The organism is Aggregatibacter segnis ATCC 33393 (genome assembly GCF_000185305.1).
GTDB lineage: Bacteria > Pseudomonadota > Gammaproteobacteria > Enterobacterales > Pasteurellaceae > Aggregatibacter > Aggregatibacter segnis.
Window position 1 is genome coordinate 1,593,930 of record NZ_GL622200.1, and the last position, 57,671, is coordinate 1,651,600.

The window sequence follows — 57,671 nt, forward strand, 5'->3', positions numbered from 1 at the left end:
TTGAAGGAAAATCGGGCTAATGTTGTAGATTCTGGCAATATCGGAAATTGTGAACGTACGGCTTGCTAACCATTCCGCATCTTGGTTTGTCATGCCTAACTGTTTATATTCCATTGAGCCTTCGAGGATTGGTGTTTTCCCAGCGTTCTTTGCCCCCTTATAACGTTCAAGGGCTTTTACCGCTTTTTGTGCTTTGGCATCATCCAACCATTCGGCGGTAGTAATTAATCCACTCGCCATTAAGCCATTTTTCATCACTGCCGATCCGTGTTTCTGTTGAGCAATGCCTAAGCCCACGGTTTCACGGCAAATCGTAATTGGTGAACGTCCCATAAAGCCATCAAGGGAAGAATGGCGTAAATGTAGGATTTCATCTTGAAGATAGTTTTTGGTATTGCCGTCTAAGTCGGTAATTTGATAGATATACTCACCGCCAACTTTGCGATAGATATTGACCGCACTTGGTTCATACGGGGTAAGGCTGATTGGTTCGCCTTTGTTGTTCCATTCAATCACCGCATAAGCGTTACCGTTTAATAGGCAGTGACGCATCATGGTGTATTTAAATTGATACGGTGTTTGGCTACGGTTTGGCATCTCGTTTAAGAGATAGTCCACCGGGTGACGATAAACGCGCTCGCGGCCATCGTCTTTAAGTTGATACAAATAACAAGGCATACTGGCCACCGCTTCTGAAATAACGGTAACAGCACTCATCACCGCCGGTAAACTTTCCGCCGTGTTCGGGCTGACAAATTCCCCTGCGCCGGTATTTGATACACCAAGATAAGAAAGCAGTTCATTAATTGCCATCGGTGAGCTGCGTTGTTCTTTTCGTCTGAATGGGTTCCACATATTACGCCTCCACCACATCGAGCCATTGTTTCAAAAGTGCGGTGGATTTTCCTTGCGTTTTTCCCTTCGCGGTTGCCATTGAGCGTTTGGCAATCTCAACGCTACTTTCAGGATAGGCAGGAATGCTGGTAACGGTGATTTCAAATAATTCCGCTTTGGCCACTGTGCGTTGACAAGGCTCTACATCAAAATTCCATGTTTCTTCTTTAGCCCAAAAGCCGAAAGACATCCCGCTAATATCGCCGCGTTCAACACTTACCAACAAATCACGCCCTAAGGTGGTATCAGGTGGCATTAATTCAAAACGTAAACCTATTGCGTCTTCTTCCAGTTTTAAGGTTCCCGCGCGGGTACGCCCTAATAGTTTGGAATGATCGTGTTCAAATAATGCCCGTACATCGGCACCGCTGCTTAAACTTTCACTAAACGCATTCGCACTGAATTGTTCTACAAAATCGCAATAAAGCACTTCAGAAGGGCTGTCCCACTTCACCACATAGCCAACCAGTTTTTTATTCTCGCTGTCTGCGGCGATTTCGGATGAGCGGATTTCAAATTCTTTATTCATACTTTCCCTTTTAACAAAAAGGGGGCTTAATTGCCCCCGTTGGAATTTGACGATTAAGCCGTAACTTCAATGAACTTGATTGCGTTACTATCTACCACGCCATCACCAAGATATTTATCGGTATGGACTTTATAGAAGCCCGGTTCGGTAATGTTATCAGGGCGGGTTCTTACGCCGGTTTCATGATCTACAATGAAGTAACCGCGTTTGAAGTCACCAAAGGCAACTACCGGTTTATTGGCACCACTTGCCGGCATAGTTTCAAGGAAGTAAACCGGACGACCTAAAAGGGTAGAAGGCGCATCTACGGTTAAACCATCACGCCAAATAAAATCGCCGTTTTTGTTTTTGAGTTTTTGTAATGCCGCCGCAATTGTGGAAGACATCACCCAAACGGCATTTTTACGGTATTTGCTGTGTAAGGTGTAGAACAAATCAATTAGCGTATCAGCGGTGATTTTGTCGGCACCGGCAACTTCTAATTTTTGTAACTTACCAAAGGCGCGTACTTTGTCCGCTTCGGTAGAACGTTCATAGGACAAGAAGCCTTTTGATTTCTTCGTGCCGTCACCGCCGGTTAAGTCGGTTTCTTCGGTTTCGGTGAAGCTTTCGGTAATTTCATCAGTCAACCAACCTAAAACATCAATGCTGGAGAAGTCCAAAATTTCTTGAGTAGTTTTCGGATAGGCATAGATAGGGTTTAACGCAATAGTGACTTCATGGAGTTTCGGTGTGGCGGTACCATTGCGGGCTTGACCTTCCTCACCATGGGCCACTACTGCACCACCAGCGGAAACAAGTTTTTTGTATTCTTTCGCACCAACCGGCAAGCGGACCACGTTACAAATTTGACGCATCACGCTATCATCGGTTAAGCGTTTCATTACGTCTTTATCCAATTGTGGGATCACGGTATAACCGCCATCTTCTTGACCGGTGGTGGAAAGATTCCGTAATTCACCCGTTTTAATGTAGTGGCGTAGTTCGTCATTGCTGAAGGTTTTACCGCGTGTTTCTACCGGTTTGCCTTTGTCGGCAATGTTACGTTCTTCATCGGCCACCGTTTCATAACGGGCGATTTCATCGCTCAATTGTTTAACCAAATCTTTCAACTTTTCAAAGTCAACGTTTTCAGCATCATTTAATGAGCGATTTTCTTGTTCCGCCTTGTCTAACATAGCGCGCATTGCTGCGACTTTTTCCGCTTTTTGTTGGCGTAGTTCTAACAGTTTTTTAAACATAGTTAATCCTTTTAAAATCATCTTAATTAAGACGGCTTATAAAAAGCCCATAGAACAATATATACACAAAAAACAGGAAGTAAATTGCTTAAAAATTAATAGTTTAGCTACGTTAGGATACGTTGAGCAGGTGAAATTTGACTGCTTATTTTTTATACAGGCATAGGTGGAAAAATATAATTTAGATGGGATTTTTTAAGAGTGAACACTAGTGAATACCTAGTGAACACCCTATTCACTATATAAATATATGATAAATAAAGAAATATAATATACAGTGAACAGGTGAACACCTTTTTATATAATTTTGAGCGTTGATAGAAATTAAATCTTTTTTCTCATTGGTTGTTCTTTAATGTAACCACGATTGTAACCACGGTATTTCAATAAAGATTCAACACATTGATAATTAAAGAATTATTCAATAATTTCAAGTCCTGTTGGGGCACCATTCTAAACTTCCTCTAAAATTGATAACTCAAGCTGAACACGATGGTTCGTCCTCTAGCATAGTTATTTAAAACAGATTGCGTTTTTCCGCCATGGCCATCCGTATGGCATAATTCTCCCGGTAAGCAAGGCTGTGATGGAGCGCTACTTACGCTACTGTAATAACGTTGTGTTGCCGCATCGTTACCGGCATCCAGCGGATCAATATACTTCTTATCAAACAAATTCTGAATTTCTGTTTTTAAAACCAGATTTTCAATCGGCTCATAACTGACATATAAATCAAAAATCAACGGCTGTTTTTCAATGGTTTCCGTTTCTTTAATTGCATGATGGCCACGTCTTAAGGCATTCTTCTCAAATGTGGTACCATCAATATACCGTTCCTCAATGGAAGCACGTTTACTTTCACCGTAATAGCGAACTGCACCGCCGACCGTTAATTTCCGATCAAACCAACGGCTACCAAGCTCAAGGCGACCATAATCTCTTGGTAACGCAGAAATTCGACTCAAGCCATAGCCCTGTTTCAAAATATCTTCTTTTGATGCGTTATTCGGACGAGGGCTGGCATCACTATAATTGGTCGGCTGATTGGTTCTTTGATAAGCGTACGAGAGATTCGTAAAGAATCTGCCCATATCATAATTTAACTCTAATTCCACACCGCTCTTTTTCACCGTTTTAGCATAATTACGATGAGCAATGGTAAATTGAAAACCGTTGCTTTCTGCCCAAGTAGGCGCTCCGCCTTGCCACCATTCGCCCCAAACATTATGAATATAATTTTTAATGTAACTACGATACCCGACGACTTTTATTCCTAGCACATCATCATTTTTCCAAACACCTTCCTTAAAGGTATTAAAACCCAATTGATAAGTCGAAGCACGCTCCGGTTTTAAATTCGTATTAACACCAGCATCAGAGACTTGAGAAAAATACATTTCCTGAATATTTGGCATACGGTTCGTTCTGGCATAGCCCACGAAAGGCATAAAGTAGTCATGAAGACGCGCACTGAAAATCGCAGAATGGTTTATTGCTATTTTGTGGCCGGCCCTTCTTTCTAAAGGTTCATAAATTTGACAACCGCCGTTAGGATCACAATATTTTTTATAAATTTGAGAATCCTTGCCAAAAGCTTTTTCAAAATCTTCCGGAGAATTATAGTAACTCGCATATTCCCCGTTAAATTTATACTTAATCAAATTCACACTGTAATCCAACTGATAGATATCGCGAGTCAGTGACGTATCTAAATAAAAGGTCTGAAATTTTTGCTCACCGGAAGGCTGCAAGATACTCGATTTTTGTGGCAATAAGCCTTTTGAACCTTTATAACGTCCTAGGAAATCGTATAAACCGCCCTGCTGTGAAGAACCGTCGTAAAATAAACTAAGCTCTTCAGGGAATCGATTTTTGCTATATTCATTTTTGAAGAAGTTAAAACCTAAGGTAGTTTTTAAATCAACGTCTTTTGGCAAGGTAAATGTGTAACTGTTACTGATGTCAAAAATATCAGCTGTATTTTTCGTTTCTAAATATTTCAACACTTCCCAGCCGGTAAATCGTGAACCTTGCGGATATTTGGATTTACCCACGTTATGCGCTAACAACAGCTTCATATCAACATAGCCATTATCATTGAAGTTATAATTAAGTTGATAATTACGGTTTTCAATTTTGCGCGTACCAATAGCATTATCCAAAGCACGTAATTGTAGATTTAACGTATGGCGATCGTCAGCATATTCAAACTTGACTAAATGACTATGAGCACTTTGACGAATACTGCTTGGATCCAATGGCGCCAAACGATATTGGTCGTTATTGCGCTCAAAAGCCGCGTTAGTTTCATCAATTTGTTTTTGTAATTCAGGAGAGTGTTCCGGATCTTGTAAAATTCGTCTTCGCTCCGCATTACGATAATAACTGCAAGGATAGGCCTCCGGTTGAGATGGTGTGGGGGCGTTACAAGCCCACATATTTTTATTCATATCCGGCATCCAACGGCCTTTAGCTTGATCAAATACAAACCCGGCTTCGGTAAATTCTTTCTTTTTTTGTTGTTGTAAAAAATCATCACCAACATCCGCAATTTTCTGACCACCTCCGCCGATTTTATAATCTTGCGACACTTCTCGGCGACTATAACCATACAACATGCCCATATAGCCACCATTATCCAGCCATTTTCGGGTAGCTGCCATCGCCATATAGTTGGATTTTGTTGCATTGGTGCCGGTCATCCCTTTGATAATAAAACCAATATTCTTATCCCCTACAATCACATCATTGACGCCCAATGTTCTGAAATTTGCCGAGCCATAAAGAGAATTCACACCGTTTGTGCCACTAAAATTCCCCTTCGTTAAATCAATGCCGGCAATAAAATTCGGATCTAATGATGCCCCGAATTGCGAATTCCCTCCGGCTTGCCCGGAGTCCATCGATGTGGAATAAAATGTTTGTGTAATGCCATCCACCATGGTGTTTGCCCTGCCGAATCCCGTTTCTCCACGAATATTTAACGACAACACACCGGAGCCTTTATCCTGTTGGGTAAATGCGCCCGGCATACTACGAACAACGTTATCAATGTTTTGTGTTTCTTTAAAAACATGTTCTCGCGTGCTTTTCGCTTTCGCTTCAGTAAACGGTTTTTTCTCATTAGCAATGATTCTTTCAACCACATCAATTTGGTCTAATTGCTCTTCAGCATAGGCAATGTTGATCACATTAAACACACAAAGTGTTATTACATTAAATTTTATGGCGTTACGCATTTTGCTCCTCAAGATCCTAATAAAAGTTTTTATCCAATAAAAAACAACATCACAAATAAACAAGCGATGACGTACATAAAAATTTATGAAAACGTATATTTATCCATTTTTGATGATGATCTTATTTTAAGTTGAAAAATAAGATTTAAGCAAATAAAAAATAAAGAAGAGAAAAAGAAACAAAAAAAGTGCGGTGAAAATCCACCGCACTTTTTGCTGGGAATGAAAGGAAAGCGGGTTAAACGCTAGCAAATAACAAGGTTGACGTTCTTATTTTTTAATAACTCATCAATGCTTGGCGGGACATCCGAATCGGTGAACACATACTCTACATCTGTAATGGCTCCCAGTTTGACCATTGCACGTCGACTAAACTTAGAATGGTCTGTTACCAACAAGGTATTACGAGAATTTTCAATGATCGCACGTTTTACTTGTACTTCATGATAATCGTAATCCAACAACGTACCGTCCAAATCAATGGCGCTGATACCTAATATCCCGAAATCCAAACGGAACTGTGATAAAAACTCCACCGTTGACTCACCGATAATGCCGCCATCTTGACGCAAAGACCCACTGGCAATGGTGATATCAAAAGAGTCATTTTGCATGAGAATATGTGCCGCGTTGAGGTTATTGGTCACAATACGTAGTTTTTGATGGGCTAATAAGGCAAAGGCAACCGCTTCAGAGGTTGTGCCGATATCAATAAAGAGTGAAGCTCCGTTGGGAATGAGTTGCACCACTTGATGCGCAATGCGATTTTTTTCTTGAGAGAAAAAGTGTTTGCGATCGTGATAATCGCTATTTTCTGCAGTAGAAGGTGAGGCCGCGCCACCATGATGACGGCGAATCACGTTCGCTTCTGCCAGTTCATTTAAATCACGTCGAATTGTTTGGGGGCTCACATCAAATAACGCCACCAACTCATCTGTACTTAAATATCCTTTTTGTTTAACCAATTCGACAATTTTTTGATGACGAAGAGATTGTCTCATGTGTATTCCTTAGTTGTTAAAATAACACTTCGGGCTGTTAATTTATCTTATTTTTACTCGAAGATCACGACTTTACGCGAATATTTCGATCCAAAAACGCCAATAACATTCCCACCAATAAACCGGAAATATGCGCCGTGTTGCCAATATTGATATCCACCAATGGACCGGCAAAGCCGAGCAAAATCCCCACCACTAACATATAAAAAAAGCCATCCGGCACTTCAAAATCGGTTTGTTTATTCAATTTATCCAATACAAACACATAGCCCAACACGGCATATACCACACCTGATAAACCGAAAAATGCCGGTCCGCTTGCGACGTTTTGCGCCACGCCGGTAATTACACCGGCAAGTAAATAAATCTGAAGTAATTTAATGCTCCCTAACTGCCGCTCAATCGCCCCACCAAAAATCCACCACCAGGTGAGATTAAACAAAATGTGCATATTGGATAAATGTACCAATGTATGGCTGAGATAACGCCAAATCTCGTCTTCTTGTTCCGGTTCAGCCGGGAAATGGGTGAGTAATAAAAGCGGTTCGGCAAAGCCTAAAAACATCAAAAGGTAAATCAAGGCACAAAGTGCGGTCAGAAAGACGGTTATTTTTTGCTGTTGGAAATAAGATAAAAAAGAAAAGCGGCTATTTGCCTGAGAGTTAGCGGAAGACACTTCATGAGAAACATTGAGTGGACTGACACCGTTTTGCCACGCTTGTGCATTTTTTCGTTCCAGCCATTCTGTTAGAAAAACCTCTGTTTCCTGTTCAATCGCCAAAAAGTGCGGTGTGTTTTCCGATAGAAAAACATGATATACCAGCTTGCCCTGCGCATTTTGGTTTTCTTCAACAAGCACTTCCGCGTGATATTTCGTACGAATATGCGCCTGAAAATCACGCACTAAGTCAGGGATTTCACTACCAAACAAATGCTGCATTTGCTATATTCCTTTTCCAAAATTTAATCGACGGAGAAAAAATGAGAAATTCAAATTTGCCTCAGGGATTTAGCCCGTTCACTTGGGCAATTGCTCTCTTTTGTTTACCTATTTTACTTTGGCCTTTGGCACAATTGGTTTCACCGCATTTATTGAACAATCCGCACCTCAGCGACATTCAAGTCCGCGTCATGTCAATTTTTCTCTGGTGTTATCCATTAGCATTAGTCATCCTAGCGCGGATTTTTTATCGACTACATCAACGCAAACCGGCTTTCGCACGTCGAGGTTTAGCCTTAAGTGCGGTCATATTTTACGGCGTTTTAGGTTATATCATCGCCGTTGGATTTAATTAATATGCCGTTTCCAGCGGTAAGTTAGCGTCCACCCAAGCGGCGAATCCACCTTGCACACTGTAAACCCTTTCATAGCCACGTTGCAGTAAAAACGTGGCAACACTGCGACTGCTCACGCCATGATAGCAACTCACCAAAATCGGCTGATCGTAGTCATATTCCGCTTCAAAATCCGGCCAAGTGTGTTCTGTTAAATTCACTGCACCTTGAGCATGAGAATAACTGAAGCGCGCCGAATCCCGCACATCTGCCAACACAGCGTTTTCATCCTTTTGTAACATTTCCCACGCTTGTTGAGGCGTAATTTCAATAAAATCTGTCATAACATCTTATTCATTAATACGTATTAAAGCTTATGTCATAAGGTATTTAGCCGTATATATCAACAACGATGTTTAAGCACTACCTTTCAACATAAAGTAAAAATAGTAACGATTGACTTACGGATAAACGATTTTCTTCCAAATACCAGTATAAAAGGTGGGCAAAATTAACCTTTTTCAGCCAAAAACTCAACGTTTTTTTAACAAATAAAATAGCGTTCAAAATCATCTCCCCTGACAAAACCGCCCTTATTTCTACCGCACTTTTTTTGTTTTGCGATCAAGCTCCCAAAAGTGCGGTCGTTTTCTCGTGCATTTTTTCGATTTTCGGCAAAGTACGCCCGTTGATTAATTCAACGTGTATTTAACTTTAGTCTGAAAAGGAATCACTATGAAAGTAATGAAACATCTTTTGGCTTCTCTGTTCGTGTTAGGAACGGTGTTTACCGGCACTGCCATGGCAGCAGAAAAGGCGGCAGAACCTGCAGCGCAAACAGAGCAACCTGCCGCAACGGCCGCTGTTAGCCAGAAAGTCAACATCAACACGGCCTCTGCCGCCGAAATTCAAAAAGCGCTTGTGGGTATTGGCGCGAAAAAAGCGGAAGCCGTCGTGCAATACCGTGAAAAACACGGGGCGTTTAGTGCTGTCGAGCAATTATTAGAAGTGCAAGGTATCGGCAAAGCTACGCTCGAAAAAAATCGCGATCGCATCGCACTTTAATCTCTCTCCTCTAACATTGTTTTTATGTAAGACGAGGCAATGCGCCTCGTCTTTTTTATTGGGTGCGTTATAATACGAGGCATTTTTCAACCGCACTTAACAAAATAAGTAAGAGAACAACATGAAACAAAAAATTGTTTTAGCCACCGGTAATCAGGGTAAAGTCAGAGAAATGGCAGATGTGTTAGCCGATTTCGGTTTTGAGGTTATCGCCCAAACCGACTTAGGCATCGACAGCCCGGAAGAAACCGGCTTGACCTTCGTAGAAAACGCCATTTTAAAAGCACGTTATGCGGCGGAAAAATCCGGATTACCGGCGATTGCTGACGATTCAGGCTTAGTGGTTGACGCATTAAACGGCGCGCCAGGCTTATATTCTGCACGTTATGCCGGGGTAGATGGTGAACAGGCTGATGCAAAAAATCGTGAAAAATTGTTAGCGGAATTGGCGAATGTGCCCACCGAACACCGCAGTGCGCAATTTGTTAGCACCATCGTCTTATTACAACATCCAACGGATCCCTCACCGATCATTGCGCAAGGCGCATGTCACGGTGTCATTACTTTTGAAGAAAAAGGCGACAATGGCTTTGGTTATGACTCACTCTTTTTCAGCCCGGAAACAGGTTGCACCTTTGCCGAACTGGAAACTGCCGAGAAAAAGAAAATCTCCCACCGTGCCCGTGCATTAAGCGCGCTTAAAGCGCAATTGGACGCATAAAGTGCGGTCAGTTTTCATAACGAATTTGAAGGACAAAAAATGATTATTACTACCACGCCTCACATCGAAGGCAAGCAAATTGTCGAATATAAACAACTGGTATTCGGCGAAGTCGTTGCCGGTTCGAATTTTATCCGCGACTTTTTTGCCGGCATTACCGACATTATCGGTGGACGCTCAGGCATGTATGAATCGCGCATTACCAAATCGCGCAAAGAAGCGTTAGATGAAATGCAGAAAAACGCTCAAGCATTAGGCGCTAACGCCGTTGTGGGCGTAGAAGTTAATTACACCACCATCACCTCCGATGCCAAAAGCATGTTTATGATTGTGGCAAGTGGTACCGCGGTGGTCGTTCGCTAATGATAACACCGCCGTTAAATCCGTTGCTGTTACCACCGCTGAGTTTATACATCCATATTCCGTGGTGTGTGCAAAAATGCCCGTACTGCGATTTTAACTCACATGCGCAAAAAGGCTCTATTCCTGAACAGGAGTATGTGCGCCATTTACTTGCCGATTTAACGGCGGATTTATCACGTTATCAGGAAAGCGTGCAACAACGCTCATTGCATTCGATTTTTATCGGTGGCGGCACACCGAGCCTGTTTAGCGCAGAAAATATTGCGTTTTTATTACATCAAATCGAGCAACGCATTCCTTTTGCACCTCATATTGAAATTACCCTCGAAGCCAATCCTGGCACGGCTGAAGCCGAACGTTTTTTAGGTTATGTACAAGCCGGCGTCAATCGTATTTCCATGGGCATTCAAAGTTTTTCCGATGAAAAATTACAAAAATTGGGGCGTATTCATAATGCTGCCGAGGCAAAAAGTGCGGTAGGTTTCGCCCGTGTTTCTTCTCTGCGTATTTTTAATTTGGATTTAATGCATGGTTTACCCAACCAAACCTTAAACGAAGCCTTAGATGATTTACGCCAAGCCATTGAACTGGCACCGCCGCATTTGTCTTGGTATCAGCTCACCATCGAGCCGAATACGATGTTTGCTTATCGTCCGCCGAAACTGCCTGATGACGACGAATTGTGGGATATTTTTGAACAAGGGCATCAATTATTAACGGCTGCCGGCTATCAACAATATGAAACTTCAGCCTACGCCAAACCGGGGTTTCAGTGCCAACACAACTTAAATTATTGGCGCTTTGGTGATTATCTTGCCATTGGTTGCGGTGCGCACGGCAAACTCAGTTTTCCAAGCGGAAAAATTTTGCGTTACAGCAAAACTAAACACCCAAAAGGCTACATGCGTGGCGAATATTTATATGAAGAACGGGACGTCAGCGCCGAAGATCGCCCTTTTGAATTCTTTATGAATCGGTTTCGCTTATTGGAAGCCGTGCCGAAAAGTGAATTTGAACAATTCACCGGCTTGTCATTAAGTGCGGTAGATAAAACGATGACTTGGGCGCTGGATCAAAAATTCATCACGGAAACCGACCGCACTTGGCAAGTCACCGAGCACGGAAAACTGTTTTTAAACGAGTTATTAGAAGCCTTTTTGCCGGAATAACGGATCTCTACTTGTTTATGCCAAGGAAACTGATTAAAGTAAATGCAATCGTTTACGCGATTTAACCGCGTAATTTTGTGATGTGATGTAAGGAGAAAAAATGAATCAACTTGAAATGAAAAAAATCGCCGCGCAAGCGGCTTTGCAATTTGTAAAGCCGGATATGATCGTGGGCGTGGGGAGCGGTTCGACCGTGAATTGCTTTATCGAAGCCTTGGGAACGCTAAAAGATCAAATTAAAGGCGCTGTAGCAGCATCGAAAAATTCAGAAGAACTCCTCCGCCAGCAAGGTATTGAAGTTTTCAGTACGAATGACGTTTCCAGTTTAGATATTTATGTGGATGGCGCCGATGAAATCAATCCACAAAAAATGATGATCAAAGGCGGCGGTGCGGCATTAACCCGTGAAAAAATTGTGGCTGCACTTGCAAAAAATTTCATCTGCATCGTGGATAGCAGCAAACAAGTGGATGTGTTAGGCTCAACTTTCCCATTACCCATTGAAGTTATCCCCATGGCACGTTCGCAAGTGGCACGTAAATTAGTCACACTTGGCGGTGCACCGGAATACCGCGAAGGCGTCGTGACCGATAACGGCAACATCATTTTAGACGTACATAATTTTGCCATTATGAATCCGGTGGAAATGGAAAAAGAATTAAATAACATTGCAGGCGTCGTCACTAACGGCGTATTCGCTTTACGCCCGGCAAACACCGTAATTGTCGGCACACCGGACGGTGCAAAAATCATTTAAAAATAATCGGAGACAAATATGACATCAAAAGTTTCATTAGATAAAAATAAAATCAAATTTGTGTTGTTGGAAGGAGTTCACCAAAGCACTCTAGACACCTTGCACGCCGCAGGTTACACCAACATTGATTACTACAAAAAAGCGTTGGACGGCGATGAATTAAAAGAAGCCATCAAAGATGCCCACTTTATCGGCTTACGCTCCCGCACCCATTTAACTGAAGAAATGATCGCAGCCGCACCGAAATTGATCGCCATCGGCTGTTTCTGTATCGGCACCAACCAAGTGGATTTAAATGCGGCGAAAGTACGCGGTATTCCGGTCTTTAATGCGCCGTTCTCTAATACGCGTTCTGTAGCAGAATTAGTGTTAGGTGAAATCCTATTATTAATGCGTAATATTCCCCAAGCCAATGCAGACGTACACCGCGGTTTATGGAATAAATCGGCGGTGGGTTCACACGAAGTACGTGGCAAAAAATTAGGGATCGTGGGTTACGGCCATATCGGTTCACAACTCAGTATTATTGCTGAATCCATGGGTATGGATGTTCACTTCTATGACATTGAAAACAAACTGCCTCTTGGCAACGCCAAACAAGTTCGTAGCTTGGAAGAATTGCTCGGTTCTTGCGATGTCATTTCCCTGCACGTACCTGAATTGCCATCTACCCGCAATTTAATCAGCGCAGAACGTATTGCCCAATTAAAACAAGATGCCATTCTGATTAACGCGGCACGCGGGACTGTCGTGGACATTGACGCGTTAGCCAAAGCATTAGAAGAAGGCAAAATACGCGGTGCAGCAATCGACGTATTCCCGGAAGAACCGGCATCTATTAACGAAGAATTTATTTCCCCATTACGCAAATTCGATAATGTGATCTTAACGCCGCACATCGGTGGTTCTACCGCGGAAGCACAAGAAAATATTGGATTTGAAGTCGCCGGTAAATTTGTGAAATATTCCGACAACGGCTCAACTTTGTCTTCCGTTAACTTCCCGGAAGTGTCTCTACCGGAACACGAAGGCTCCAAACGCTTGTTGCACATTCACGAAAACCGCCCGGGTATCTTGACCAAAATCAACCAAATTTTCGTTGAAGCTAATGTCAATATCGCTGCGCAATACTTACAAACCGATCCCAAAATCGGCTATGTGGTGATCGATGTGGAAACCGACGATTCCGCACCATTGCTTGATAAATTGCGTCATATTGAGGGCACAATTCGCACTCGCGTATTGTTCTAAAAATAAAAAAGTGCGGTGGATTTTGAACCTGTTTTTAAATCCACCGCACTTTTTTGTTGCCGTTAACTACGAATTAACCCATTCCACAACATCTTTTGTTAATCGCCCAATTTCCTGCCAATTTTTCGCATTAATCAGATTCTTCTCAACAAACCAAGAACCACCACATGCCAATACATTTGGAATCGCCAAATACTCCTTAATATTCTGCATCCCAATGCCACCTGTAGGCATGATGCCTAACTGAGAATAAGGCCCTAACAAGGCTTTGATCATTTTCACCCCACCCGAAGCCTCCGCCGGAAAGAATTTCACGGTTTCGATCCCTATGTCTAATGCCGCTTCAATAGCCATCGGATTATTCACTCCCGGTGTGATCGGGAAGTCTAAATCTTGGCATAATTGCACAATTTTCGGATTCAACCCTGGTGTAACCACAAAATCAGCCCCACTGTTTTTTGCGGCGACAACCTGCTCAGCATTTAACACTGTTCCAGCAGCAATCAAAAAGTCCGGTCGCTGTTGACGTAATAAACGAATCGCTTCTGCAGCAGCAGATGAACGAAATGTAATTTCCGCTACCGGTAAACCATTGTTTGCTAAGGTATCCGCCAAAGGCAAAATATCTACCGCTCGCTCTAAGGCAATCACCGGCACAACTTTAAGTTCGCGAAGTTGCTCGGTAATTTGGGCTAACGTCAAAGACATACTCTCTCCTTTTTTATCTTTTATTATCCGGCTATTGTTTAATTTCAATGCCTTCGAACTCCCGAATTTTATTCAGCGCCTCCGCCAAATCCGCCGTGAAATTAATTTTTTTAATCTCCGGCAAGCTACCGGATTTCACGATAGTACGTAACGGTTGGAATTGCATATTGCACATATAAAGCTGTTGATGTGGGAGCATATGTTGCACAAAACGTGTAAGTGCGTGAATTCCCCCGGTGTCCAATACCGTTACCGCATCGCATTGTAAAACAATATGTTTAATTTCGTGGTCGGTGTGTACGGTCTTATCATGTAAATCAGCAAACAAATTATCTGCTGCAGCGAAAAAGAGCGGTCCGCTAATACGATAAATTAAGACATCATCTAAATCCTCCGGTACAGCAATACTGATAGATTTAGTCATTTCAGCGATGGTGCGAATAAACAGCAAGCTTGCCAACAACACGCCCACAGAAATGGCGATCACCATATCGAATAACACGGTCAACACCAAGCAAACCAATAACACGGTGATTTCATTACGTCCTGAGCGACGAATTAACTGAATAATTTGTGTCAAGTCCGCCATGTGCCAAGCCACCACCAGCAATAATGCTGCCATAGACGACAACGGCAAATAGGAAAGTGCCGGCGCAAAAAATAACAAGGCCAACAAGACTAATAGCGCATGCACCACGCCGGAAAGTGGTGACACCGCCCCCGATTTAACATTAACGGCTGAACGGGCAATTGCCGCAGTGGCGGTTATACCACCGAAGAACGGAGAGGCAATGTTGCCTAAACCTTGCGCCAATAATTCGTTATTAGAATGGTGCTTGGTGTCCGTCATGTTATCTAACACAACAGCACATAATAGCGACTCAATGGCGCCCAATACCGCCATTGAGAATGCAGCAGGAAGTAGTCGTTGAATGGTATCGAAATTCCAATCAATTACGTTGCCATGAAGATCGGGAATATTCCACGGCAGTACAAATTCAGGCAAAACATTTGGAATACCAAAACCGGTGCTACCATCAGAAAGCGTGTATTGGAATTGTGTCCCGATAGTCGCCACAGAAAATCCAAAATGGGTTAAACCTAAAGATAATAATGTCGCAATAATCACCGCCGGCAAATGGCCTGGGATCGGTAAACGAAGTTTATGCCATTGGGTTAATACGATCAGTGTGATAATGCCTACTGCGGTATCCGCCCAGCTGATACTTGGAAGTGCGGTCAAAATAACTTGTACTTTTTCAAGGTAATGAGAAGGCATTTTTTCAATGCTTAAGCCGAGAAAATCCTTAATTTGCAACGTGGCAATCACAATACCAATCCCCGATGTAAAACCGAGCGTCACCGGCAACGGAATATATTCAATTAATCGCCCTAAACGGAACAGCGCCATTAACACTAAAATGATGCCCGACAATAACGTAGCCATCAACAAACCGCTTAGCCCGAATTGTTGCGTCACAGGATATAAAATCACCACAAACGCCGCGGTAGGCCCAGAAATATTAAAACGGGATCCGCCGGTTAATGCGATAATCATCCCCGCAATAATCGCTGTGTATAGACCATGTTGCGGCGGTACGCCACTGGCAATCGCCAATGCCATAGAAAGTGGAATAGCAATAATACCAACCGTCAAACCGGCAATAATGTCTTTAACCAAATAACGGGAGCTATAACCCGCGCGAAAGCTGTCTTTCAACGCACTGAAAGGTTTCACCGCAAGAAACACATTTTTAGAAAGAAACCATTTTTTTAACATAATTCATAATCGTAGATGAGAAATTGAATGGAATAACCATGAGTGGACGCTTATTTTACCTGATTATTGGCGAAATTTTTATCGTCTGATGGGACAAATCATAAAAATACTTGACGAGGCTCAATGAAATCCTTATAGTTCGCACGTCCTAATCACGGTGAGATGTCCGAGTGGTTGAAGGAGCACGCCTGGAAAGCGTGTATGTGGGAAACTGCATCGAGGGTTCGAATCCCTCTCTCACCGCCATTCTTAATGAATTTTCTTTTTTAATCTTTATTTGTTCCAATCTATTTCAGTTATACTGAGCAACATTTTCAACAATAAAACACGTTAAAAAATCACCGCATTTTTATGTGTTGGCATCTCCTTTTGATGCTTGAATTTACGGAATCCACCCCAATATTAGGCGAAATCAGCGGAATTTAGATAAGAGAGTACATGATGAGAGCAAAAAAATCAGAATTACAAACCATACCGGTATTGCCATTGCGCGATGTCGTCGTGTTTCCTTTTATGGTCATGCCGTTATTTGTAGGCAGACCAAGATCCATTAGCAGCCTTGATGATGCCATGAATAATGGCAAACAGCTGTTATTGGTTTCGCAAAAACAGGCAGAATTAGAAGAACCGTCCATTGACGATTTATATGATGTCGGCACCATTGCCAATATTATCCAGTTGCTCAAACTTCCTGATGGCACCGTGAAAGTGTTAGTAGAAGGACAACAGCGCGCCAAAATTCATCAAATTGAAGATTCCGGTGAACATTTTCAAGCACAGGTAGAACCGCTTAATAGCACGCTTGGTAATAAAAAAGAATTACAAGTTGTTCACAAAGCAGCCTTAGATGAATTCCAAAACTATGTGAATTTGAACAAGAAAGTACAGCCGGATATTCTTTCCGCACTTCAACAAATTGAAAATTTGGAACAAGTTAGTGACACCTTAGCCTCCCATTTACCGGTTTCCGTTGCCCAAAAACAAACCGTATTAGAAATGACCAATGTAGTGGAACGTTTTGAGTATTTGCTGGGTTTAATGCAGTCCGAAGCGGATCTATTACAGGTGGAAAAACGCATTCGTAGTCGCGTAAAAAAACAAATGGAAAAAAGTCAGCGCGATTATTACTTAAATGAACAAATTAAAGCCATTCAAAAAGAACTTGGCGAAGAAGAAAATGCGATAAGTGAAATTGAACAGCTTCGTCAAAAAATTGAAGAGGCAAGAATGCCTTTGGAAGCACGTGAAAAAGCCGAAGCTGAATTGCAAAAACTGAAAATGATGTCGCCAATGTCGGCTGAAGCCACTGTTGTGCGCAGTTATATTGACTGGATGATTCAAGTGCCTTGGCATAAACGCACCAAAGTGAAAAAAGATCTCGCGAAAGCGCAAGAAATTTTAGATGCCGATCACTATGGTTTGGAGCGCGTGAAAGAGCGTATTTTGGAATACCTTGCCGTGCAAACCCGTTTAAATCAATTAAAAGGGCCAATTCTTTGCTTGGTAGGTCCTCCTGGTGTCGGTAAAACTTCGTTAGGACAATCTATTGCCAATGCAACAGGGCGCAAATATGTGCGCATGGCATTAGGCGGCGTGCGTGATGAAGCCGAAATTCGTGGTCACCGGAAAACCTATATTGGTTCTTTGCCAGGCAAATTGATTCAAAAAATGGCAAAAGTCGGTGTAAAAAACCCGCTCTTTTTGTTAGATGAAATCGATAAAATGTCTTCTGATATGCGTGGTGATCCAGCTTCTGCTTTATTAGAGGTATTGGATCCGGAACAAAATGCCCATTTCAACGATCATTATTTGGAAGTGGACTACGATTTATCCGATGTCATGTTTGTGGCGACCTCAAACTCCATGCACATTCCAACGCCATTATTAGATCGTATGGAAGTGATTCGTTTATCCGGTTATACGGAAGATGAAAAACTGAATATCGCCACTCGCCATTTGATCAACAAACAAATGGAACGCAACGGGCTAAAAACCAGAGAATTAATCATTGATGACAGCGCGATCGTGGATATTATCCGCTATTACACTCGTGAAGCCGGTGTGCGTAATTTAGAACGTGAAATTTCAAAAATCTGCCGTAAAGCCGTAAAAACCTTACTGTTAGATAAGAAATTAAAATCCATCAAAGTGACGGCGAAAAATCTACACGATTACCTTGGTGTGAAACGCTTTGAATTTGGTCGTGCAGATACGCAAAATCGTGTTGGCGAAGTCACTGGTTTGGCATGGACGGAAGTCGGCGGCGATTTACTGACGATTGAAACCGCCTCCGTGCCGGGCAAAGGCAAACTCAGTTACACTGGCTCCTTGGGGGATGTCATGAAAGAATCCATTCAAGCGGCAATGACTGTCGTACGCGCACGTGCAGATAAATTAGGTATTAATCCGGAATTCCACGAAAAACGTGACATTCACATTCACGTTCCGGACGGTGCGACACCAAAAGACGGTCCGAGCGCAGGGATTGCTATGTGTACCGCATTAGTGTCCTGTTTAACCGGTAATCCAGTGAAATCGGAAGTGGCGATGACCGGTGAAATCAGCCTACGTGGCAAAGTATTACCAATTGGCGGTTTAAAAGAAAAATTACTGGCAGCTCACCGTGGCGGTATTAAAACCGTCATTATTCCAAAAGATAATGTGAAAGATTTGGAAGATATTCCGGAAAACGCCAAACGTGATTTGAACATTCACGCGGTAGAAACCATCGATGAAGTGTTAACTATTGCGTTGGAAAATCCACCTAGCGGTGTTGAGTTCGTAAAGCTTGAACCGATTTCTGCGGTGAAAAGCAGTCGTCGTAAGAAAAGTATTTCTCCAAGTGCGGTCAATTAATTAAACGTTTTTAAAAAGCCAAATTATCATCGAATAATTTGGCTTTTTTTATTTTGCTAGTGCGTGTAAAGGCGCTTTAGATTATAATCGTGCAAATTTTTGCTTTATTTTTATAGGATACGTTTCATGGTAATGGAAAAACTACACGGAGCCTCAACTAACTGGGCTTCCAAGTTTCTTTTTGGTTTTATTACTGTCACATTTGTTATCAGCTCGATGGCGGGTTATCTTTATACCCGAGTAGATAACTCAGCAGCAAAAGTGAACGGAGAAGAAATTTCACAACAAGCGTTTCAAAATCAATACAATATTGCATCACGTAATTTAACGCCTCAAGAAATCGATTCACCGGCACAAGTGGCCAATCTTAAACGTCAAGTACTTGCCTCTTTAATTGATCAAGAACTACTACGCCAATACGCTAACGAACTTAAATTAGGTGTTAGCGATGCACGTATTAAACAAGAAATCGTCACCACGCCGACATTCCAAAATAATGGCAAATTTGACAATACGCTCTATCAACAAACACTACAAAATAATGGGATTTCTGCTGAAACCTATGCCGGTTATGTTCGCGAAGCATTACGCCTGGAACAATTACAAAGCGGTTTAGGCACTACTACCTTTAGCGTCCCTGCTCAACAAGAAAAATTAACAAAACTTTTCTTCCAAAGCCGTCAAATTCGTTTAGCAAATTTATCTTTAGCCAATGAAATTGCCAAACAAGAAGTTAGCGATGAAGAAATTCAAGCTTACTATGATGCACACAAAGCTGAGTTTACGATTCCGGAAACCGTAAAAGTACAATACCTCGACTTATCCGGCGCGGCGATGGAGAACAATATCAACATTACTGATGTAGAAATTGCACAATATTATCAAGATAATAAACCTCAATTCACAACCCAAGGACAACAACGCTTAGCCCATATTCAAGTAAAAACAGAACAGCAAGCACAAGAGTTATACCAACAGCTACAAAATGGGGCTAATTTTGCAGATTTAGCCAAAAATCACTCGATTGATCCAACCAGTGCTGAGCGAGGCGGTGATTTAAGTTGGGTAAGTGCGGGTGAATTTCCAAAAGTTTTTGAAGATGCTGCAAATGCCTTAGCCGTTGGACAATATAGCCAACCGGTAAATCTTGACAATCACTACCATATTATTTTGGTAGAAGAACGCAAAGAACCACAGTTACAACCACTAGAAAGCGTAAAAGCACAGATCGCGGCACAAATCCGTCAAAACTTAGTCAATACACAATTTTATTCCATTGAAAAACGTGTTGCAGAAAAAGCATTTGAAGATCCTTCTTCATTGAATGCAGCTGCAGAAGTAGGCGGTGTCAAAGTACAAGAAACGGCATATTTTTCTCGTGATGATATTCCTGCTGAGCTCAATTATCCTAATGTCGTTTCTGCGGTTTTCGATTCTGATCTGTCCCAGGGCGGTAGCAACTCTGAACCGATGAACGTGGGTGAACAACATTCTGTCGTCGTTCGTGTGCTTGATCATAAACCTCAAAGCATCAAAACATTAGATGAAGCCAAAGCTGACATTACCGCACATTTAAAACATCAAAAAGCAGAAGCAGTCGTATTAGCTCAAGCAGAACAAATTGTCCAAAATTTATCTGAAGGCAAGTCTGTTGAAGGCGTAAAATTTAGTGCAGAACAAACTTGGGTCTTTGCCGAAAATAAAGATCCTGTGTTAAACAATACGGTATTTTCCATGGCGAAGCCGGAAGAAGGTAAAACTACCTATAAAGCCGCTAGCAATGCAAATGGTGATGTCGTTATCATTGCATTAGATAAAGTGGTTGATGGTAAATTAACCGAACAAGAGCAAAAACAATTTGCCGTGCAAATTGAGCAGCTCTCTCAAGTGAGCTTACAAAACAGTTTATTAAATGCTCTACGCGCTAAAGCGAAAATTAAGATAAACGACTCATTTATTAACCAAGAGCAATAATCAAGCGTAATGCCTATGATTTCATAGGCATTATTTTTGAGCTAAATTTGAGAAGCAACAGGCTTTGATGTATTATTCCGCGATTTATTTTTTCGCGGCGAACCGTCTAATATTAAGGAGATAAAAATGAAATTAGTTGAAGTCAAACACCCTTTAGTGAAACACAAATTGGGTTTAATGCGCGCAGCGGAAATTAACACGAAAAAATTCCGTGAATTGGCAACAGAAGTCGGAAGTCTATTAACTTATGAAGCGACATCCGATTTAGAAACGGAAAAAGTTATTATTGACGGTTGGTGCGGCCCGGTTGAGATTGACCAAATCAAAGGTAAAAAAGTCACTGTGGTACCGATTCTACGTGCAGGCCTTGGCATGATGGACGGTGTGTTAGAGCATGTTCCAAGTGCGCGTATCAGCGTTGTCGGTATGTACCGTAATGAAGAAACCCTTGAGCCGGTACCTTATTTCCAAAAATTAGCCAGCGATTTAGATGAACGTTTAGCTATCGTTGTTGACCCGATGCTAGCAACCGGTGGCTCCATGATTGCAACCATCGATTTGCTCAAACAAAAAGGGTGTAAACACATTAAAGTTTTAGTATTAGTTGCCGCACCGGAAGGTCTTGCCGCATTAGAAAAAGCGCATCCGGACATTGAATTATACACCGCGGCAATTGATGATCACTTAAACGAAAACGGTTATATCATTCCGGGTTTAGGTGATGCAGGCGATAAAATTTTCGGTACGAAATAATGCTAAACCGGAAATTTTATTAACAGGTTAGGCGGATTTTTATCCGCCTCTTTTGCGGCAAAAAGAAATGAAAATGTTTCTAAAAATGACCGCACTTTTTAAGTTAATTCAGGCAGAGAGTTGAAACTTACATGACACATACAACACAAGCTCCAATTACGGAGCAACAGAGTTCCGTTAAACAAGCGTTTGTGGGTTTACAAATGCTATTCGTTGCCTTTGGTGCATTGGTTTTAGTACCGTTAATTACCGGATTAGATGCCAATACCGCCTTGCTCACCGCTGGTATCGGTACCTTATTATTCCAACTTTGCACCGGCAAACAAGTGCCGATTTTCTTGGCGTCTTCTTTTGCCTTTATTGCCCCGATTCAATACGGCGTCGCCACTTGGGGTATTCCGGCTACCATGGGCGGTTTAGCCTGTGCCGGTTTGGTTTATTTAGCGCTGAGTACATTAGTCAAATTGCGTGGTGCTGCGGCATTAGAACGCATTTTTCCTCCTGTGGTTGTAGGCCCCGTTATTATTATCATCGGTATGGGCTTAGCACCGGTCGCCGTCGATATGGCTCTCGGTAAAAATAACGCTTACCAATACAATGATGCTGTTTTAGTGTCTATGGTAACCCTCATCACAACCTTGTGCGTGGCGGTCTTCTCCAAAGGGCTAATGAAACTTATCCCAATTATGTTCGGTATCACCGTCGGTTATGTTCTATGCCTTTTCATGGGGCTCATTAATTTCCAACCGGTTTTAGAGGCGCCTTGGTTTAGTTTGCCAAACATCACCACACCTGAATTTAAATTGGAAGCCATTTTATATTTACTGCCAATTGCCATTGCACCCGCCGTGGAGCACGTAGGCGGCATTATGGCGATTAGTTCCGTCACCGGCAAAGACTTCATCAAAAAACCTGGCTTACATCGCACTTTATTGGGTGATGGTATCGCAACGAGCGCAGCATCATTATTAGGTGGTCCACCAAATACGACCTATGCAGAAGTCACAGGTGCGGTCATGCTAACCCGTAATTTCAATCCAAATATCATGACTTGGGCGGCAGTCTGGGCAATTGCTATTTCCTTCTGTGGAAAAGTCGGTGCCTTTTTATCTACCATCCCAACCATTGTAATGGGCGGTATCATGATGTTGGTATTCGGATCCATTGCTGTTGTGGGTATGAGCACCCTAATCCGCGCCAAAGTCGATGTCACCGAGGCACGTAACCTTTGCATCATTGCGGTGGTCATGACATTTGGTATCGGTAACATGTTCGTTGATGTCGGTGGCGTATCCTTAAAAGGAATCAGCCTTTGTGCCGTGGTTGCTATCATTTTGAACTTGGTATTACCTAAAGCGAAAAACGAAGCCGCATAAAACGCATATGTAACAGTCATTAGCGGAAAGGAAAAATATCCGCTAATGACTTTCTAATTTTAAAAATTTCGTTTATTCTTACCGCACTTTATTTCAGCATTTTCGGTATTTGATTTGAGCGAGCCATATTTCCAACTTCCTCTCCCCATCCATCAATTTGATAATGACACCCTGGAAAATTTCTACGCGGAAAACAATCAGCTTCTGCTCAGCTCGCTACAAAAAAACTTTTCCCATCTCAACCAACCTTTTTTCTATCTTTGGGGTCAGCGTAGTTGCGGGAAAAGCCATCTATTAAAAGCCATTTGTCATCATTACCTAACGCATCAACGCCCTGCCTTATACGTGCCTTTGAATAAAGCACAATATTTCTCTCCGGCAGTACTGGAAAATCTAGAGCAACAAGAATTAGTGTGTTTGGATGATTTACAAGAGGTGATAGGAAATCCGGATTGGGAGCTGGCCATTTTCGATTTAATTAATCGAATCCGAGAAACCGGAAAAACGCTTTTAGTGATCAGCGCGGATCAATCTCCGACCAATTTATCGGCTCATTTACCGGATTTGGCGTCTCGTCTAACATGGGGCGAAGTGTATCAATTAATGCCGTTAAATGATCAACAAAAAATAACTGTCTTACAACTGGCGGCACATCAACGCGGCATTGAATTACCTGACGAAACCGCCAATTTTCTCTTCAAACGTTTAGAACGCGATATGAAAACCTTATTTAATGCGTTAGAAAAACTCGATCAGGCCTCATTACAGGCGCAACGTAAACTAACGATTCCCTTCGTTAAAGAGATTTTATCTTTATAGTGGCAGTTACAGCCATCTCCGCGTACGCCGACAATAGTCTGTAAACGCAGCCCCAAATAAACGCTTGAGCCCTTTTTCTTCCGGTTTAATTTGAAACTTAGTGACGTACCAAATAAATAACCCCACGCCAAACAACGCCGACAGTGAACCGAGATAAACCATCCAAGCCAATAAAATAAAAACAAAGCTGAGATACATTGGATTTCTACTCAATCGATAAACACCACCGGTGACTAATTGAGAAGCCGTTTTAAGTTGAAAGGGATTCAAGGTTGTTTTCGCCAATAAAAATTGCAAAACACTGGCTGCCCCAATGGCGCAACCCATTCCGCCGAATACCATCACCAACCCCAAAGAAGAGGGAAATTGCAGAACAGGCGGAAGGCATTTCATCAACAATGCACAAAAAACAAAAATTAACGGTGGTGGAACCAGAATGTGGCGTTTATTCAATGACATAGACATACCTTATTCAGGACAAAAGAAAGGCTTGGGAAAACCAAGCCTTAAAAACTATAAATTATTTAACCGTACTTGAATGAGTTGTTGCTCTAACGGCGTAGCATTCTGTTGAGCTTGTTGATAAGCGCTTTTCGCTGCATCCTTATCGCCTTTCGCCAACTGAATATCGCCGACCAACATATTCTTAGCGCCATTCCAAGCTTGCTCTTTCACTAATTTCAAACTTTCCAACGCAGGATCAAATTGCCCAAGTTGGAATTGCACCGCAGCCAAACGTAATGCACTGACAGAAGATAAAACATCATCCGTTGATTGTGCTACTGCCTGTTTTAACGCGTCTTCAGCCTGTGCAAAATCTTGATTCTCTACCGCAATCTTTGCTTTATCTAACAACGCTAACACCGCATAGCCGGTTTTCTCATTATTTTTGATAAATTGAGAAAACTGCTCTTCTTGTGCTTTCGGATCTTTTGCATAGTTAAACAACACTTGCTCATACTCGGCAGAGGCATTGTGGATTTTCTGTAACTGATGAGATTGCCAGTAGTTCCAACCGAATACGCCACCAAATGCAATGACAAAACAAACAATAATAAACTTATAGTTTTCTTGCCACCACGCTTTAATAGCACTGAGTTCTTGTTCTTCTTCAATGGTATACGCCATGTTTTTTCCTTATTTGAATGTGTTTTGAATGTGATTAATGATGTCGCCTAATGCCACAACCGCTTGTTCACTATGTTGCAACAAGTTTTTTACCACCACTTGTTGGTTTTTCACTTCATCTTCGCCGATGACCAAGGCTAACTTCGCTCCACTTTTATCGGCTCGTTTAAATTGTTTTTTGAAATTCCCGCCACTGCAGTGTAAAAGCGTACGTAAGTGCGGTAATTCTGAACGAAGTTTTTCCGCCAAATTAAAGGCTGCTACGGTAGTGCCTTCGCCTTGATAAACGATGTAAATATCCACCGCACTTGGCAAGGTAATCTGTGTATTCACTTCCTGTACCAACAGGACTAAACGCTCCAAGCCCATAGCAAAGCCAACACCACTTGTGGCATGACCGCCTAGCTGTTCAACCAACCCATCGTAACGACCACCACCGCAGACGGTACCTTGCGCGCCTAAAGCGGATGTCACCCATTCAAATACGGTTTTGTTGTAATAATCCAAGCCGCGCACTAATTTTTGATTGATTTCGTATTGAATCCCTAAATTATCAAGCAAGGCGCATAATTGCGCAAAATGTTCGCGGGAATCATCGTCAAGATAATCGTGTAATTTCGGTGCATCATTTAGCACTTCTTGAACACGTTGATCTTTACTGTCCAAAATCCGTAACGGATTGGTGGTTAAACGACGTTTGCTGTCTTCATCTAAAATATCGATGTGATTTTGTAAAAAATCGACTAAGGCTTGACGATAATTTTTACGCGCCTCTAATGAACCGATGGAGTTAAGTTGAAGCGTAACATGGTCAAAAATGCCTAAATCCTTCCATAAACGGGCGGTTAAGGCGATAAGCTCCGCATCAATTTCCGGATTAGGAATCCCGAAAATCTCCACGCCCACTTGATGGAACTGACGATAACGACCTTTTTGCGGACGTTCATAACGGAACATCGGCCCCATATACCATAAACGTTGTTCTTGGTTGTACAACAAACCGTGCTCGATACCGGCGCGAACACAACCTGCCGTGCCTTCCGGACGCAAAGTCAAACTTTCTTCATCACGGTCATCAAACGTAAACATTTCTTTTTCCACCACATCGGTGACTTCACCGATAGCGCGGGCGAATAACGGTGTGCTTTCCACAATTGGCATACGGATTTCCGCGTAACCATACGCACTTAAAACAGACCGCACTTTATTTTCAACCCATTGCCATAGCGGGGTTTCTGTTGGTAAGCAATCGTTCATTCCACGAATTGCCTGAATAGTTTTTGCCACAATAACTTCCTGTGTTTATAAAAAATTAAAGAATACGATTTTTAGGATCTTGCTGCGCAACACGGGCGCGAATTTTTGCTTCTAATTGATTAATTAAATCATCGTTATCAAAACGTTCTTTCTGGCGCTCACCATCAAGATAATAGCCGCTTTTCTTATTGCCGCCGGTAACGCCTAAATCAGACACCAACGCCTCTCCCGGGCCATTGACGACACAACCGATAATTGACACATCCATCGGCGTAATAATATCTTCTAAACGTTGTTCGAGCGCATTTACCGTGCCAATTACATCAAATTCTTGACGGGAACAGGTTGGGCAAGCAATAAAGTTAATGCCACGAGAACGGATACGGAGTGATTTTAAAATATCAAAACCGACTTTGATTTCTTCCACCGGATCGGCGGCTAAAGACACCCGCAACGTATCACCAATACCTTCAGCCAATAACATACCTAATCCGATGGCAGATTTCACTGCACCGGCACGCGCACCACCGGCTTCAGTAATACCTAAATGCAACGGCTGTTTAATCGCCTTGGCAAGTAAACGATAGGATTCCACCGCCAAATACACATCCGAGGCTTTAACACTCACTTTAAATTGATCGAAGTTCAAACGATCTAAAATTTCAACATGGCGCAATGCCGATTCCAACAATGCTTGTGGCGTCGGTTCACCGTATTTTTCCTGAATGTCTTTTTCCAGTGAACCGGCATTCACCCCAATACGAATGGGGATATTTTTATCTTTCGCGCAATCCACTACGGCGCGAATACGATCTTCACGTCCGATATTACCCGGATTGATGCGCAAGCAGTCCACACCATATTCAGCGACTTTCAGCGCAATGCGGTAATCAAAATGAATATCAGCGACTAATGGCACGCTCACTTGCTGCTTGATTAATTTGAAGGCTTCCGCGGCTTCCATCGTCGGCACGGACACACGCACAATATCGGCACCCACGCGCTCTAAGGATTTGATTTGCGCGACAGTGGCTTCAACATCGGTAGTTCGTGTGTTGGTCATCGACTGTACTGCAATCGGTGCATCACCACCGATGGGTACCTTCCCCACATAAATTTTCGTGGATTCTCTACGTTGAATTTTTGGCTTTTCTAACATTATTCGCCCATTATTGAGGTAATTTAAATTTTGCGACACGCCCATCAAGTGTTAATGGAAAAACTTCGCCTTTATAAATAATTTTGACATTCCCCGGCGCACCGATAATTAAAGAATAAGGCTCTTCTTCGTTGAAACTTAACACATCGCCTTGCTTATATTCTTTTTGTGCCAACACCTTACGATTTTTGTCTTTTACACTAATCCAGCAATTGCCGATCACTTCAATGTATAAATTATCTTTTGTCGCGACCGCAGAAACGCTTGAGTTTTCCACCGCACTTTCTGTTGAGGAAGATGTTACCGTGGTTTCCATTGTTGCACTTTCAGGCATACTTGCCACTTGCTCTGTACCGTTGATTTTACTCATTTCAGATTGCAACACATTTGCCGGTGCGACTTCGGTTTCAACAACTACTGGTGTCGCAACCACATTCTCTTGCGGCTTAACTTCAACAGTAGCCTCAGCCGCTACCGGTTCAACAAGATGATTTTCTGCCTGACTAATCGGTTGCGTCACCACAGACACATTATCAACATTGGTTACTGTCGCTGGCGTTTCTGTTGAGAACTGGGTATAAGAATTCACTAAATTGTCGCGCTCTGCATTGGATTGCTGATGGCTTTCCCACCACCACATGCCTGTCATGCCAAGCACCACAAGTACAACTAAGGCGGTTAAATAACCTACCCAACGATTATGAGAGGAATATTGATTAACAGAGCTGGTCGCACGAGCATTTTTACCTAAGTCATTTTGTTGCTCGTCACCAAAATCAATCACATTCAGCCATTCGCTGTCAGCAATCTTGAGAAATTTTGCATAGCTACGCACATAACCACGAACAAAAGTTGCAGGCGTTGAGTGATGAATAAATCGGTTATTTTCAATATCTTGCAGAATTGAAGGTCGTAATGAAATGGCTTGAGAAACGGCTTCCAATGAAAGATTTAAAGCTTCTCTTGCCAAACGAAATTTATCACCAACGGTGATTTCTTGTGCACTATGTTGTGCTTCTTGAGTTGTTTTAGATGTATTCATAGGAATGGTATTTTTAGCTAAAAATTAAGTGCTAAAGTTTAAGGTGGTAAGGCTGGTTTTGCAACAGTTATATGGCGTTATTGTTATCTGAAATGGAAATTGTCACACCAGTCAAAATCAATTTTAAATGGCATTTTTACCCATTTCCGGAGAACAAAAGCAATCGCAAAATAACCGCCTAAAAATACCAATAAAAATGACCGCACTTTGATCGACTATTTAGCGCGTAACGCTAATTTCTTTGCCCGTTCCGGTTCCATTTTTTCAAGTATTAACAGATTTTCCTGATAAACCATTAAATCCTTTGCTGACAAAGCACAGAGTGCAAGATTTTCATAAGTATCACCCTGCCGATAATAATTAGGCGCCTTTAATGCTTTATAGAATTGCTCATAGGCGGCAGAATATTTACCTTGCAAACAAAGAAAGGTACCGAAATTGTTGAAAACATCACCTTGTTTTTTATCTAACTTAATGGCAGTCAAATAGGCTTGTTCTGCCTGAATCACATCGCCCTGTTGCTGATAAAAATAAGCGCGCGCCGCATGTACTAAATAATAACCTGGCGCATAAGAAATCGCCCTGTCTAAATTTGCCTTGGCTTGGTTGTGATCCCCTTGCTGCAAATAGCCTAATGCCAATTCAACACGGGCTTTTGCCGCCTGTTGTTTATCAAAATCAGATGATACCTGTTGAGAAACACAGGCAGAAAAAAGAAAGGGGAAAATAAACGGTATGATTCGAGTAAAGAACGAGAAATGAACCATTTATTTTCCTCCGAGTTTGAATGGTTACTGAACTTGAACGGCAATCGCCTCGCCAAAACGTTTTTTCTGTGCAGTACGTTTAGTCCGGTCAATGACATCGCCGGCTAATTGTCCGCAAGCAGCATCAATATCATCACCACGGGTTTTTCGTACAATCACCGTTAAACCGTATTCCATCAAGGTTTTTTGGAATCGGTCAATACGCGTATTAGAACTTTTCGCATAAGGCGCTTCTGGGAATGGGTTCCATGGAATCAAATTGATTTTACACGGCGTATTTTTTAACACTTCCGCTAATTGATGAGCATGTTCCACATGATCATTCACATGATCCAACATGACATATTCAATCGTTACTTTGCCGTGGTTGGCGTTAGAAACGCTTAAATAGCGATTCACCGAATCAATCAAGGTTTTGATATTGTATTTTTTGTTTAGTGGCACGATTTCATCACGCAATTCATCGTTTGGAGCATGCAAGGAAATCGCCAACGCCACATCGATCATTTTGCTTAAATTATCAAGCGCCGGCACAACACCGGACGTCGATAATGTCACGCGACGTTTGGATAAACCGTAGGCAAAATCGTCCAACATAATTTCCATCGCCGGCACCACATTCGCCACATTCAGCAACGGTTCGCCCATGCCCATCATCACCACATTGGTAATCGGACGCACGCCGGTGACACCGAAATTGCCGATGATTTTCGATGCGCGCCACACTTGCCCAATAATTTCTGACACCGTTAAATTACGGTTAAAACCTTGTTGTGCGGTCGAACAAAAAGTACAAGCTAATGCGCAGCCAACCTGTGAAGAAACACATAACGTGGCGCGATCCGCTTCCGGAATGTACACGGTTTCCACTTGCTGATCGCCGACCTGCATCGCCCATTTAATCGTGCCATCGGCAGAACGCTGTTCCACCGCCACTTCCGGTGCTTTAATTTCTGCCACAGATTTTAATTTTTCCCGTAGCTTTTTGTTTAAATTGGTCATATTGTCGAAATTGTCTTCACCAAAATGGTAAATCCATTTCACCAACTGATCCGCACGGAACGGTTTTTCACCTAATTCGGCAAAAAATTCACGCATTTGCGCACGGGTTAAATTCATTAAATTGACTTTTTTTGCCGGTTCGGCAACAGCTTGCGCTGATACTGTTTGTTCTGACATGGAGCCTCGTTATTACACATTACGGCGGATACCGAAATTCTTGGTGATATTTTAAACAATAGAAAAAAATAAGGGTGCGATTGTACTGATTTCGGTTTCATTAATCTAGCGATTTTGTATGCACCGCACAAACGTTCAGAAAAATGACCGCACTTTTTTGTGAAGCAGATCGAGAAACGAGAAAAAAGAAGGTGTTTTTTAAGGGAAATGAGCCACAATGACGTAATAAACGGCACTGTCAATTTTCTTCATTTTCCAGCCCAATCCAATTTAATTGGGTTTTACATTTTCGACAGAAATACACCGCACTTTCACGCTGAATTTTATTATGACGACGGATACTGAGCTGATGTGTTTGACAAGCACAATGGTACGTGAAGGTTTTTCCTTGCACGGAAGATAAATCAAATTGGTGATAGGTTTCCGCCGGCAAATGGAATATCTCTTGCATCACAAATTGCCATTCTTTGCCATGAGGTTGCACATGCCCGTAATGTTGATAAACCACAATATGTGCCAACTCATGCAATGCAACTTGATAAATAAATTGTTCCGAGTTTTCCAACAATAAAGTGCGGTTAAAATTGATGGTATTTCGTTGTAAATAGGCGACACCGGCCTTGACACCTTTTAATTCATAATGAATTTGCGGAGGCATAAAAGCTTGTTTGAAATATTCTTCCGCCATCTGTAAACCCTGTTGAATACGGCGGAGAATTTGCATTTTTACAATGCGAAAATGATGTTCAGTGTTCATAACAAATAAAGTGCGATTAAAGATCGCAGTATTTTTTAACCGCACTTTAACATAGACAGATAATAAATACTGTTGAATGTATTATTTTTAAATTTAATTTAATAAAAAATCCAACTTATTTCTTTAATTTCAACAAGTTATAAAAACCATATTTTACATGTATAAAATCAGATTTTCTGATATAATTCGCGCAATTTTTGTACTAACAAAAATGTCCTTTTCTATTTTATACAACATAACAAGAGGAAACATATTATGTTACTTAATACCAAAGAAAAATTCAAAAAGACATTTCTAAGCACACTGATTGTCTCTTCTTTTTCTATTCCTGCATTGGCCGTTGCTGCAGCGGGTGACACTTCACCTACTATGGGAACAGAAGGTTCAGGAGAGTTTTGGAAAGAACTAAATCAAAACATTGATGGAGATTACAAAGCTACACTAGCACCTAATAGCGGAGAACAATTTGCTCGTCCAAAAGGACTTATCGTTCGTGCGAATAATCAAGTTGAAATTAAAGGCAAAACTAACATTAATGTTACGTTAGCTAGCGAAGCTAATTCAGGATTAGCCGTAAACTCCAATGCCGCCTACGGTATTGCTGTAGGATATGATTATGCCGGTGGTAACGCTTCTGATACTGCAAGCTTAACTTTGAATGATGATGCTAATATCACTGTTAAAAACACAGAAAACACAGTGAAAAGTACAAAAAACTTTGGTGGCGCAACTGCACCATTTGGTCAACAATTATCCGGTGTGAAGGTTTACCGTACAAATGGTGCCAAACCGGTTTTCAATTCTGAGAAAAAACTGACCATTAATGTGGAAGATAAAACTACCGCTAAAATTGGAGATTATTTAGTCGGACTTTACGTCAGTGGTGATGGTGCAGAAGCGAACTTAAAAGACTCTGACATCACAGTGAAAGCGAACGGGAAGTTTTCTGCAGCCTTAAAAATTGGTAAACCGGAACTGCCAAACACTGAAAAACCGGCTGACTATAAAGGTGCTGTCGTCAATTCCACCGGCAGAATGGTACTTGATACAACAGAATCAAAAGACTCCGCAACCGTGCGCTTATTTGGCACCAAATCCCGCTTAATTGCTGATTCAGATACCAGCAGCGGTGAAATCAAATCCGGCAATTCAGCTATTGTTTTCGATACACAGGATTACCAAACAAAGGTAACATATTTCCTAACCGTTCCTGTTTCTCGTAACGAACCTAATAAAGATCAAGAGGTTCGTTTAAATAATACAAAAATCAGCACAAACTCCAACGATGCTTCATTAATTGTGGCCGATGCGAGAAAAGAAAGTAGTCTTGCAGTAACCTTTGCAGGAGACAGAGTCAAAAATTGGTTTAATAATGGTGAATTCGTTGCCGAAAATGCAAAATTCGCTTTAAAAGGCAAAGACAGTGAAGCCAAAGCCGCAGAAAATGGCTGGCTTGCCGAAACCAAAGTGGCGGCAACAAAAGGTTCCGATTTGACATTTACCTTGTCTGATCAAGCAAAAGCCATTGGTTTAATGCAGCAACAATCTAAAGGCGATGTGCGTTCTAAATTAGACGTGCATGTGAACAACCAAGCTGTTTGGGAATTAAAACAAAAAGGCGATGAACAGCGTTCTACCATTAATGCATTAACCTTAGATAATGGTGTATTAGATGCCTCTAAAAATATTCCTACCGGCGCTACCGGCACAGATTATAAAGTTAAGCTAGTTAAACAAGATGGTTCTGACGGCACATTAACCAGCAACAACGGTGAAATCACCCTTGCCAACAGTTCTTACGAAGACAAACTCACTGTGGAAGGCAACTACACAGCGAATAACGGTCTTCTAAAAGTGAATACTCAGTGGAATACCAATGATCCGAATAACGGCAAATCTGACTTATTAGAAGTCACCGGCAATGTAGAAGGTGTAACAAAAGTTGTGAGCCTAAAAGCAAATGGTGCGGAAAACTTAGTTGACGGTTCTATTGGCTCTATCGCTTCAGATTTAGGCAAAAACAGTACTGCTGTCATTCGTGTACAAGGCTCAAGCAATTTACATAACTTTACCGGTATGACAAGAACCACCGGTGCAGGTGAACTACAATTAGCCTCTAAACGAGTCGGTAACGCTACCGAATATTTCTGGACAGTCACTTCAACAAATGGCGATGCAATTTATGTACCGTCCGTACCAGGCTACACACTTGCGCCAAAATTGAACTTAGAAGTGGGCTATGAAACCGTCGGCACATTACACCAACGTCGCGGTGAAAATCAGGCGCTTTCTTGGGAAAAATCTCAAGCGAACAACCAAACTTGGGGACGTATTATTGGTAAACACCTTGCTTTAGATGGTAAAGAGCGTTTGAACTTGACGGCTAACCTTTCCGGTTTCCAATTCGGTCACGACTTTGATGTTGCATCTACCGAAAACAGTGGAAAACGTTTTACCGGTATTTATGCGGGTTACACGCACGCAAATTCAAAATTCTATGATGAATATCGTGCTGAAAATGGTGTTGTCCTTAATGACAAATACACCGGCAAAGCGAAAACCGAAAACTTCCATGCCGGCGTAACACATACACGTTATGCTGAAAATGGCAGCTACTTAGACTTAGTGGGTCAACTTTCTTGGGTGAAAAATAAATATTACGCTCTAGATTCACAAGCTAAAAACCACGGTTTCGGTGTTGCATTATCAAGCGAAGTTGGTCATCCATTTGCTTTAGGTAAAGAAAAAATGAATAACGGTGACAGCTGGATCATTGAACCGCAAGCACAGTTAATCTATCAATACCTAGGATTAAGCCGTTTCAACGATGATCTACGTTCTGTACACCAAGACAAACAACACGGTTTACGTGGTCGTGTAGGTGCACGTCTTGCTTACAACGATTTAACTGCGCGTGAAAAAGTCAGAACCCTTTATTTCACTGCAAACTTATGGCATGACTTCAAAAATACTGCCGGTAGCAACATTGGTGCAGATAACATCAATGAAAAATTTGCGAAAACTTGGGGTGAATTTGGTGTAGGTACTCAACTTGCAACCAGTGCTAACTCACATATTTATGCAGATGTTCGCTACGAACACTCTTTAAATGGCGCAAAACGTCAAGGCTATAAAGGCTCTGTTGGCATTAAATATTCTTGGTAATCCAAGTGTGAATTAACGTAAGTTAGTCTTAATTTAAAGCGGATAAATGGCAATAACATTTATCCGCTTTTTATTTCAGCTTGTCTCTTTACGCTTTTTAACAAAGAAAAAGTGCGGTCAATATTCAAAACGTTTCAAATATTGACCGCACTTTCTTTTCATTTTTAGCGAGTGTTGGAGAGAATTAACTCACCTCTTTTACGCGCAATTCTTTTGGCACTTCAAAGAACATATTTTCTTCTAAGCCTTGTAATTCTTCTACATCCGTGACGCCAAATTCTTTCATACGCGCAATCACCGATTGCACCAACTCTTCCGGCGCGGAAGCACCCGCGGTGACACCAATGGTTTGCACGCCGTTAAACCAATCCGGCTGAATATCATTGGGATCATCAATTAACTTAGACGCCACCCCCATTCGAGAAGCCAACTCCGCCAAACGGTTAGAGTTAGAGGAGTTTTTGGAGCCTACCACGACCACCAGATCCGATTGTTTTGCTAGTTCACGCACCGCTTGTTGACGGTTGGTTGTCGCGTAGCAAATGTCATTTTTATGCGGGCCTTGAATCGCAGGGTATTTTTCTTTTAACGCGCTGATGGTTTCCGCCGTGTCATCTAAAGACAGCGTGGTTTGCGTCATAAAGGTTAAATCATCGTTTTGAGCCACCGGCAAATTGGCAATATCTTCGATGCTTTCAATGAGATAAATGCCACCCTCTTGGTTGCCGTATTGCCCCATGGTGCCTTCCACTTCCGGATGGCCTTTGTGCCCGATGAGAATCGCTTTCGTGCCTTTTTTACTGGCGCGCGCCACTTGCATATGCACTTTGGTCACCAAAGGGCAAGTGGCGTCAAATACTTTGAGATTGCGGTCTTTGGCTTCTTGACGCACTGCTTGGGATACGCCATGAGCGGAGAAAATCACAATGGCACCATCCGGCACTTCACTCAGTTCTTCGACAAAAATAGCACCGCGCTCACGCAAGCCGTTCACCACAAAACGATTATGCACGACTTCGTGGCGTACATAAATGGGCGCACCGTGAATTTCCAACGCCAGTTCAACAATACTGATGGCACGATCGACGCCGGCACAAAAACCGCGTGGGTTGGCTAAAATTATCTTCATTTTTGACCGCTCTTTTGTTTGTTTTTATCGCCTTTAAAGGCATCTAATGCGAGTAAACCGGCGCCGATACAAATGGCAATGTCCGCCACATTAAACACCGGATAATGATAAATATCCCAATAAAAATCAAAGAAATCCACCACAAAACCGTTGTAGGCACGATCCACCATATTAGCAAGCGCGCCACCAATAATAAGGGCATAAGCTGAATTTTGTAATTTTTGGTCGGCACGATTTTTCTTCATGAAATACGCCAGCATCAGAGAAATACTAATCGCCAACAGAATAAAGAAATATTTTTGCCAACCATCGTGATCCGCCAAAAAGCTGAATGCCGCACCATAATTTCGTACATAAGTTAAATTAAACACCGGCAGAACATTCACGCTTTCATACAAGTCAAATTTTTGTACCACGATATATTTCGTCAGCAAATCAAGCAAAAAAGCGACCGCACTTAGCCAGAGAAAAGAGAGTCCGGATTTTTGTTGGGACATAATGTTTCCTAAATAAAAGCATTATCAAAATTAGGCCGCCATTCTAGCACAAGGCAAGGTTTTATACAGAAAAACTGATTTGAAACATCATGAAAGAACAGAATTTCTCTATGACGGGGATCACAAAATTTAACAGCGCAATTTGTTTTTTACGCGCTTTTTCGATAGACTCTGCGCCATTATTAGTCGGGGTGCCATTGGCTGAGATAATACCCGTGAACCTGAAACAGTTAACACTGACGTAGGAAACTAAATCATGTCTATATTGCCATTCTTTTTAAAAACATTCTTAAAATCCACCGCACTTTTCTGCCTCTCTCGCTAAGTTAGCCTGCGATGTATTGCCTTGATATCCAACATCTATGCTTGCAATTCGATCACAAGCCATTGTTTGTCGATCTTCATTTTCGCGTAGAGCAAGGGGAATGGGTTGTGCTACTCGGGCGTTCCGGTGTAGGGAAATCCACCTTACTTCGCGCCATTGCAGGATTGGAAGATGCAGCGATTACACAAGGCCATATCCAATTTACCCCTCATACCAAAGCGGCTTGGTTAGCACAACAAGACAGTTTATTCCCCTGGCTTTCCGTGTTGGATAACGTGCAGTTGGCGCAGCACCTTAGCGGTCAGAAAAATGCCAAAACCCAAGTAAAAGCCAAAGAACTATTACACGCCGTTGGCATGGCGGATCATTGGCATAAACCTTGTTATCAACTTTCCGGTGGCCAACGCCAACGGGTGGCATTGGCGCGCACTTTAATGCAAGATGCCGATTTAATTTTAATGGATGAACCCTTTTCCGCCCTGGATGCGGTCACCCGTTTACAGTTACAAAATCTTGCCTGCGAACTGTTGCAATGGAAAACCGTAATTTTAGTGAGCCACGATCCGCAAGAAGCGATTCGTTTAGGCGAAAAAATTTATGTGTTGCAAGGTCAACCGGTGCAAATAAAACAGGTTGCTCAATTGGATCCCATAAAGCCCCATCAGCTTCACCAAGAGGCACTGTGGGCGCTGCAAAATAGGCTTATCGAACAATTAATGACGGAGCCAACATGAAGAAAATCACCCGTCTTATCTTATTAAGCGCCCTGTTCATTACGTTCTGGCAAGGCATTATCAGTCTGTTTGATGTGCCGCCCTACTTATTGCCTACCCCGCTTGCTGTATGGCAACGATTAATGACGCAAGCAGACTTGCTCTTCATGCATGCCAAAATTACTTTGCTGGAAATTTTATTAGGCTTAGTTTTAGGGTTTTTATTTGGGTTATCTTCTGCGCTACTACTCACCCTTTCCCGCAAAATCTCGGCTTTCTTAATGCCATTATTAGTGATTTCACAAGCCATTCCGGTGTTTGCTATCGCGCCATTACTGGTGTTGTGGCTTGGTTATGGCATGGCATCAAAAATCACCATGGCGATTTTAATTATCTATTTTCCCGTCACGGCAGCCTGTTATGACGGACTACGCAACACACCAAAACCCTGGCTTCAACTGGCCCAAACCTTACGTATTTCTCCTGCAGCGATGCTATTAAAAGTACGCTTACCGGCGGCGTTACCCGCATTAGCATCAGGATTACGCATTGCCGTCTCCATTGCGCCCATTGGCGCCATTGTAGGAGAATGGGTCGGTTCTTCGGAAGGATTGGGCTATTTAATGCTGCAAGCCAATGCCCGAATGCAAATCGACTTAATGTTTGCGGCGCTATTTTTACTTTTGCTCATGGCGCTTTGCCTTTATTTCATCGTGGATAAATTACTGCGCAAAGCTCTGCCGTGGGTAAGTTATGTGCATTAGGAGGAAAAATGCTCAACCAACTGATTAAAAACGCCCAGCCTTATTGGCAACAGTATGTAGAACATGATTTTGTCAAACAATTGGCAAATGGCTCGTTGCCGGCAGAGTGCTTTCGTCATTATTTAAAGCAGGATTACCTTTACCTGTTTCATTACAGCCGTGCGTTTGCCTTGGCTATCTTTAAAGCCAAAAACTTTAGCCAAATGGAAACGCCACGAAAAAGCCTGGAAAGTATTTGTCAGGAAATTCAATTACATTTGGCCTATTGCCGACAATGGGGCATCAGTGAAGCGGAAATATTTGCCACTCAAGAAAGCGCCGCCTGTGTTGCCTATACCCGCTATTTATTGGATTGCGGTGCTACCGGTGGTTTAGCGGAAATTTATGCGGCCATTACGCCTTGTGCCGTAGGGTATGCACAAATCGCACGCTATATCACAGAAAACTACCCGCGCTTAACCAATAATCCGTATCAAACCTGGATCGATACCTATGCTTCGGAGGCTTTTCAGCAAGAAGCAGAAGAAACATCGGCTTTTTTGACCGCACTTTGTGCCGATTTTACCCCTACTCAACAAAATCATATTCAACACATCTTTACGACAGCCACCCGCATGGAAATTGCCTTTTGGCAAATGGGGCTGGATCTCGCTTAACCACAAAAGGAGCTACAATGAAAAAACACATTCTTTCAACATTGATTATCGGCGCACTTTCGCTTAGCGTTCAGGCGGCAGAAAAACAAAAACTGTCTTTAATGCTGGATTGGTTTGTCAACCCGGATCACGCGGCGTTGATCGTCGCACAGCAAAAAGGTTTTTTTGCCGAACATAATCTGGAGGTGGATATTATTGAGCCCGCCGATCCATCGCTACCACCTAAATTGGTCGCCGCGGGTAAAACAGATTTAGCCGTAGATTATCAACCGCAACTGCATATTCAAGTAGATGAAAAACTACCTTTAGTGCGTATTGCGACATTGGCAGATTCTCCGCTAAACAGCTTGGTCACGTTGGAAAATAGCGGTATCAAAACCTTAGCGGATTTGAAAGGAAAGAAAATCGGCTATTCCGTTAGCGGTTTTGAAACAGCGCTGTTGGATGCCATGTTGAAGTCAGCTAATTTAAGTAATAAAGATGTTCAACTGGTTAATGTGAATTGGTCTCTCTCCCCTTCTTTAATTAGCAAACAAGTGGATGCGGTTATTGGTTCATTCCGCAATTTTGAATTGAATCAATTAGCCATTGAAGGTTATCAAGGCAAGGCATTTTTCCCTGAACAGTATGGCGTGCCAACCTATGACGAATTAATTATCGTGGCCAATAAAGACAAAATTCATGAAGCGAAATACCAAGATTTTGTCAGCGCGCTACAACAAGCCACGGATTACCTCAACGCACACCCGGAAGAAAGTTGGCAGCTTTTTGTCAGCTATAAACCGACAGAATTGGATAACGAACTCAATCGCCGAGCTTGGAAAGACACACTGCCTTATTTGAGTAAACAGCCGGGCAGCTTTAATAAAGCGAACTATGAAAAAATGGCGGACTTTATGTTGCAACAAGGATTATTGAAGTCCAAAACGGCGGTAGAAGATTACGCCACGGAACTGAAAAAATAAATGCTTTACGATCAAAAAGTGCGGTCAATTTTGACCGCACTTTTATTTAGGCTTTACTGCATGATTAAGCGAAACGTCTGACTTCGCCATTGCCTGCAACGTTTTCTACGCAACGTGGGCAAAGTGTCGGATGTTCCGGATTCACGCCGATTTTGTCGGAATAATGCCAGCAGCGCGGGCATTTTTCGCCGTGAGAACGAGCAACGCTTACTGCAATCCCCTCTAACTCGCCAGCAGCCACATCTGCCGGTTTGTCTGCTAATGCTTTCACTTCCGCTTTTGAGGTAATTAACACAAAACGTAATTCATCGCCTAATTGCTCTAACAAGGCACGATATGCATCGTTAGCATAAACCGTCACTTCCGCTTCTAAACCGCCACCGATCACTTTGTCGTTACGGGCGATTTCTAACACGCGGTTCACTTCAGAACGCACTTTGATCAGTTGTTGCCAGTAAGCATCGTCTAATTTTTCGTTCTCGCCTAAGCCAAATAAACCTTCGTAGAATTCTTCAGTGAAGACGAATTCTGCACGTGTCGTCGCCGTTTGTGGCAAGTAGCCCCACACTTCATCTGCGGTGAAGGAAAGGATCGGTGCCATCCAACGTACCAACGCCTCTGCAATGTGCCATAAGGCGGTTTGGCAACTACGACGCGCAAGGCTGTCCGCTTTGGTGGTGTATTGACGGTCTTTGATAATATCAAGATAGAACGAGCCCATTTCCACAGAACAGAAACGCATTAAGCGTTGCACTACGGCGTGGAATTGATAGTTATCATAAGCATCTTTGATTTCGTTTTGCGCCTCTAACGCACAAGCCACCGCCCAACGATCCAAGCTCATCATGTCTTCCGGTTTTACTGCATCACGTTGCGGATCAAAACCGTTTAAGTTCGCTAATAAGAAACGTGCCGTGTTACGAATACGACGATAGCTGTCTGCTGCACGTTTTAAGATTTCATCGGAAACGGTCATTTCACCGGTATAGTCGGTAGAAGCCACCCATAAACGTAAAATATCACCACCAAATTTATCCATCACTTCTTGTGGTGTCACGATGTTACCGATAGATTTTGACATCTTACGGCCTTGACCATCCACCGTGAAGCCATGAGTTAATACTTGTTTGTATGGCGCTTTGTTGTCTGTTGCGGTAGAAAGCATTAAAGAAGACATAAACCAACCACGGTGTTGGTCGGAACCTTCCAAATACATATCGATATCTTGGCCGTTAAATTCCGGACGATTCGCCACCACAGAAGAATAGGTTGATCCTGAGTCAAACCATACATCAAGAGTATCAGGCACTTTGCGATAGGTTTCTGCATCAGCCCCTAATAATTCTTTTTCGTCTAAATCCCACCATGCTTGAATACCGGCTTTCTCCACGCGTTTCGCCACTTCTTCAAGCAACTCTAAAGTACGCGGATGAAGTTCTTCGGTTTCTTTGTGCACAAATAAGGTCATTGGCACACCCCAAGTCCGCTGACGGGAAATACACCAGTCAGGGCGGTTTTCAACCATTTTCTCGATACGTGCTTGACCCCAATCTGGAATCCAGCGAACTTGTTTGATTTCGCCTAATGCTTGTTGGCGTAAACCCTGAGTTTCCATACCGATAAACCATTGCGGAGTCGCACGGAAAATAATCGGGGTTTTGTGACGCCAGCAGTGTGGGTAACTGTGTTTGATTTTCTCAACTTTTAATAAGTTGCCCACTTCTTGCAATTTTTCAACAACCAATGGATTAGCTTCAAATACGCCTTTGCCTGCAAAGAATTCAGTGGTTGAAATAAATTTACCGTCATTCGATACAAGACCCGCCATTGGTAAATTATATTTTTGTCCTACAATAAAGTCGTCCAAACCATGATCCGGTGCAGTGTGTACCAAACCTGTACCACCATCAGTGGTCACGTGATCACCTAAAATCACTGGTACAGTGAAATCATAGAACGGATGGTTAAAGCATACTAACTCAAGCGCCTGACCTTTTACTGAACCTAAAACTTCAACTTGTTCTACGCCCACGGCTTTCGCTACGGATTCAACTAATTCAGCAGCTAAAATCACACGCTCATCGCCAAGTTGTACTAATTGGTATTCTAAGTCTGCATTTACCGCAATCGCACGGTTAGATGGCATTGTCCAAGGTGTGGTTGTCCAAATCACCGCGGATAATTTGCCATGGCCTTTGCCTACTGCGTTAAATTTCTCTTCAATTTCAACCGCACTTACTGCAGGGAAACGAACATAGATAGACGGAGAAACTTTGTCCTCGTATTCCACTTCTGCTTCAGCTAAAGAAGAGCCACAATCCAAACACCAGTGCACTGGTTTTGAACCTTTGTATAAGTGGCCATTCGCAATCACTTTACCAAGGGTACGGATGATGTTTGCTTCAGTGTCGAAGTTCATCGTTAAATAAGGATTATCCCAATCGCCCAACACACCTAAACGGATAAAGTCTTTTTTCTGACCTTCTACCTGTTCCGCGGCATATTCACGGCATTTCGCACGGAATTCAGCCGCAGAAATTTTCTCGTTTGGTTTGCCCACTAAGCCTTCTACTTTCAATTCAATCGGCAAACCGTGACAGTCCCAACCCGGAATATAAGGCGAGTCAAAACCTAATGCGGTTTTGGATTTCACGATAATATCTTTCAGAATTTTATTCACCGCATGGCCGATATGAATGTTACCGTTTGCATACGGAGGACCATCATGCAAAATAAAGGATTTTTTGCATTTTGAGGTTTCACGAATTTTTTGATAAAGGTTTTTTTCATACCAGTTTTTTAACATCACAGGCTCGCGCTTGGCTAAATCGCCGCGCATTGGAAAGCCCGTTTCAGGAAGGTTAAGGGTATTTTTATAATCAGTCATTTTATATTCCAGTGTTATGTAAAAATTAAAATTTGTGTTCTATAAAGTGCGGTCAGTTTTGAAAACGTTTTTCGCCGTTTCTACATCCTTCGCAATTTGTGCTTTTAAATCGTCAAAAGAGGGAAATTTCATTTCATTGCGGATTTTATGACAGAGTTCTACATCCAACCATTGACCATAAAGATCGCCTTGAAAATCGAATAAATGCGCTTCTAATAATTGATTCACACCGTTGATGGTCGGGCGGGTGCCGATGTTAGCGACCCCATTAAAAAACGCGCCGGATTTTAACCGCACTCTAACCGCGTAAACCCCTTTGACCGGATTTACTTGACGATGCAAGCGAATATTCGCGGTCGGAAAACCGATGGTGCGACCAAGCTCATTGCCATGAATCACGCGACCTAAAATACGATAAGGACGTCCAAGTAATTTTTCCGCCAACGTTAAATCATCATTCGCCAACGCCTCGCGGATCGCTGTACTACTGATTCGCAGCGCATCTAAGCAAAAGCTACGGTTATCCTCTACGGTAAAACCAAACTTTTCACCGGCTTGTTGCAACAGCACAAAATTACCTTGGCGTTTGGCACCGAATTTAAAATCATCACCAATGCTTAAAAATTTCACGTTTAATTTGCGTACCAGCCAATCTTCAATAAATTGTTGCGCCGGTAAATCGGCAAAAGTGCGGTCGAATTTTGCCACAATCACCATGTCCACGCCTGCCTGTTTGAGATAACGCAATTTATCGCGCAAACGCATCAAGCGCGCAGGGGCATTTTCGGCACAGAAATACTCGCGTGGCTGCGGTTCAAACAACATCACCACCATGGGTAAATGCAACTCATCAGCTTTTGTCCGCAAATGACGCAAAATGGCTTGATGTCCCAAATGCACGCCGTCAAAATTGCCGATAGTCAACGCGCAAGTATGCAAATTTTGCGGTAAATTTCCCAAGCCACGAATCAGCTGCATTGTTAAATTTGTTCCATTTAATTTCAGTGAAAAAAGATTTCGGTATTATACGCATAAATTAAGGCGTCACAAAAGCTAATTTCATGCGGTGTGCACGCCCATCAAATCCCGTTTACGAATACCTAACAACACTAATATTCCACCATAAACCATTGCGGCTAAAACGATCAACCACGTTAGCCAATGCACGCGGGTAAGAAAACTCATGGCATTCCATTCAATGAGTGTTGGGCTGTTATACCAAACCAATAGCCCCATCATGGCGGCGGCACAAAAAACTTTCAGAAAAAACACCGCACTTTGACGGCTGAAATGATAAACGTCCGCTTTTGCCAAGCCACGATAAAGCAGATATGCGTTTAACGTTGCCGACATGGCAGAGGCAATTGCCAAGCCCACGTAGCTGAAAGGAATTGCTAACAGATTGAATGCCATGTTGCTCACCATGGCAATGATGCCAATTTTCACCGGCGTTTTGGTGTCTTGGCGGGCATAATAACCATTCGCCAAAATCTTGATTAACATGAAACTCAGAAGCCCTGCGTTAAAGCCCCACAGGGAATAAGAGGCTGATTGCACATCGCTAAAGGTAAAGCTGCCACGCATAAACAGCACGAGCAACATCGGTTGCGCCAACACGGCAATGCCGATCATGGCAGGCACGCCGAGCAATAAAATCATGCGTACGCCCCAATCCATTGTGTTGCGAAAATCCACCGCACTTTTGGCGTTATCATCGCGGTTTACATGATGGCGGGCAAGGGTCGGCAAAATCACTGTAGAAATGGCGATACCGAACAACCCAAGAGGAAACTCTAACAAGCGGTCGGAATAATACAGCCAGCTGATGGAGCCCGTCATTAAGAAACTGGCGATAAAGGTATCAAGGAGCAAGTTGATTTGGCTCACGGAAACACCGAATAAGGCGGGGATCATCAGCGTGCGGATTTTCTTCACACCTTCGTCATGCCATGCCCATTTTGGCTTCACCAATAATTTGGCTTGATATAAGAAAGGCAGTTGAAACAGAAATTGTAATAACCCGCCGAGAAAGATCCCGATAGCCAAGCCTAAATCCGGATTTTCCAACTGCGGAGCCAGCCAAAGTGCGGTGGCAATCATGGCAATATTGAGCAACACCGGCGAGAACGACATCACACCGAATTTGCCTATGGTATTCAGAATTGCACCGGACAGCGCAACGAAGGTCACAAACCATAAATAAGGAAAGGTAATTTTGAGCAGCAACGAGGCTTGTGTGAATTTTTCCGCATTCGGCCCGTCATTCAACCAATCCACAAACCAACCTGTCCCGAAAATGGCCGCGACCACCGGCGAGCCGATCATCGCCAATAACGTAACGACGGTAACCAAGCCCCCCAAGGTACCGGACACTTTGCCGATAAACTCGCGGGTTTTGGATAAATCACCGGATTTTTGATACTCCGCCAACACCGGCACAAACGCTTGTGAAAACGCCCCTTCGGCGAATAATCGGCGGAGGAAATTAGGAATACGGTTGGCGAATAAAAATACGTCTGCCGCCGCACCCGCACCAATTAAATTGGCGATCACCACATCGCGCACCAAGCCTAACACACGCGAAACGAGCGTCATACCGCTCACGATCATGCCGGATTTTAATAATCTTTTGCTCAAAACGAATTACTCTGAATGATAAAATTTGCCTAATTGTATAGAAATTTCGTTTTTACGCTATATTCTAAGGGAAAAAACTGTTAAAATCCCGCGCACATCGTTTGGTGAGCCCGTTTAGAAAGAGCTTGTTAAGCATAACGATGCCAACGTTCGGTTGTGTCTCACCGAAATCAACACAAAATTCCCGTTGACAAATGTATAAGAAATCGGCATATTTACGCCCCTATTTTGTCACTATTAACTAACAGAAATTTTTAGGAGTTTGACCTTGGCTAATATCAAGTCAGCAAAAAAACGTGCGGTTCAATCTGAAAAACGCCGTCAACACAACGCAAGCCAACGCTCTATGATGCGTACTTACATCAAAAAAGTTTATGCTCAAGTAGCAGCGGGTGAGAAAGCAGCAGCTGAAGCAGCATTTGTTGAAATGCAAAAAGTTGTTGACCGCATGGCTTCTAAAGGCTTAATCCACGCTAATAAAGCAGCAAACCACAAATCTAAATTAGCTGCTCAAATCAAAAAATTAGCCTAATTTTTGCCTTACCATTAAAAAAGAAACCGCTCAAACGAGCGGTTTTTTGTTTTTGTGTATTTTAATTTTTCCTAAAGAAAAAACGATCATAAAAGCCACCGCACTTCCCTATCGCATTCGTCTCCGACGCTGATGAAACGCTTTGCTCGTGGATGGCATTGTTTTGTTACTTGGCGTAGGTGTTTTTTCCACAACATGAACATGGTTACAGCTACGGCGATAGTGGCTAAGGAAATAATGGAAACTACTGGCAAAAAGGATACCAACAAGGAAAACAATGACGATTTCGCCATATAATCGGTAAAAAATTTGATTAATTTTACTTTGGGTCGTTTGTCCATATTTGGCATCAAAAGTGACGCGTAAAAAGCCTTCCAGGCCGTTTGGGGAATAAATAGGTTCCACAATTTGCTGAGAATCAGCTTCCTTTTCTTCTTTATCCAAGCCCAACAAACTGCGTATATCTGACGAGTTGGTGCTTTGTGCTAATAATTCACCATTACGCGCATACACTGCCGCATCCAGTACAAATTCTTCTTTGGTAAAATTATCCAAATTTTCCACTAATCGTTCCGTTTTTGGGTTATTCACTAACAACATCGAAAATAGATTCGCTTGCTGGCGTGCCAATAAATGAGAAATATTAGCGACCTGATTTACACTGGCTAGCTGTGAGCCGATTTTAAATTGTTGTACGCCAAATAAAATGATTGCCATGATACCCACACATAACAAAATGATGCCGAGAAACATCATCACCTTAATCATTTTTTCTTTTGTTAAATGCAAGTTATTTTCCCCAAAGTTTAATAAGTAAGCTAGAATACTGTGCTTTTAAAAACCGCCACAATTTACAGGATTTTTATGCAAACACAAAATCTTAACGCCATTATGGCGCATTTTTCTGAACTTCCTGCGCCATTCATTGCTGACAAACCCTATCACTCGGATCAGGCGTTTATTCTCTATTCCGACAACCTAAATCTCACAAAGTTACAAACCTTTCAGCAAAAGTGCGGTGAAAATTTTTTGTGTTTTGCCGCGTGGAATGTGTTGCATAACACCGTGGTATTGCTCAAAGGTGAGTGGAAAGCGGAGTGGATTGGTATTGCCCATGAATTAGCTCTGGATATTGCACCGTTAAACTTTCACGCCAGTTTGAAGCAAGCAGGATTACTTGTGATGGACATGGATTCCACCGCCATCCAAATTGAATGTATCGATGAAATCGCCAAACTTGCCGGCACTGGCGAGATGGTTTCCGCCATTACGGAATGCGCCATGCGTGGTGAACTCGATTTTAGCCAAAGTCTGCGCCAACGGGTTGCCACCTTAAAAGATGCGCCGGAAGGCATTTTGCAAGAGGTCAAACAGCATTTACCGCTGATGCCGGGATTAGTCAAAACAGTCAAAGAACTCAAAAATCACGGTTGGAAAGTGGCCATTGCTTCCGGTGGATTTACCTATTTTGCCGAAGTATTACAACAAAAACTCGGCTTAGATTTCATTGCTGCCAATCAATTCGAGATTATTGACGGCAAACTTACAGGCAACGTACAAGGCGCCATTGTGGATGCGCAATACAAAGCGCAAACCTTACAACAGTTGGCACAACAATTTCACATTGCCACTGAAAACACCGTTGCCATCGGCGACGGCGCCAACGATCTCGCCATGATGCAAGTTGCCGATGTCGGCGTGGCTTATCACGCCAAACCAAAAGTACAACAATTGGCGCAAGTTATCGTCAATTTCACCGATTTAACCGCACTTTTATGTATTTTAAGTGCAAACGACAAAATGAAATAAGGAGAAAACCATGCCATCATTCGACATTGTTTCCGAAATCAGCGGACACGAAATCCGCAACGCCGTGGAAAACGCCAACCGCGAACTCACTAATCGTTGGGATTTCCGTAACGTACAAGCCGCCATCGAATTTAACGAAAAAAACGAAAGCATTAAAGTGAGCAGCGAATCGGATTTTCAAGTGGAGCAACTCATCGACATTTTACGTAACGCGTGCATTAAACGTAACATCGAATCTACTTCATTGGACATCCCTGCTGACTATGAACACAGTGGCAAAACGTACAGCAAAGAAATCAAGCTGAAACAAGGCATTGAAACCGACATGGCGAAAAAACTCACCAAGCTGATCAAAGACTCCAAAATCAAAGTCCAAAGCCAAATCCAAGGCGAGCAAGTCCGTGTTACCGGCAAATCCCGTGATGATTTACAAGCCGTGATTCAACTCGTCAAAACCGCCGAACTGGGACAACCATTCCAATTCAATAATTTCCGCGATTAAAAACGCGTTCAAAAACGACCGCACTTTAGATAATTAAAGTGCGGTTTCCTTTTCCCTTCATTGAGAAAAAACCGACTTTCCGCTACAATACGCCACTATTTTTATTCACGTAAACAGACTATGTCAGAAATTAAGTTAATTGTTGGGCTTGGCAATCCCGGCGATAAATACGAAGACACCCGCCACAATGCCGGAGAATGGTTAATTGCGCGCTTAGCACGGCGGTTTAATGTCACATTAAATGCGGAAAATAAATTTTTCGGGAAGGTGGGAAAAACGCTGATGAACGGCAAAGAAATCCGTTTTTTGGTGCCGACAACCTTTATGAATTTAAGCGGCAAAGCGGTAGGCGCATTAGCGAATTTTTATCGTATCAAACCCGAAGAAATTTTAGTCCTGCATGATGAGTTAGATTTACCGCCCGGCAGCGTTAAACTGAAATTAGGTGGGGGACATGGCGGACACAACGGCTTAAAAGACATTGTTGCCGCATTGGGCAATAACAACAATTTCTATCGTCTGCGCATTGGGATCGGTCACCCGGGACACCGTGATTTAGTGGCGGGTTATGTGTTAAACAAACCGTCACCCAGTGAGCGTGAAGCGCTTGAAAATGCCTTGGATGAAGCGGCAAATTGCGTGGAACTGCTTTTCAAAGACGGCATCGTCAAAGCCACTAATCGACTAAATAGTTTTAAAATTTAACCGAAAAGTGCGGTCAAAAAACACGGTCAATTTCAACCGCACTTTTCTTCACCAATAAGGAAAAATTATGGGATTCAAATGTGGTATCGTGGGCCTGCCGAATGTGGGCAAATCCACACTTTTCAACGCCTTAACCAAAGCCGGCATTGAAGCGGCAAACTATCCGTTTTGCACCATCGAGCCAAATACCGGCGTGGTGCCAATGCCGGATCCGCGTTTAGACGCCTTAGCGGAAATTGTCAAACCTGAACGTGTATTGCCCACCACCATGGAATTTGTGGATATCGCAGGCTTGGTGGCCGGCGCGAGTAAAGGCGAAGGTTTGGGTAATAAATTCCTCGCCAACATCCGCGAAACGGACGCCATTGGCCATGTCGTACGTTGTTTTGAAAACGATGACATCGTACACGTTGCGGGCAAGATCGATCCGTTAAGCGATATTGAAACCATCAACACCGAACTGGCGTTAGCCGATTTAGACAGCTGTGAACGTGCGATTCAACGTTTACAAAAACGTGCTAAAGGCGGCGATAAAGATGCGAAATTCGAACTTTCCGTGATGGAAAAAATCTTACCGGTACTTTCTGAAGCGGGCATGATTCGTTCTGTGCCATTAGAAAAAGACGAGTTATTGGCGATCAAAAGCTATAATTTCTTAACCTTAAAACCGACCATGTACATTGCCAACGTGAATGAAGACGGTTTTGAAAATAATCCTTATCTTGACAAAGTCCGCGAATTTGCTGAAAAAGAAGGCTCTGTCGTGGTGCCGGTGTGTGCCGCAATTGAAGCAGAAATCGCCGAACTAGATGATGATGAAAAACTCGAGTTCTTACAAGATCTCGGCATTGAAGAGCCGGGCTTAAACCGTGTCATTCGTGCAGGCTACGCGCTTTTAAACTTACAAACTTACTTTACCGCCGGTGTAAAAGAAGTGCGCGCATGGACCGTTTCCGTGGGTGCGACCGCACCGAAAGCGGCTGCCGTGATCCATACCGACTTTGAAAAAGGCTTTATCCGTGCCGAAGTGATTGCCTACGAAGATTTTATCCAATTCAAAGGCGAAAACGGTGCTAAAGATGCCGGCAAATGGCGTTTGGAAGGGAAAGACTACATCGTACAAGACGGCGATGTCATGCACTTCCGCTTCAACGTGTAAAACAATCAAAAAATGAACCGCACTTTAAGGCACTAAAGTGCGATTTTTTTTATCGCTTTTTTAAGGAATTTACATGTCTTCTTCAATTAAATATCGTGCTGAAATAGATGGACTTCGTGCCATTGCGGTGATTTCAGTGATCATCTATCACCTCAATGCCAATTGGCTACCAGGTGGTTTTCTTGGCGTAGATATTTTCTTTGTTATTTCCGGCTTTCTCATTACCGGCATCATCATTAATGAGATTCAAGAAAATCGCTTCTCTTTTAAAGACTTCTATACCCGCCGGATAAAGCGAATTTAGTCGGCATTCATTGTGGTAATGGCCCTTGTGTCTTTGGTTGCTTCTGCGTTATTTATCTATAATGATTTTAACCAACTCAGAAAGACCATTGAGCTTGCTGCTGTTTTTTCCTCTAACTTTTATTTGGGCTTTAAGCAGGGCTATTTTGACCTTAATGCGACAGAAAACCCTGTTTTACATATTTGGTCATTAGCTGTTGAAGAACAATACTACTTAATTTTCCCTTTGTTTTTATTTTTTGTATATAAAAAAGCCGGGAATTTAAAATCTATTTTTAGATTTACACTCATACTCTTTATCCTGTTGTTATTAACCTCATTTATTCCTAACACTTTTTATAAAGATGTATTACATCAACCGAATACTTATTATCTTTCCAATTTACGCTTTCCGGAATTGCTTATTGGATCATTATTAGCCATTTACAATATTAATCCACCGGCAAATCACACATTTAATAAAAACCTGATTGGGAATTTCAGTTTTTTATTATTGCTGGCTTGCCTATATTTTTATCATAACAAGTTAGTCTTTATTCCCAGAGTAAGTTTAGTTTTACCTTGTTTACTAGCTGCACTTGTCATTTACACCACAACGCAAGATAGTATTGTAAAAAAACTGCTTTCCACAAAACCAATGGTATTTATTGGAAAAATATCTTATTCACTCTATTTATACCATTGGATATTTATCTCTTTTGCCTACTATATTACGGGCACCAAACAAATAGATAATCAAATTGTATTGTTAGTCACGGCGTTAACCGTACTTTTCTCTATCTTAAGTTATTACCTAATTGAGCAGCCAATTAGAAAATCAAAATTAGGTTTCAAACAGGCATTTTTATATCTCTATGTGATCCCTTCTGTTTTAGTGATTGGATATAACACCTATGAAAGAAAACAGATCAAAAATGAGAAAGAACAAATTGAGCAAGAAGTGCCATTAGCAGAAACGAATACGCACCTCCCAGCAAAAATCTTAACAATTGGCGATTCACATGCCGGCCATTTAGCTTATTTCTTAAATTATGTTGGTGCGCAAGAAGGTTGGAAGGCGGATATTCTAAATACAGGTCCAGATTGCCAAGTATTGGTAGATAAAAATGGAGAAGTGACACCGGAATGCCAATCACAATGGAATGAAATAGCCAAATACGACGCTGTTTTCATTTCTGAGTTTTATGATCTTCGAATGGAAGGCCAACCGGTTCCGCGATTTGAAGCTGAATCTTATTTAGTCCCTGACTTTGAAATCCGATTTAGAAAAATGGTGGAAAAACTCGCAACAGAAAAACCTGTTTATGTTTTTGCCAATAATAGTTCGATTAACCGCTCCCCTATTCGAGGACATCTCCTCGCTAAATATGGGCTAGATAAATATCTCGAGCCAATTCGTAGAATGGGCGATATTGATGCAAGCAACCAAATCATTCATGATTTAATTAAAGATATCCCAAATGCACATTGGGTTGATGCACAACAATATCTTCCTAAAGACAGCGTGATAGCGGAAGGGAAATATCTCTATGGCGATCAAGACCACTTAACGAACTTTGGTGCTTACTATTTAGGGAAAGAATTCACCAAACACCAAAGATTGCTCTCCCCTGAACAAGTTGAAAAATTATATAAATAATAGTTCGATCTTGTAAGTATTTGTCGAATCTACCCTGTTAACAAAAAGTGCGGTTTTTCTACCGCACTTTTTTATTACTGTTATTCTTTATTTAGCAACAACCGTTCCGTTTCAAAATCATGATGCAGCGGTTCGATATCAGGCATGGTTTTATTGGCTTTCGCGGAAAGTGCCTTAAAGCGTTCCACTTTGCCTATCAAGCCCTGTTGCCCCACGAGTGCCGTGACAGCGCTGTTGTAGTGCGAACTAACGGTGGAAAGGCTATTCCCCACTTTCGCTAAGCGCTCTGCAAGCAAGCAGATTTGGTTATAAATGTCACCGGCTTTTTCGCTGATTTCACGCGCTTCCGCATTACCGCGCTCCACCCGCCAAAGGTTCGCCACCGTACGTAAAATAGGCATCAGCGTGGTATGTGACACCATAATGACATTTTTGTCATAACCATAACCGAACAAACTCGGATCCATTTTTAAGGCTTCAATGTAAGCTGGTTCCACGGCAATAAACATCAACACGAAATTCGGGCTACGTACGCCGATAAGGTTACTGTAATCTTTGCGGGATAAGTCGTCGATGTGATTACGCAACGCCTTAATGTGCTCGCGCAGAAACGCCTGACGCTCTATTTCATCTTCAGCACTGACCGCACTTTCATAAGCGTTAAGCGACATTTTGCTGTCGATAATCAAATGTTTCTCATCCGGTAGGTTAAGAATAAAGTCGGGATAATTGCGCTTGCCTTCTTCATTTTTAAAATGCGCCTGTGCGGTGTAATGTTCATCTTCCACCAAGCCGGCAGATTGCAGCGCCCGCTCCAACTGCATTTCCCCCCAGTTACCAAGGGTTTTCTTTTCCCCTTTCAGAGCGGAAGTCAAATTGTTCGCTTGTTGCGACATACTCAAACCGATTTCCAACACTTTCTTAATTTCTGCTTCCAAGCCCGCGTTGCCCTTAAGGGATTCCGAATGAATTTCATTCACCCGTTTTTGGAAGCTTTCAATTTGCTCACGGAATGGCTTTAACAAGCTGTCCATCGATGCTTGGTTCGTTTGCTGAAAACGCTGGCTTTTCTCTTCTAAAATACGATTCGCGAGGTTTTGAAATTCCGTATTGAGCTGCTGTTTGGTTTGTTCAACATGTTGTTGCTGCTCGACAAAATGCTTTTCTTTTTCCGTTAACGTGGTTTTCAATTCCGCCAGTTCCTGCGAAAGTGCGGTGTGTTTTTCCGTTAAATTTGCCAGCGATTCTTCTTTGCGGACAATCTGCGCTTGGCTTTGCGCAAGTTGTCCGCGCAAGCTGTCCGCCTGTGCCGATGCCACACCAAAACGTTCTTTCAGCGTCGTTATTTGTTCTGCGATGGCGGAATGGCGCGCCTGTTCTTCGTTTAGTTCCGTTTGCAAATACTGTACTTTTTCATCCCGTTCATTTAAGCGAATTTGTAGTCCATCCGCCGTGGTTTGCGCTTTCGCTACCTCTTGTTCTAATTGATTTTTACGGGCAGTAACGGCATCAAATTTTTCTAATAAACGATTAAAATCCTCAATGTTTTTATTTAAATCCTGTTGTAATTCCAGGCTATCCCGTTTCCGGCGTGCGCTGATAAAAAGCAAAATAAGGCAAAGCACGCCCAATGCGACGCAAACGCCCAATAACACATTTAAATCAATATCCAATGCAAACATGTTCCCTCCTGATATTGGGCGTTAGTATAAAGGAAATCCGTGGCCTTTGCCGACCTTTTGCTTTTTCATTTCGTGGGTGGCAAAAGGCGCAAAACTTGCGGTAGAATGGCGCGCGAACCGTTTTAATATTTGTCGAGAAAAATCACCGCACTTTTAGGGCATGCCATGAATCAACCTTTATTTCAACATACCAAACACGAGGAACACTGCCCGCACTGCGGTGCGTTGTTGCAAATAAAGCAAGGCAAAAAAGGGCTATTTCTCGGCTGTTCTGCCTATCCGCAATGTGATTACTTAAAACCGTTACAGGCTTCCAACGAAGTAAAAACCCTCAAAATATTAGAACAAACTTGCCCCCAATGCGGACATTTATTGGCGTTAAAACAAGGGCATTTCGGCATGTTTATCGGTTGTAGCAATTATCCGGAATGTCATTTTGTGGTGCATGAGGAAGCAGAAGAGGAAACGGAAGAACACGTACCTTGCCCGGAATGTAAAGAAGGGCAGTTAGTGGCGCGGCGTGGACGTGCCGGCAAGCTATTTTACGCCTGCAACCGTTTTCCGCATTGTAAGTTTTCCGTGCCAACTAAACCTTATTTAGTGGATTGCCCGCAATGCCATGGCAATTTAGCCTTATTAAAAAAACAACAGGGCGAACAACGTACTTGGCAATGTGTGAATAAAACCTGCCGCCATATTTTTACCACCGAGTAGCCTCATGAATTTACAAGAGATTGTTAACCATTTAAAAAATCAGCAAGTCGTTGCCTACCCCACCGAAGCGGTTTTTGGCTTAGGTTGTAATCCAAACAGCCAAAGTGCGGTGGAAAATTTACTTGTTTTAAAACAGCGCCCGATGTCAAAAGGGCTAATTTTAATTGCGCCGAGCTTGGATTTTTTGTTGCCTTTTATGGATGAAAGCCGTTTGATGGAAGAACATTGGCAACGCTTAACTACGCAATATGATCGACCAACGACATGGGTCGTCCCGGCAAAAACAACGACCCCAAAATTTCTTACCGGCGATTTTAACAGTATTGCGGTGCGCATCAGCCAACACCCTGCCGTTAAGCTATTATGCGAACAGGCGGGCTTTGCTCTCACCTCCACCAGCGCCAACTTAACCGGACAGCCGCCTTGTCGCACGGCACAAGAAGTGGCGCAACAATTCGGCACGGATTTTCCGGTGCTAGATATGTCTGTGGGCGGTGCGGTAAATCCATCCGAAATTCGCGACATTTTCACCAACCAAGTTTTTCGCCAAGGATAAATCATGTTATATGCCGTTTGGGGCAACCCGATTGCTCAAAGCAAATCGCCGCAAATTCATCGCATTTTTGCCAAACAAACCGCCCAAGACGTGCAATACGATGCTATGTTAGGCGACGAACAGGATTTTGAACGGCAATTATTGGCATTTTTTGCCCAAGGCGCAGCAGGATGTAATATCACCTCGCCTTTCAAAGAGCGCGCGTTCAAGCTGGCAGATGCACACAGTGAGCGTTGCCTGATAGCGGAAGCCTGCAACACGTTGAAAAAATTAGACGATGGCACGCTGTATGCGGACAATACTGATGGTGCAGGATTGGTGACGGATTTACAGCGATTGAATTGGATTAAGCCGAATCAAACCCTACTCATTTTAGGGGCTGGCGGTGCCACAAAAGGCGTGTTGCTACCGCTTTTACATGCACAGCAAAACATTGTGATTGCTAACCGCACTTTAGCCAAAGCGCAACTGTTGGCAGAAAAATTTTCGCCTTACGGCAATATTCGTGCCGTAGAACTGAGTCAACTTCCCACGCAATCCTTTGATGTGATTATCAATGCGACCTCCTCAGGTCTGCACGGCGGTACGATACAAATTAACGATGAGATTCTGCGAGCAGCAAAAGCAGTTTATGACATGCAATATGATCGACAAAAAGACACGCCGTTTTTAGCACGCTGTGGTGCGTTAGGCGTGCAAAACCGAAGCGACGGTTTCGGGATGTTATTGGCGCAAGCTGCGCATACTTTCCATTTATGGCGTGGCGTGATGCCGAACATTACGCCGTTATTTGAACAGTTATAAAAAAGCTATTGGCGCGTTTTCGCTTGTAGAATGCCATCCGTGATAATCAAAAGCATAGCAAGCACCAAACAAATAAACAACGGATAACTTTGCGCATCAATTTCTTCGCCGATTAACAAAGAAACCCCTACCATCAAGCAAGGCTCTACATAACCAAGTAAGCCCAACAAATTCATCGGTAAATGATTACTGGCAAGAATGTAAGAATTGAGCGCCGTCCCACTAATTAAGCCTAGCAGTAGCAACAAGACCAAAATATTCGGATTACTTTGTTGTACTTGGGCAATATCCACTTGCCAGGCGAAGTAAATACAAAATGGCAAAAGGGTCAACATTTCTAAGAAAAATGCCGCAAGATCGGTCATTTTCCACATTCGACGTACCACAAAGTAAGTGGTATATCCCACGCAAATTACCAACGCTTCCCAAGAAATCTCCCCTTTTAAGGCGATGTTGGAAATGACTCCCACGGCAGCAATAAATACGGCTAAAAACTTAATGCGAGAAATCCGTTCTTTAAAAATAATTCGTGCTGCAGCCACCATCACTAAAGGCAGCAATAAATAACCGAAAGAAACACTCAACGAGCTGCCATTATTAGGTGCCCACAAAAATAGCCACATTTGAAAGCCCATCAACGCACCGGTAAAGAAAAAAGCCAACGCAAAGTGCGGTTGTCTTTGAATGCGTTTTAAATGGGCAATCAGCGCCATTTTTTGTTTAAACAAAATCACAGCAGCCGCCACAAAAGGCAAGGTAAATACAATGCGATAACCGAAAATATCTGTGCCACTCAAAGGCAGCAACAGCGTAGAAAAATAATACATGTAGCCAAACAGCAGAGAGGCAAATAAAGAAAACGCAACGCCTTTTAGCATAAAAACTCCTTAAATCATGACCGCACTTTACGCTAATAACTGCCAAAATGCACGCACTAAAGGGCGCTCTAAGACAGGTTTCAACGCACACACACCAAGTTCAAAAGGGGGTATCGGTTCCTCTAACTGCAAGGTAGAAATTTGGCTGTTCAACGGGCTATTTTTAATCACCACATCGGGCAATAAGGCTAAACCACACCCGAGTGCCACCATGGACACAATGCCTTCATGCCCCGCCACGGTGCCATAGATTTTCGGGTGTTTAATGCCTTTTTGTTTAAACCATTCTTCGATCCGCTGCCGTGCCATGCCGTCTAACGGCAAGATAAAAGGAACCTGTTGCCAATTAATCGGTTCTTGTTGCAATAATTGTGTTGCCGAACATGCCACACGAGGCGCAATCATCGACAACGCAATATCATCGATATAATGAAACGTCACCGCACTCGGTAATACCGGCGGTTTCCCTGCCAACGCCAAATCCACCTGTTGCGCCTGCACCAAATGTACCGCCTGCGCCGGATCGCCTGTGGTCAGTTGAATTTCCACTTTCGGATAATGCGCACGGAATTTCTCCAAAATCCCCGGCAAATGGCTATACGCCGCCGTCACCGAGCAATACAGCTTGAGCTCCCCGCTAAGCTCTTCCTCTTGGGTATGCAACTGCTGTTGAAACAACATCCAATTCTGCCACTGCTGCTGTGCAAACGCCAAAAACACCTCACCATTCGGCGTTAACGACACCTGACGATTATCCCGCCATAAAAGCTGCTGCCCCAGTTCCTCTTCGATTTTTTGAATTTGGCGGGACAAGGTTGACGGCGACATATGGTGTAGCGCCGCTGTTTTGGCGAAGTTTTGGGTTTGAGTGAGGGTGATGAAGATTTTGAGATCGTTAAAAGTCATGTTTTTAATCTTAAGTTAGGTTTCATTCTCAATTTCATTGAGAATGACCTACTTTTCTTTGCTTGTGCAAAGCAAAGTAGGCAAAAGAAAACACACCCCAGCTTCACCGCTTATCTTCACTCAGTTGCAATTTTCTTTACGAAAATTTTCGAACTCGCCGCCAGCGGCTCAGACAAACGAAAATTTCCTAAAAATTGCAAATCGCTCAGGCGGTTCAGATGGGGACCCCATTTTATTCGAGCGCTACTTAAAGTGTATTATGTCAATAGATTCAAAAGTGCGGTCATTTCTAAGAATGTTTTTTTGAAATAAAAATATCTAAAAATTCAACCGCACTTTTTTAAAAAACAAATTATTTCCTCCGTGTAAGACGCCCTTATGGAAATGCAATTTTTAGCTAAATTTCGCTTTGTTTGAGCGAAGCGAGTTCGAAATTTAGCGTGAAAAAAATTGCATTGGAATAAGGATAAGCGGTTTAGTCGGAGTGCCTTTTTCTTTGCCTTCTTTCTTTTTGGGCAAACACAAAACACTTGTGTTTTGAACGTTGCTTTAGCTACGGCACGAAGTGTGAGCGAAGCGAATTAAAGAAAGAAGGTCGCCATCGGCGAAACCGATTCCTCTAAATGTAGGTAATTGCAAAAACTGCAACACACAATCCCAATAATATCACTTTACGCAACACCA

51 protein-coding genes, 1 tRNA gene, 1 pseudogene and 1 riboswitch (1 of these 54 only partly in view) are annotated in these 57,671 nt (G+C 42.6%); of the genes and pseudogenes, 27 read left to right on the forward strand and 26 right to left on the reverse strand.

Translation table 11 applies throughout. The annotated features are described in order from the left end of the window. The 6 genes from HMPREF9064_RS01990 to HMPREF9064_RS01965 all read right to left on the reverse strand — a co-directional run. Positions 1–855, reverse strand: the 5' portion of a protein-coding gene (locus HMPREF9064_RS01990) for a phage portal protein (RefSeq protein ID WP_006719253.1). It extends 378 nt beyond the left edge of the window; 855 of the gene's 1,233 nt are visible here — the first part of the coding sequence; the start codon lies at positions 853–855; the stop codon falls past the left edge of the window. Between the two features lies 1 nt (position 856). Beyond that, positions 857–1,423 carry an HK97 family phage prohead protease gene (locus HMPREF9064_RS01985; RefSeq protein WP_006719254.1) on the reverse strand — a complete coding sequence of 189 codons (567 nt, stop codon included), beginning with the start codon at positions 1,421–1,423 and terminating at the stop codon, positions 857–859. A 53-nt stretch (positions 1,424–1,476) separates the two neighbouring features. After that, a complete protein-coding gene (locus HMPREF9064_RS01980) occupies positions 1,477–2,664 on the reverse strand; it encodes a phage major capsid protein (RefSeq protein WP_032997978.1) in 1,188 nt (395 codons plus the stop codon). A 464-nt stretch (positions 2,665–3,128) separates the two neighbouring features. Then, positions 3,129–5,903, reverse strand: a complete 2,775-nt coding sequence (locus HMPREF9064_RS01975) for a TonB-dependent receptor domain-containing protein (RefSeq protein WP_006719257.1) — start codon at positions 5,901–5,903, stop codon at positions 3,129–3,131. 245 nt (positions 5,904–6,148) lie between these two features. Further along, positions 6,149–6,904, reverse strand: a complete 756-nt coding sequence (locus HMPREF9064_RS01970) for a DeoR/GlpR family transcriptional regulator (RefSeq protein WP_006719259.1) — start codon at positions 6,902–6,904, stop codon at positions 6,149–6,151. 64 nt (positions 6,905–6,968) lie between these two features. Then, complete coding sequence (locus HMPREF9064_RS01965; protein ID WP_006719260.1) at positions 6,969–7,844, reverse strand: rhomboid family intramembrane serine protease; 876 nt, start codon at positions 7,842–7,844, stop codon at positions 6,969–6,971. 41 nt (positions 7,845–7,885) lie between these two features. Between HMPREF9064_RS01965 and HMPREF9064_RS01960 the strand changes: the two genes are divergently transcribed. Then, entirely contained in the window at positions 7,886–8,200 is a 315-nt protein-coding gene (locus HMPREF9064_RS01960) for a DUF5389 domain-containing protein (protein ID WP_006719261.1), read from the forward strand. Here the strand turns inward: HMPREF9064_RS01960 and glpE are convergent. Beyond that, positions 8,197–8,523, reverse strand: a complete 327-nt coding sequence (glpE, locus tag HMPREF9064_RS01955) for a thiosulfate sulfurtransferase GlpE (RefSeq protein WP_006719262.1) — start codon at positions 8,521–8,523, stop codon at positions 8,197–8,199. The two genes, HMPREF9064_RS01960 and glpE, sit on opposite strands and share 4 nt — an antisense overlap. A gap of 391 nt (positions 8,524–8,914) precedes the next feature. On the opposite strand from glpE, the gene HMPREF9064_RS01950 reads away from it, so the two are divergent. The 6 genes from HMPREF9064_RS01950 (at position 8,915) to serA (ending at position 13,505) form a co-directional block, all read left to right on the forward strand. Continuing rightward, positions 8,915–9,244 carry a ComEA family DNA-binding protein gene (locus HMPREF9064_RS01950; protein ID WP_006719264.1) on the forward strand — a complete coding sequence of 110 codons (330 nt, stop codon included), beginning with the start codon at positions 8,915–8,917 and terminating at the stop codon, positions 9,242–9,244. 121 nt (positions 9,245–9,365) lie between these two features. After that, entirely contained in the window at positions 9,366–9,965 is a 600-nt protein-coding gene (gene rdgB, locus HMPREF9064_RS01945) for an RdgB/HAM1 family non-canonical purine NTP pyrophosphatase (RefSeq protein WP_006719265.1), read from the forward strand. 39 nt (positions 9,966–10,004) lie between these two features. Beyond that, a complete protein-coding gene (locus HMPREF9064_RS01940) occupies positions 10,005–10,328 on the forward strand; it encodes a YbjQ family protein (protein WP_006719266.1) in 324 nt (107 codons plus the stop codon). Beyond that, positions 10,328–11,497, forward strand: a complete 1,170-nt coding sequence (hemW, locus tag HMPREF9064_RS01935; protein ID WP_006719267.1) for a radical SAM family heme chaperone HemW — start codon at positions 10,328–10,330, stop codon at positions 11,495–11,497. Before HMPREF9064_RS01940 ends, hemW begins: the two co-directional genes overlap by 1 nt. Positions 11,498–11,597: 100 nt before the next feature. Continuing rightward, a complete protein-coding gene (gene rpiA, locus HMPREF9064_RS01930; RefSeq protein WP_006719268.1) occupies positions 11,598–12,254 on the forward strand; it encodes a ribose-5-phosphate isomerase RpiA in 657 nt (218 codons plus the stop codon). 18 nt (positions 12,255–12,272) lie between these two features. Then, the gene (serA, locus tag HMPREF9064_RS01925; RefSeq protein ID WP_006719269.1) at positions 12,273–13,505 is read left to right on the forward strand and encodes a phosphoglycerate dehydrogenase; all 1,233 of its coding nucleotides are present in this window, start codon (positions 12,273–12,275) and stop codon (positions 13,503–13,505) included. Between the two features lie 66 nt (positions 13,506–13,571). On the opposite strand, the gene HMPREF9064_RS01920 is transcribed toward serA, so the two are convergent. After that, positions 13,572–14,213, reverse strand: a complete 642-nt coding sequence (locus HMPREF9064_RS01920; protein ID WP_032997981.1) for a bifunctional 4-hydroxy-2-oxoglutarate aldolase/2-dehydro-3-deoxy-phosphogluconate aldolase — start codon at positions 14,211–14,213, stop codon at positions 13,572–13,574. A 31-nt stretch (positions 14,214–14,244) separates the two neighbouring features. Beyond that, complete coding sequence (dauA, locus tag HMPREF9064_RS01915; protein ID WP_006719271.1) at positions 14,245–15,993, reverse strand: C4-dicarboxylic acid transporter DauA; 1,749 nt, start codon at positions 15,991–15,993, stop codon at positions 14,245–14,247. 156 nt (positions 15,994–16,149) lie between these two features. On the opposite strand from dauA, the gene HMPREF9064_RS01910 reads away from it, so the two are divergent. From HMPREF9064_RS01910 to hda, 6 genes are all read left to right on the forward strand, one after another. Continuing rightward, positions 16,150–16,239 (forward strand) — tRNA-Ser (locus tag HMPREF9064_RS01910). A 192-nt stretch (positions 16,240–16,431) separates the two neighbouring features. Continuing rightward, positions 16,432–18,849: an endopeptidase La gene (lon, locus tag HMPREF9064_RS01905; RefSeq protein WP_006719272.1), complete on the forward strand. Its 2,418-nt coding sequence runs from the start codon at positions 16,432–16,434 to the stop codon at positions 18,847–18,849. 126 nt (positions 18,850–18,975) lie between these two features. After that, entirely contained in the window at positions 18,976–20,823 is a 1,848-nt protein-coding gene (gene ppiD / locus HMPREF9064_RS01900; RefSeq protein ID WP_006719273.1) for a peptidylprolyl isomerase, read from the forward strand. A gap of 126 nt (positions 20,824–20,949) precedes the next feature. After that, the gene (gene upp / locus HMPREF9064_RS01895; RefSeq protein WP_006719274.1) at positions 20,950–21,576 is read left to right on the forward strand and encodes a uracil phosphoribosyltransferase; all 627 of its coding nucleotides are present in this window, start codon (positions 20,950–20,952) and stop codon (positions 21,574–21,576) included. 131 nt (positions 21,577–21,707) lie between these two features. Beyond that, on the forward strand, positions 21,708–22,952 hold the full coding sequence (locus HMPREF9064_RS01890; RefSeq protein WP_006719275.1) for a nucleobase:cation symporter-2 family protein: 1,245 nt from the start codon (positions 21,708–21,710) through the stop codon (positions 22,950–22,952). 114 nt (positions 22,953–23,066) lie between these two features. Then, positions 23,067–23,771, forward strand: a complete 705-nt coding sequence (hda, locus tag HMPREF9064_RS01885) for a DnaA inactivator Hda (RefSeq protein ID WP_006719276.1) — start codon at positions 23,067–23,069, stop codon at positions 23,769–23,771. Between the two features lie 6 nt (positions 23,772–23,777). Here hda and HMPREF9064_RS01880 read toward each other — a convergent pair whose 3' ends face one another. The 8 genes from HMPREF9064_RS01880 to HMPREF9064_RS01845 form a co-directional block, all read right to left on the reverse strand. After that, positions 23,778–24,230: a methyltransferase family protein gene (locus HMPREF9064_RS01880; protein WP_006719277.1), complete on the reverse strand. Its 453-nt coding sequence runs from the start codon at positions 24,228–24,230 to the stop codon at positions 23,778–23,780. 54 nt (positions 24,231–24,284) lie between these two features. Then, entirely contained in the window at positions 24,285–24,899 is a 615-nt protein-coding gene (locus tag HMPREF9064_RS01875; RefSeq protein ID WP_006719279.1) for a YfgM family protein, read from the reverse strand. Positions 24,900–24,908: 9 nt separating this feature from the next. After that, positions 24,909–26,186 carry a histidine--tRNA ligase gene (hisS, locus tag HMPREF9064_RS01870; protein WP_006719281.1) on the reverse strand — a complete coding sequence of 426 codons (1,278 nt, stop codon included), beginning with the start codon at positions 26,184–26,186 and terminating at the stop codon, positions 24,909–24,911. A gap of 25 nt (positions 26,187–26,211) precedes the next feature. Beyond that, entirely contained in the window at positions 26,212–27,315 is a 1,104-nt protein-coding gene (gene ispG, locus HMPREF9064_RS01865; RefSeq protein WP_032997983.1) for a flavodoxin-dependent (E)-4-hydroxy-3-methylbut-2-enyl-diphosphate synthase, read from the reverse strand. 10 nt (positions 27,316–27,325) lie between these two features. Next, positions 27,326–28,357, reverse strand: coding sequence for a RodZ domain-containing protein (locus HMPREF9064_RS01860; protein ID WP_006719283.1), 1,032 nt, complete (start codon positions 28,355–28,357; stop codon positions 27,326–27,328). A 215-nt stretch (positions 28,358–28,572) separates the two neighbouring features. After that, entirely contained in the window at positions 28,573–29,124 is a 552-nt protein-coding gene (gene pilW / locus HMPREF9064_RS01855) for a type IV pilus biogenesis/stability protein PilW (protein WP_006719284.1), read from the reverse strand. Positions 29,125–29,148: 24 nt separating this feature from the next. Then, on the reverse strand, positions 29,149–30,303 hold the full coding sequence (locus HMPREF9064_RS01850) for a bifunctional tRNA (adenosine(37)-C2)-methyltransferase TrmG/ribosomal RNA large subunit methyltransferase RlmN (protein WP_006719285.1): 1,155 nt from the start codon (positions 30,301–30,303) through the stop codon (positions 29,149–29,151). 238 nt (positions 30,304–30,541) lie between these two features. Continuing rightward, positions 30,542–31,060 (reverse strand): SprT family zinc-dependent metalloprotease, encoded by a 519-nt coding sequence (locus HMPREF9064_RS01845; protein ID WP_006719287.1) that lies wholly within the window; start codon positions 31,058–31,060, stop codon positions 30,542–30,544. 255 nt (positions 31,061–31,315) lie between these two features. Here HMPREF9064_RS01845 and HMPREF9064_RS01840 point away from each other — a divergent pair, with 255 nt between their 5' ends. After that, the gene (locus HMPREF9064_RS01840; RefSeq protein WP_006719290.1) at positions 31,316–34,225 is read left to right on the forward strand and encodes an autotransporter family protein; all 2,910 of its coding nucleotides are present in this window, start codon (positions 31,316–31,318) and stop codon (positions 34,223–34,225) included. Positions 34,226–34,409: 184 nt separating this feature from the next. Here HMPREF9064_RS01840 and ispH read toward each other — a convergent pair whose 3' ends face one another. Together ispH and lspA are read right to left on the reverse strand one after the other, a co-directional pair. Next, positions 34,410–35,354 (reverse strand): 4-hydroxy-3-methylbut-2-enyl diphosphate reductase, encoded by a 945-nt coding sequence (gene ispH / locus HMPREF9064_RS01835; RefSeq protein WP_006719291.1) that lies wholly within the window; start codon positions 35,352–35,354, stop codon positions 34,410–34,412. Beyond that, complete coding sequence (gene lspA, locus HMPREF9064_RS01830) at positions 35,351–35,851, reverse strand: signal peptidase II (protein ID WP_006719296.1); 501 nt, start codon at positions 35,849–35,851, stop codon at positions 35,351–35,353. Before lspA ends, ispH begins: the two co-directional genes overlap by 4 nt. A gap of 177 nt (positions 35,852–36,028) precedes the next feature. Then, positions 36,029–36,116, forward strand: a riboswitch (TPP riboswitch). A gap of 71 nt (positions 36,117–36,187) precedes the next feature. Here lspA and HMPREF9064_RS01825 point away from each other — a divergent pair. Genes HMPREF9064_RS01825 through HMPREF9064_RS01810 form a run of 4 tightly spaced genes read left to right on the forward strand, consistent with a single transcriptional unit; the run spans position 36,188 to position 39,274 of the window. After that, positions 36,188–36,910 (forward strand): ABC transporter ATP-binding protein, encoded by a 723-nt coding sequence (locus HMPREF9064_RS01825; protein ID WP_006719298.1) that lies wholly within the window; start codon positions 36,188–36,190, stop codon positions 36,908–36,910. After that, complete coding sequence (locus tag HMPREF9064_RS01820; protein ID WP_006719301.1) at positions 36,907–37,653, forward strand: ABC transporter permease; 747 nt, start codon at positions 36,907–36,909, stop codon at positions 37,651–37,653. The genes HMPREF9064_RS01825 and HMPREF9064_RS01820 overlap by 4 nt, the downstream gene beginning before the upstream one ends. A gap of 8 nt (positions 37,654–37,661) precedes the next feature. Next, a complete protein-coding gene (gene tenA / locus HMPREF9064_RS01815) occupies positions 37,662–38,309 on the forward strand; it encodes a thiaminase II (protein ID WP_006719302.1) in 648 nt (215 codons plus the stop codon). A 17-nt stretch (positions 38,310–38,326) separates the two neighbouring features. Next, a complete protein-coding gene (locus HMPREF9064_RS01810; RefSeq protein ID WP_006719304.1) occupies positions 38,327–39,274 on the forward strand; it encodes an ABC transporter substrate-binding protein in 948 nt (315 codons plus the stop codon). A 64-nt stretch (positions 39,275–39,338) separates the two neighbouring features. Here the strand turns inward: HMPREF9064_RS01810 and ileS are convergent, their stop codons facing one another. The 3 genes from ileS to murJ all read right to left on the reverse strand — a co-directional run bounded on the left by ileS (position 39,339) and on the right by murJ (position 44,798). After that, positions 39,339–42,161, reverse strand: a complete 2,823-nt coding sequence (ileS, locus tag HMPREF9064_RS01805) for an isoleucine--tRNA ligase (RefSeq protein WP_006719306.1) — start codon at positions 42,159–42,161, stop codon at positions 39,339–39,341. Between the two features lie 39 nt (positions 42,162–42,200). Continuing rightward, positions 42,201–43,139 carry a bifunctional riboflavin kinase/FAD synthetase gene (gene ribF, locus HMPREF9064_RS01800; protein WP_006719307.1) on the reverse strand — a complete coding sequence of 313 codons (939 nt, stop codon included), beginning with the start codon at positions 43,137–43,139 and terminating at the stop codon, positions 42,201–42,203. Positions 43,140–43,220: 81 nt separating this feature from the next. Further along, on the reverse strand, positions 43,221–44,798 hold the full coding sequence (murJ, locus tag HMPREF9064_RS01795) for a murein biosynthesis integral membrane protein MurJ (RefSeq protein WP_006719308.1): 1,578 nt from the start codon (positions 44,796–44,798) through the stop codon (positions 43,221–43,223). A 268-nt stretch (positions 44,799–45,066) separates the two neighbouring features. On the opposite strand from murJ, the gene rpsT reads away from it, so the two are divergent. After that, complete coding sequence (rpsT, locus tag HMPREF9064_RS01790) at positions 45,067–45,330, forward strand: 30S ribosomal protein S20 (RefSeq protein ID WP_005548279.1); 264 nt, start codon at positions 45,067–45,069, stop codon at positions 45,328–45,330. Positions 45,331–45,438: 108 nt separating this feature from the next. On the opposite strand, the gene HMPREF9064_RS01785 is transcribed toward rpsT, so the two are convergent. Then, positions 45,439–46,119, reverse strand: a complete 681-nt coding sequence (locus HMPREF9064_RS01785) for a YtjB family periplasmic protein (protein WP_006719309.1) — start codon at positions 46,117–46,119, stop codon at positions 45,439–45,441. A 75-nt stretch (positions 46,120–46,194) separates the two neighbouring features. Between HMPREF9064_RS01785 and serB the strand changes: the two genes are divergently transcribed. From serB to HMPREF9064_RS09645, 5 genes and pseudogenes are all read left to right on the forward strand, one after another. After that, positions 46,195–47,139, forward strand: coding sequence for a phosphoserine phosphatase (serB, locus tag HMPREF9064_RS01780; protein WP_006719310.1), 945 nt, complete (start codon positions 46,195–46,197; stop codon positions 47,137–47,139). 10 nt (positions 47,140–47,149) lie between these two features. After that, complete coding sequence (locus tag HMPREF9064_RS01775) at positions 47,150–47,641, forward strand: YajQ family cyclic di-GMP-binding protein (RefSeq protein WP_006719311.1); 492 nt, start codon at positions 47,150–47,152, stop codon at positions 47,639–47,641. A gap of 120 nt (positions 47,642–47,761) precedes the next feature. Then, positions 47,762–48,346: an aminoacyl-tRNA hydrolase gene (gene pth, locus HMPREF9064_RS01770; RefSeq protein ID WP_006719312.1), complete on the forward strand. Its 585-nt coding sequence runs from the start codon at positions 47,762–47,764 to the stop codon at positions 48,344–48,346. A 67-nt stretch (positions 48,347–48,413) separates the two neighbouring features. Next, on the forward strand, positions 48,414–49,505 hold the full coding sequence (gene ychF / locus HMPREF9064_RS01765) for a redox-regulated ATPase YchF (RefSeq protein ID WP_006719313.1): 1,092 nt from the start codon (positions 48,414–48,416) through the stop codon (positions 49,503–49,505). A 73-nt stretch (positions 49,506–49,578) separates the two neighbouring features. Continuing rightward, positions 49,579–51,447 (forward strand): annotated as a pseudogene (locus HMPREF9064_RS09645) (acyltransferase family protein). Positions 51,448–51,527: 80 nt separating this feature from the next. Here HMPREF9064_RS09645 and rmuC read toward each other — a convergent pair. Continuing rightward, a complete protein-coding gene (rmuC, locus tag HMPREF9064_RS01755) occupies positions 51,528–53,129 on the reverse strand; it encodes a DNA recombination protein RmuC (protein ID WP_006719316.1) in 1,602 nt (533 codons plus the stop codon). A gap of 165 nt (positions 53,130–53,294) precedes the next feature. Between rmuC and HMPREF9064_RS01750 the strand changes: the two genes are divergently transcribed. Genes HMPREF9064_RS01750 through aroE form a run of 3 tightly spaced genes read left to right on the forward strand, consistent with a single transcriptional unit; the run spans position 53,295 to position 55,203 of the window. Further along, a complete protein-coding gene (locus HMPREF9064_RS01750) occupies positions 53,295–53,843 on the forward strand; it encodes a DNA topoisomerase family protein (RefSeq protein ID WP_006719317.1) in 549 nt (182 codons plus the stop codon). Between the two features lie 4 nt (positions 53,844–53,847). After that, entirely contained in the window at positions 53,848–54,399 is a 552-nt protein-coding gene (locus tag HMPREF9064_RS01745) for a Sua5/YciO/YrdC/YwlC family protein (protein WP_006719318.1), read from the forward strand. Between the two features lie 3 nt (positions 54,400–54,402). Further along, positions 54,403–55,203: a shikimate dehydrogenase gene (gene aroE, locus HMPREF9064_RS01740; RefSeq protein ID WP_006719319.1), complete on the forward strand. Its 801-nt coding sequence runs from the start codon at positions 54,403–54,405 to the stop codon at positions 55,201–55,203. A gap of 5 nt (positions 55,204–55,208) precedes the next feature. On the opposite strand, the gene rarD is transcribed toward aroE, so the two are convergent. Next, positions 55,209–56,081 carry an EamA family transporter RarD gene (rarD, locus tag HMPREF9064_RS01735; RefSeq protein WP_006719320.1) on the reverse strand — a complete coding sequence of 291 codons (873 nt, stop codon included), beginning with the start codon at positions 56,079–56,081 and terminating at the stop codon, positions 55,209–55,211. Between the two features lie 27 nt (positions 56,082–56,108). Then, complete coding sequence (gene ilvY / locus HMPREF9064_RS01730) at positions 56,109–56,987, reverse strand: HTH-type transcriptional activator IlvY (RefSeq protein WP_006719322.1); 879 nt, start codon at positions 56,985–56,987, stop codon at positions 56,109–56,111. Positions 56,988–57,671: the final 684 nt, after the last annotated feature.

Excerpts from the sequence above, each read along its gene's own strand:
- HMPREF9064_RS01985 (WP_006719254.1), bottom strand. The coding sequence starts at position 1,423 with ATGAATAAAGAATTTGAAATCCGCTCATCCGAAATCGCCGCAGACAGC.
- HMPREF9064_RS01980 (WP_032997978.1), bottom strand. The coding sequence starts at position 2,664 with ATGTTTAAAAAACTGTTAGAACTACGCCAACAAAAAGCGGAAAAAGTC.
- HMPREF9064_RS01975 (WP_006719257.1), bottom strand. The coding sequence starts at position 5,903 with ATGCGTAACGCCATAAAATTTAATGTAATAACACTTTGTGTGTTTAAT.
- HMPREF9064_RS01970 (WP_006719259.1), bottom strand. The coding sequence starts at position 6,904 with ATGAGACAATCTCTTCGTCATCAAAAAATTGTCGAATTGGTTAAACAA.
- HMPREF9064_RS01965 (WP_006719260.1), bottom strand. The coding sequence starts at position 7,844 with ATGCAGCATTTGTTTGGTAGTGAAATCCCTGACTTAGTGCGTGATTTT.
- HMPREF9064_RS01960 (WP_006719261.1), top strand. The coding sequence starts at position 7,886 with ATGAGAAATTCAAATTTGCCTCAGGGATTTAGCCCGTTCACTTGGGCA.
- glpE (WP_006719262.1), bottom strand. The coding sequence starts at position 8,523 with ATGACAGATTTTATTGAAATTACGCCTCAACAAGCGTGGGAAATGTTA.
- HMPREF9064_RS01950 (WP_006719264.1), top strand. The coding sequence starts at position 8,915 with ATGAAAGTAATGAAACATCTTTTGGCTTCTCTGTTCGTGTTAGGAACG.
- rdgB (WP_006719265.1), top strand. The coding sequence starts at position 9,366 with ATGAAACAAAAAATTGTTTTAGCCACCGGTAATCAGGGTAAAGTCAGA.
- HMPREF9064_RS01940 (WP_006719266.1), top strand. The coding sequence starts at position 10,005 with ATGATTATTACTACCACGCCTCACATCGAAGGCAAGCAAATTGTCGAA.
- hemW (WP_006719267.1), top strand. The coding sequence starts at position 10,328 with ATGATAACACCGCCGTTAAATCCGTTGCTGTTACCACCGCTGAGTTTA.
- rpiA (WP_006719268.1), top strand. The coding sequence starts at position 11,598 with ATGAATCAACTTGAAATGAAAAAAATCGCCGCGCAAGCGGCTTTGCAA.
- serA (WP_006719269.1), top strand. The coding sequence starts at position 12,273 with ATGACATCAAAAGTTTCATTAGATAAAAATAAAATCAAATTTGTGTTG.
- HMPREF9064_RS01920 (WP_032997981.1), bottom strand. The coding sequence starts at position 14,213 with ATGTCTTTGACGTTAGCCCAAATTACCGAGCAACTTCGCGAACTTAAA.
- dauA (WP_006719271.1), bottom strand. The coding sequence starts at position 15,993 with ATGTTAAAAAAATGGTTTCTTTCTAAAAATGTGTTTCTTGCGGTGAAA.
- lon (WP_006719272.1), top strand. The coding sequence starts at position 16,432 with ATGATGAGAGCAAAAAAATCAGAATTACAAACCATACCGGTATTGCCA.
- ppiD (WP_006719273.1), top strand. The coding sequence starts at position 18,976 with ATGGTAATGGAAAAACTACACGGAGCCTCAACTAACTGGGCTTCCAAG.
- upp (WP_006719274.1), top strand. The coding sequence starts at position 20,950 with ATGAAATTAGTTGAAGTCAAACACCCTTTAGTGAAACACAAATTGGGT.
- HMPREF9064_RS01890 (WP_006719275.1), top strand. The coding sequence starts at position 21,708 with ATGACACATACAACACAAGCTCCAATTACGGAGCAACAGAGTTCCGTT.
- HMPREF9064_RS01880 (WP_006719277.1), bottom strand. The coding sequence starts at position 24,230 with ATGTCATTGAATAAACGCCACATTCTGGTTCCACCACCGTTAATTTTT.
- HMPREF9064_RS01875 (WP_006719279.1), bottom strand. The coding sequence starts at position 24,899 with ATGGCGTATACCATTGAAGAAGAACAAGAACTCAGTGCTATTAAAGCG.
- ispG (WP_032997983.1), bottom strand. The coding sequence starts at position 27,315 with ATGTTAGAAAAGCCAAAAATTCAACGTAGAGAATCCACGAAAATTTAT.
- HMPREF9064_RS01860 (WP_006719283.1), bottom strand. The coding sequence starts at position 28,357 with ATGAATACATCTAAAACAACTCAAGAAGCACAACATAGTGCACAAGAA.
- pilW (WP_006719284.1), bottom strand. The coding sequence starts at position 29,124 with ATGGTTCATTTCTCGTTCTTTACTCGAATCATACCGTTTATTTTCCCC.
- HMPREF9064_RS01850 (WP_006719285.1), bottom strand. The coding sequence starts at position 30,303 with ATGTCAGAACAAACAGTATCAGCGCAAGCTGTTGCCGAACCGGCAAAA.
- HMPREF9064_RS01845 (WP_006719287.1), bottom strand. The coding sequence starts at position 31,060 with ATGAACACTGAACATCATTTTCGCATTGTAAAAATGCAAATTCTCCGC.
- HMPREF9064_RS01840 (WP_006719290.1), top strand. The coding sequence starts at position 31,316 with ATGTTACTTAATACCAAAGAAAAATTCAAAAAGACATTTCTAAGCACA.
- ispH (WP_006719291.1), bottom strand. The coding sequence starts at position 35,354 with ATGAAGATAATTTTAGCCAACCCACGCGGTTTTTGTGCCGGCGTCGAT.
- lspA (WP_006719296.1), bottom strand. The coding sequence starts at position 35,851 with ATGTCCCAACAAAAATCCGGACTCTCTTTTCTCTGGCTAAGTGCGGTC.
- HMPREF9064_RS01825 (WP_006719298.1), top strand. The coding sequence starts at position 36,188 with ATGTATTGCCTTGATATCCAACATCTATGCTTGCAATTCGATCACAAG.
- HMPREF9064_RS01820 (WP_006719301.1), top strand. The coding sequence starts at position 36,907 with ATGAAGAAAATCACCCGTCTTATCTTATTAAGCGCCCTGTTCATTACG.
- tenA (WP_006719302.1), top strand. The coding sequence starts at position 37,662 with ATGCTCAACCAACTGATTAAAAACGCCCAGCCTTATTGGCAACAGTAT.
- HMPREF9064_RS01810 (WP_006719304.1), top strand. The coding sequence starts at position 38,327 with ATGAAAAAACACATTCTTTCAACATTGATTATCGGCGCACTTTCGCTT.
- ileS (WP_006719306.1), bottom strand. The coding sequence starts at position 42,161 with ATGACTGATTATAAAAATACCCTTAACCTTCCTGAAACGGGCTTTCCA.
- ribF (WP_006719307.1), bottom strand. The coding sequence starts at position 43,139 with ATGCAGCTGATTCGTGGCTTGGGAAATTTACCGCAAAATTTGCATACT.
- serB (WP_006719310.1), top strand. The coding sequence starts at position 46,195 with ATGCAAACACAAAATCTTAACGCCATTATGGCGCATTTTTCTGAACTT.
- HMPREF9064_RS01775 (WP_006719311.1), top strand. The coding sequence starts at position 47,150 with ATGCCATCATTCGACATTGTTTCCGAAATCAGCGGACACGAAATCCGC.
- pth (WP_006719312.1), top strand. The coding sequence starts at position 47,762 with ATGTCAGAAATTAAGTTAATTGTTGGGCTTGGCAATCCCGGCGATAAA.
- ychF (WP_006719313.1), top strand. The coding sequence starts at position 48,414 with ATGGGATTCAAATGTGGTATCGTGGGCCTGCCGAATGTGGGCAAATCC.
- rmuC (WP_006719316.1), bottom strand. The coding sequence starts at position 53,129 with ATGTTTGCATTGGATATTGATTTAAATGTGTTATTGGGCGTTTGCGTC.
- HMPREF9064_RS01750 (WP_006719317.1), top strand. The coding sequence starts at position 53,295 with ATGAATCAACCTTTATTTCAACATACCAAACACGAGGAACACTGCCCG.
- HMPREF9064_RS01745 (WP_006719318.1), top strand. The coding sequence starts at position 53,848 with ATGAATTTACAAGAGATTGTTAACCATTTAAAAAATCAGCAAGTCGTT.
- aroE (WP_006719319.1), top strand. The coding sequence starts at position 54,403 with ATGTTATATGCCGTTTGGGGCAACCCGATTGCTCAAAGCAAATCGCCG.
- rarD (WP_006719320.1), bottom strand. The coding sequence starts at position 56,081 with ATGCTAAAAGGCGTTGCGTTTTCTTTATTTGCCTCTCTGCTGTTTGGC.
- ilvY (WP_006719322.1), bottom strand. The coding sequence starts at position 56,987 with ATGACTTTTAACGATCTCAAAATCTTCATCACCCTCACTCAAACCCAA.